The sequence below is a fragment of the Gemmatimonas sp. genome (assembly GCF_046594945.1).
Taxonomy (GTDB): Bacteria; Gemmatimonadota; Gemmatimonadetes; order Gemmatimonadales; family Gemmatimonadaceae; genus Gemmatimonas.
This window is the reverse complement of record NZ_JBKJRB010000142.1, coordinates 1-57,222: the sequence shown is the minus strand read 5'-3', so window position 1 is coordinate 57,222 and position 57,222 is coordinate 1. Positions and strand designations below refer to the sequence as shown.

General features: G+C 64.3%; 52 protein-coding genes and 5 pseudogenes. 29 read left to right on the top strand and 28 right to left on the bottom strand.

What is annotated here, in order from left to right; all coding sequences use genetic code 11:
• Window positions 1-148: 148 nt before the first annotated feature.
• The 3 genes and pseudogenes from ACLL97_RS17160 (at window position 149) to ACLL97_RS17150 (ending at window position 3,646) form a co-directional block, all read left to right on the top strand.
• Window positions 149-1,324 (top strand): alpha/beta hydrolase family protein, encoded by a 1,176-nt coding sequence (locus tag ACLL97_RS17160; protein ID WP_411281698.1) that lies wholly within the window; start codon window positions 149-151, stop codon window positions 1,322-1,324.
• Window positions 1,325-1,474: 150 nt separating this feature from the next.
• A pseudogene (locus ACLL97_RS17155) lies at window positions 1,475-2,237 on the top strand (Fic family protein); the annotation flags it as partial.
• Window positions 2,234-3,646 (top strand): YecA family protein, encoded by a 1,413-nt coding sequence (locus tag ACLL97_RS17150; protein WP_411281697.1) that lies wholly within the window; start codon window positions 2,234-2,236, stop codon window positions 3,644-3,646. The pseudogene ACLL97_RS17155 and the gene ACLL97_RS17150, both read left to right, overlap by 4 nt.
• Before the next feature lie 38 nt (window positions 3,647-3,684).
• Here the strand turns inward: ACLL97_RS17150 and ACLL97_RS17145 are convergent, their stop codons facing one another.
• Entirely contained in the window at window positions 3,685-4,881 is a 1,197-nt protein-coding gene (locus ACLL97_RS17145) for a M20/M25/M40 family metallo-hydrolase (protein ID WP_411281696.1), read from the bottom strand.
• 48 nt (window positions 4,882-4,929) lie between these two features.
• Window positions 4,930-6,456: an Ig domain-containing protein gene (locus ACLL97_RS17140; protein ID WP_411281695.1), complete on the bottom strand. Its 1,527-nt coding sequence runs from the start codon at window positions 6,454-6,456 to the stop codon at window positions 4,930-4,932.
• Window positions 6,457-6,614: 158 nt separating this feature from the next.
• Here ACLL97_RS17140 and ACLL97_RS17135 point away from each other — a divergent pair.
• Window positions 6,615-6,722 (top strand): annotated as a pseudogene (locus tag ACLL97_RS17135) (PEP-CTERM sorting domain-containing protein); the annotation flags it as partial.
• A 30-nt stretch (window positions 6,723-6,752) separates the two neighbouring features.
• Here ACLL97_RS17135 and ACLL97_RS17130 read toward each other — a convergent pair.
• Window positions 6,753-7,103 (bottom strand): DUF3088 family protein, encoded by a 351-nt coding sequence (locus ACLL97_RS17130; protein WP_411281694.1) that lies wholly within the window; start codon window positions 7,101-7,103, stop codon window positions 6,753-6,755.
• Between the two features lie 273 nt (window positions 7,104-7,376).
• On the opposite strand from ACLL97_RS17130, the gene ACLL97_RS17125 reads away from it, so the two are divergent.
• Entirely contained in the window at window positions 7,377-8,351 is a 975-nt protein-coding gene (locus tag ACLL97_RS17125; protein ID WP_411281693.1) for an aldo/keto reductase, read from the top strand.
• A 4-nt stretch (window positions 8,352-8,355) separates the two neighbouring features.
• Window positions 8,356-8,940 (top strand): hypothetical protein, encoded by a 585-nt coding sequence (locus ACLL97_RS17120; protein WP_411281692.1) that lies wholly within the window; start codon window positions 8,356-8,358, stop codon window positions 8,938-8,940.
• A gap of 42 nt (window positions 8,941-8,982) precedes the next feature.
• On the opposite strand, the gene ACLL97_RS17115 is transcribed toward ACLL97_RS17120, so the two are convergent.
• A complete protein-coding gene (locus ACLL97_RS17115) occupies window positions 8,983-9,507 on the bottom strand; it encodes a GNAT family N-acetyltransferase (RefSeq protein ID WP_411281691.1) in 525 nt (174 codons plus the stop codon).
• Window positions 9,508-9,723: 216 nt separating this feature from the next.
• On the opposite strand from ACLL97_RS17115, the gene ACLL97_RS17110 reads away from it, so the two are divergent.
• Both ACLL97_RS17110 and ACLL97_RS17105 read left to right on the top strand, forming a co-directional pair.
• A complete protein-coding gene (locus ACLL97_RS17110; RefSeq protein WP_411281690.1) occupies window positions 9,724-11,004 on the top strand; it encodes an amidohydrolase family protein in 1,281 nt (426 codons plus the stop codon).
• Between the two features lie 12 nt (window positions 11,005-11,016).
• Window positions 11,017-11,238 (top strand): annotated as a pseudogene (locus tag ACLL97_RS17105) (amidohydrolase family protein); the annotation flags it as partial.
• Window positions 11,239-11,317: 79 nt separating this feature from the next.
• Here the strand turns inward: ACLL97_RS17105 and ACLL97_RS17100 are convergent.
• Window positions 11,318-11,770, bottom strand: a complete 453-nt coding sequence (locus ACLL97_RS17100; RefSeq protein ID WP_411281689.1) for a hypothetical protein — start codon at window positions 11,768-11,770, stop codon at window positions 11,318-11,320.
• Window positions 11,771-12,032: 262 nt separating this feature from the next.
• On the opposite strand from ACLL97_RS17100, the gene ACLL97_RS17095 reads away from it, so the two are divergent.
• Window positions 12,033-12,500, top strand: coding sequence for a hypothetical protein (locus ACLL97_RS17095; protein ID WP_411281688.1), 468 nt, complete (start codon window positions 12,033-12,035; stop codon window positions 12,498-12,500).
• On the opposite strand, the gene ACLL97_RS17090 is transcribed toward ACLL97_RS17095, so the two are convergent.
• Window positions 12,451-14,925 carry a BTAD domain-containing putative transcriptional regulator gene (locus ACLL97_RS17090; protein ID WP_411281687.1) on the bottom strand — a complete coding sequence of 825 codons (2,475 nt, stop codon included), beginning with the start codon at window positions 14,923-14,925 and terminating at the stop codon, window positions 12,451-12,453. The genes ACLL97_RS17095 and ACLL97_RS17090 overlap by 50 nt on opposite strands.
• A 176-nt stretch (window positions 14,926-15,101) precedes the next feature.
• Here ACLL97_RS17090 and ACLL97_RS17085 point away from each other — a divergent pair, with 176 nt between their 5' ends.
• Window positions 15,102-15,725, top strand: a complete 624-nt coding sequence (locus ACLL97_RS17085) for a helix-turn-helix transcriptional regulator (RefSeq protein ID WP_411281686.1) — start codon at window positions 15,102-15,104, stop codon at window positions 15,723-15,725.
• 149 nt (window positions 15,726-15,874) lie between these two features.
• Here ACLL97_RS17085 and ACLL97_RS17080 read toward each other — a convergent pair whose 3' ends face one another.
• Window positions 15,875-16,162, bottom strand: a complete 288-nt coding sequence (locus ACLL97_RS17080) for a hypothetical protein (protein ID WP_411281685.1) — start codon at window positions 16,160-16,162, stop codon at window positions 15,875-15,877.
• A gap of 276 nt (window positions 16,163-16,438) precedes the next feature.
• On the opposite strand from ACLL97_RS17080, the gene ACLL97_RS17075 reads away from it, so the two are divergent.
• Together ACLL97_RS17075 and ACLL97_RS17070 are read left to right on the top strand one after the other, a co-directional pair.
• Window positions 16,439-17,602 carry a DUF2911 domain-containing protein gene (locus ACLL97_RS17075; protein ID WP_411281684.1) on the top strand — a complete coding sequence of 388 codons (1,164 nt, stop codon included), beginning with the start codon at window positions 16,439-16,441 and terminating at the stop codon, window positions 17,600-17,602.
• Complete coding sequence (locus ACLL97_RS17070; RefSeq protein WP_411281683.1) at window positions 17,599-18,108, top strand: glutathione peroxidase; 510 nt, start codon at window positions 17,599-17,601, stop codon at window positions 18,106-18,108. Before ACLL97_RS17075 ends, ACLL97_RS17070 begins: the two co-directional genes overlap by 4 nt.
• Here the strand turns inward: ACLL97_RS17070 and ACLL97_RS17065 are convergent.
• The 3 genes from ACLL97_RS17065 to ACLL97_RS17055 form a co-directional block, all read right to left on the bottom strand.
• Window positions 18,059-18,862 carry a hypothetical protein gene (locus tag ACLL97_RS17065; RefSeq protein WP_411281682.1) on the bottom strand — a complete coding sequence of 268 codons (804 nt, stop codon included), beginning with the start codon at window positions 18,860-18,862 and terminating at the stop codon, window positions 18,059-18,061. The genes ACLL97_RS17070 and ACLL97_RS17065 overlap by 50 nt on opposite strands.
• Window positions 18,847-19,257, bottom strand: coding sequence for a type II toxin-antitoxin system VapC family toxin (locus tag ACLL97_RS17060; RefSeq protein ID WP_411281681.1), 411 nt, complete (start codon window positions 19,255-19,257; stop codon window positions 18,847-18,849). The genes ACLL97_RS17065 and ACLL97_RS17060 overlap by 16 nt, the downstream gene beginning before the upstream one ends.
• A gap of 107 nt (window positions 19,258-19,364) precedes the next feature.
• Entirely contained in the window at window positions 19,365-19,646 is a 282-nt protein-coding gene (locus tag ACLL97_RS17055; RefSeq protein ID WP_411281680.1) for a type II toxin-antitoxin system Phd/YefM family antitoxin, read from the bottom strand.
• Between the two features lie 128 nt (window positions 19,647-19,774).
• On the opposite strand from ACLL97_RS17055, the gene ACLL97_RS17050 reads away from it, so the two are divergent.
• The 3 genes from ACLL97_RS17050 (at window position 19,775) to ACLL97_RS17040 (ending at window position 23,653) form a co-directional block, all read left to right on the top strand.
• Window positions 19,775-20,059 carry an Ada metal-binding domain-containing protein gene (locus ACLL97_RS17050; RefSeq protein ID WP_411281679.1) on the top strand — a complete coding sequence of 95 codons (285 nt, stop codon included), beginning with the start codon at window positions 19,775-19,777 and terminating at the stop codon, window positions 20,057-20,059.
• Window positions 20,060-20,165: 106 nt separating this feature from the next.
• Window positions 20,166-22,397: a DUF5916 domain-containing protein gene (locus ACLL97_RS17045; RefSeq protein WP_411281678.1), complete on the top strand. Its 2,232-nt coding sequence runs from the start codon at window positions 20,166-20,168 to the stop codon at window positions 22,395-22,397.
• Window positions 22,398-22,534: 137 nt separating this feature from the next.
• Window positions 22,535-23,653, top strand: a complete 1,119-nt coding sequence (locus ACLL97_RS17040; protein ID WP_411281677.1) for an alpha/beta hydrolase — start codon at window positions 22,535-22,537, stop codon at window positions 23,651-23,653.
• Window positions 23,654-24,103: 450 nt separating this feature from the next.
• Here ACLL97_RS17040 and ACLL97_RS17035 read toward each other — a convergent pair whose 3' ends face one another.
• Both ACLL97_RS17035 and ACLL97_RS17030 read right to left on the bottom strand, forming a co-directional pair.
• On the bottom strand, window positions 24,104-24,244 hold the full coding sequence (locus tag ACLL97_RS17035; protein ID WP_411281700.1) for a hypothetical protein: 141 nt from the start codon (window positions 24,242-24,244) through the stop codon (window positions 24,104-24,106).
• Window positions 24,245-24,493: 249 nt separating this feature from the next.
• Window positions 24,494-25,609 carry a TIGR03790 family protein gene (locus ACLL97_RS17030; protein ID WP_411281676.1) on the bottom strand — a complete coding sequence of 372 codons (1,116 nt, stop codon included), beginning with the start codon at window positions 25,607-25,609 and terminating at the stop codon, window positions 24,494-24,496.
• Between the two features lie 76 nt (window positions 25,610-25,685).
• Between ACLL97_RS17030 and ACLL97_RS17025 the strand changes: the two genes are divergently transcribed.
• Entirely contained in the window at window positions 25,686-27,422 is a 1,737-nt protein-coding gene (locus ACLL97_RS17025) for a DUF885 family protein (protein WP_411281675.1), read from the top strand.
• Window positions 27,423-27,470: 48 nt separating this feature from the next.
• Here ACLL97_RS17025 and ACLL97_RS17020 read toward each other — a convergent pair whose 3' ends face one another.
• Entirely contained in the window at window positions 27,471-27,929 is a 459-nt protein-coding gene (locus ACLL97_RS17020) for an ATP-binding protein (RefSeq protein WP_411281674.1), read from the bottom strand.
• Between the two features lie 9 nt (window positions 27,930-27,938).
• Here ACLL97_RS17020 and ACLL97_RS17015 point away from each other — a divergent pair, with 9 nt between their 5' ends.
• The gene (locus tag ACLL97_RS17015) at window positions 27,939-28,178 is read left to right on the top strand and encodes a hypothetical protein (protein WP_411281673.1); all 240 of its coding nucleotides are present in this window, start codon (window positions 27,939-27,941) and stop codon (window positions 28,176-28,178) included.
• Between the two features lie 576 nt (window positions 28,179-28,754).
• On the opposite strand, the gene ACLL97_RS17010 is transcribed toward ACLL97_RS17015, so the two are convergent.
• The 10 genes from ACLL97_RS17010 to ACLL97_RS16965 all read right to left on the bottom strand — a co-directional run bounded on the left by ACLL97_RS17010 (window position 28,755) and on the right by ACLL97_RS16965 (window position 37,149).
• Entirely contained in the window at window positions 28,755-29,174 is a 420-nt protein-coding gene (locus ACLL97_RS17010; protein ID WP_411281672.1) for a hypothetical protein, read from the bottom strand.
• Window positions 29,175-29,418: 244 nt separating this feature from the next.
• Window positions 29,419-30,717 carry a M20/M25/M40 family metallo-hydrolase gene (locus ACLL97_RS17005; protein ID WP_411281671.1) on the bottom strand — a complete coding sequence of 433 codons (1,299 nt, stop codon included), beginning with the start codon at window positions 30,715-30,717 and terminating at the stop codon, window positions 29,419-29,421.
• 18 nt (window positions 30,718-30,735) lie between these two features.
• On the bottom strand, window positions 30,736-32,478 hold the full coding sequence (locus ACLL97_RS17000) for an amidase family protein (RefSeq protein WP_411281670.1): 1,743 nt from the start codon (window positions 32,476-32,478) through the stop codon (window positions 30,736-30,738).
• A gap of 452 nt (window positions 32,479-32,930) precedes the next feature.
• Window positions 32,931-33,503 carry a pentapeptide repeat-containing protein gene (locus ACLL97_RS16995; RefSeq protein ID WP_411281669.1) on the bottom strand — a complete coding sequence of 191 codons (573 nt, stop codon included), beginning with the start codon at window positions 33,501-33,503 and terminating at the stop codon, window positions 32,931-32,933.
• Window position 33,504: 1 nt separating this feature from the next.
• Window positions 33,505-34,767: a hypothetical protein gene (locus ACLL97_RS16990; protein WP_411281668.1), complete on the bottom strand. Its 1,263-nt coding sequence runs from the start codon at window positions 34,765-34,767 to the stop codon at window positions 33,505-33,507.
• A 22-nt stretch (window positions 34,768-34,789) separates the two neighbouring features.
• Complete coding sequence (locus tag ACLL97_RS16985; protein ID WP_411281667.1) at window positions 34,790-35,248, bottom strand: DUF188 domain-containing protein; 459 nt, start codon at window positions 35,246-35,248, stop codon at window positions 34,790-34,792.
• A 124-nt stretch (window positions 35,249-35,372) separates the two neighbouring features.
• Complete coding sequence (locus ACLL97_RS16980; protein WP_411281666.1) at window positions 35,373-35,822, bottom strand: fasciclin domain-containing protein; 450 nt, start codon at window positions 35,820-35,822, stop codon at window positions 35,373-35,375.
• A gap of 383 nt (window positions 35,823-36,205) precedes the next feature.
• Window positions 36,206-36,388, bottom strand: coding sequence for a hypothetical protein (locus ACLL97_RS16975; protein WP_411281665.1), 183 nt, complete (start codon window positions 36,386-36,388; stop codon window positions 36,206-36,208).
• Window positions 36,389-36,478: 90 nt separating this feature from the next.
• Window positions 36,479-36,796: a PQQ-binding-like beta-propeller repeat protein gene (locus tag ACLL97_RS16970; RefSeq protein ID WP_411281664.1), complete on the bottom strand. Its 318-nt coding sequence runs from the start codon at window positions 36,794-36,796 to the stop codon at window positions 36,479-36,481.
• Between the two features lie 56 nt (window positions 36,797-36,852).
• Window positions 36,853-37,149, bottom strand: a complete 297-nt coding sequence (locus tag ACLL97_RS16965) for a putative quinol monooxygenase (protein WP_411281663.1) — start codon at window positions 37,147-37,149, stop codon at window positions 36,853-36,855.
• A 235-nt stretch (window positions 37,150-37,384) separates the two neighbouring features.
• Here ACLL97_RS16965 and ACLL97_RS16960 point away from each other — a divergent pair, with 235 nt between their 5' ends.
• Window positions 37,385-40,051: a glycoside hydrolase family 9 protein gene (locus ACLL97_RS16960; RefSeq protein WP_411281662.1), complete on the top strand. Its 2,667-nt coding sequence runs from the start codon at window positions 37,385-37,387 to the stop codon at window positions 40,049-40,051.
• A gap of 1 nt (window position 40,052) precedes the next feature.
• Here ACLL97_RS16960 and ACLL97_RS16955 read toward each other — a convergent pair whose 3' ends face one another.
• The 4 genes from ACLL97_RS16955 to ACLL97_RS16940 all read right to left on the bottom strand — a co-directional run bounded on the left by ACLL97_RS16955 (window position 40,053) and on the right by ACLL97_RS16940 (window position 44,197).
• A complete protein-coding gene (locus ACLL97_RS16955) occupies window positions 40,053-40,433 on the bottom strand; it encodes a TfoX/Sxy family protein (protein ID WP_411281661.1) in 381 nt (126 codons plus the stop codon).
• Window positions 40,434-40,522: 89 nt separating this feature from the next.
• On the bottom strand, window positions 40,523-42,502 hold the full coding sequence (locus ACLL97_RS16950; protein ID WP_411281660.1) for an LVIVD repeat-containing protein: 1,980 nt from the start codon (window positions 42,500-42,502) through the stop codon (window positions 40,523-40,525).
• A 38-nt stretch (window positions 42,503-42,540) separates the two neighbouring features.
• The gene (locus ACLL97_RS16945; RefSeq protein ID WP_411281659.1) at window positions 42,541-43,305 is read right to left on the bottom strand and encodes a DUF305 domain-containing protein; all 765 of its coding nucleotides are present in this window, start codon (window positions 43,303-43,305) and stop codon (window positions 42,541-42,543) included.
• Between the two features lie 160 nt (window positions 43,306-43,465).
• On the bottom strand, window positions 43,466-44,197 hold the full coding sequence (locus tag ACLL97_RS16940; RefSeq protein WP_411281658.1) for a hypothetical protein: 732 nt from the start codon (window positions 44,195-44,197) through the stop codon (window positions 43,466-43,468).
• 102 nt (window positions 44,198-44,299) lie between these two features.
• Between ACLL97_RS16940 and ACLL97_RS16935 the strand changes: the two genes are divergently transcribed.
• The 11 genes and pseudogenes from ACLL97_RS16935 to ACLL97_RS16885 all read left to right on the top strand — a co-directional run bounded on the left by ACLL97_RS16935 (window position 44,300) and on the right by ACLL97_RS16885 (window position 56,967).
• Entirely contained in the window at window positions 44,300-45,538 is a 1,239-nt protein-coding gene (locus ACLL97_RS16935; protein WP_411281657.1) for an OFA family MFS transporter, read from the top strand.
• A gap of 55 nt (window positions 45,539-45,593) precedes the next feature.
• A complete protein-coding gene (locus tag ACLL97_RS16930; RefSeq protein ID WP_411281656.1) occupies window positions 45,594-47,375 on the top strand; it encodes a DUF885 domain-containing protein in 1,782 nt (593 codons plus the stop codon).
• Window positions 47,372-48,523 carry a Gfo/Idh/MocA family protein gene (locus tag ACLL97_RS16925; protein WP_411281655.1) on the top strand — a complete coding sequence of 384 codons (1,152 nt, stop codon included), beginning with the start codon at window positions 47,372-47,374 and terminating at the stop codon, window positions 48,521-48,523. The genes ACLL97_RS16930 and ACLL97_RS16925 overlap by 4 nt, the downstream gene beginning before the upstream one ends.
• A 59-nt stretch (window positions 48,524-48,582) precedes the next feature.
• Window positions 48,583-50,202, top strand: a complete 1,620-nt coding sequence (locus ACLL97_RS16920) for a DUF885 family protein (RefSeq protein ID WP_411281654.1) — start codon at window positions 48,583-48,585, stop codon at window positions 50,200-50,202.
• Complete coding sequence (locus ACLL97_RS16915; protein ID WP_411281653.1) at window positions 50,199-51,827, top strand: peptide ABC transporter substrate-binding protein; 1,629 nt, start codon at window positions 50,199-50,201, stop codon at window positions 51,825-51,827. The genes ACLL97_RS16920 and ACLL97_RS16915 overlap by 4 nt, the downstream gene beginning before the upstream one ends.
• Entirely contained in the window at window positions 51,827-52,774 is a 948-nt protein-coding gene (locus ACLL97_RS16910; RefSeq protein WP_411281699.1) for an ABC transporter permease, read from the top strand. Before ACLL97_RS16915 ends, ACLL97_RS16910 begins: the two co-directional genes overlap by 1 nt.
• 44 nt (window positions 52,775-52,818) lie before the next feature.
• Complete coding sequence (locus tag ACLL97_RS16905; protein WP_411281652.1) at window positions 52,819-53,574, top strand: ABC transporter permease; 756 nt, start codon at window positions 52,819-52,821, stop codon at window positions 53,572-53,574.
• Complete coding sequence (locus tag ACLL97_RS16900) at window positions 53,574-54,527, top strand: D-2-hydroxyacid dehydrogenase (RefSeq protein ID WP_411281651.1); 954 nt, start codon at window positions 53,574-53,576, stop codon at window positions 54,525-54,527. Before ACLL97_RS16905 ends, ACLL97_RS16900 begins: the two co-directional genes overlap by 1 nt.
• A gap of 106 nt (window positions 54,528-54,633) precedes the next feature.
• A complete protein-coding gene (locus ACLL97_RS16895) occupies window positions 54,634-54,882 on the top strand; it encodes a hypothetical protein (RefSeq protein ID WP_411281650.1) in 249 nt (82 codons plus the stop codon).
• 21 nt (window positions 54,883-54,903) lie between these two features.
• A pseudogene (locus ACLL97_RS16890) lies at window positions 54,904-55,344 on the top strand (transposase).
• 375 nt (window positions 55,345-55,719) lie between these two features.
• A pseudogene (locus ACLL97_RS16885) lies at window positions 55,720-56,967 on the top strand (IS256 family transposase).
• Between the two features lie 46 nt (window positions 56,968-57,013).
• Here the strand turns inward: ACLL97_RS16885 and ACLL97_RS16880 are convergent.
• A partial coding sequence (locus ACLL97_RS16880) for a hypothetical protein (RefSeq protein WP_411281649.1) occupies window positions 57,014-57,222 on the bottom strand: 209 nt, incomplete at its 5' end.

The window sequence follows — 57,222 nt, the reverse complement described above, 5'->3', positions numbered from 1 at the left end:
CCGCCCACCGCCCACCGCCGAGAGCCGAGAGCCCACAGCCCCAAGCCCCGAGAGCCCACAGCCAAAAGCCCCAAGCACTCCCTACTCCCCATCCCTCCCCCAGCCTACAATTCCACGGGTCACGCCCCCACCCTAAAAGACCCGGCCAATGCCCCGCTCGTTCGTCCGCCCCCTGCTCATCGCGCTGATTGCCGCCCTTCCAGCCGTCTCGCCTGCCGCCGCGCAGGACGCCGCCGCCACCCGGCCCGTTCGCCGCGGCCCGGTGATCACCGATACCGCGCGCGCCCGCGCCCTCTTCGTCAGCAAAGACCCCGCCGACCTTGCCGGCTGCGGGGTCAATTGCGACCGCGACATCAAGTCGCGCATGGCCACCGATAGCGCCTACGAAGCGCGCGCGAAAGGGGTCGTCGAGTTCCGCAAGGTCACGTACAAGAGCCGCGTCGATGGCCTTGAGATTCCGGCGTATCTGTTCGCGCCGCTCACGAAGAATCCCGCCGGCCATCCGGCGCTGGTGTGGGTGCACGGTGGCGTGCACTCGAACTGGGGACTCTCCATGTGGCCGTTCGTGCGCGACGCCGTGCAGCGTGGCTACGTCGTCATCACGCCCAACTACCGCGGGAGCACCGGCTACGGCAACGACTTCCATCGCAAGATCGATTACGGTGGCAAAGAAGTGGACGACGTGTATGCGTCGGTCGACTATCTCAAGACACAGCCGTTCGTAGACATGGATCGCCTCGGCATGATGGGGTGGAGCCACGGTGGCTTCATCACCGCGCTCAACCTCGTGCGCGAGGCGCAGCCGTTCCGCGCCGGTGCGGCGATGGTGCCCGTCACCAATCTCATCTTCCGCTTGTCCGATCACGGCCCCGGCTACCAGCGCGACTACGCGGCCGAAGAAGGGATTCAGGGCTTGCCGTTCGAAAACGTGCCGGAGTACATCCGCCGCTCGCCCACGTTTCACTTCGACAAGCTGAATGTGCCGCTGCTCGCGCACGTCGCGACCAACGACTGCGACGTGTACTTCCGCGAGAACCAGCAGTTCATTTACACCCTGCGCGCGCTCAAGCCGGACTTGACCGAGACCAAGATTTACGTCAACCCGCCTCAAGGCGCGGGCGGTTGCGGACACACGTTCAATCGCCGCGTGAACGCCTCCAGCACCCAGCGTGACGACACGCCCGAGCAGATCGATTCGTGGAACCGGGTGTGGACCTTCTTCGAGTGGAACCTGCGTCCCACGAGCGTCATCCGCGGCGACGGGGAAGAGTGGAAGCGGGACCCACGCGTGGCGAGCCCGCGCGGACCGGTACCGCCGCAGTAAATGTTCGAGCGACTCGGATATGGCCCGCCAGATCTCACACGACCTCGCGGGCCATCTTCTCGAGCGCCCTTTTCTCCTGCTTCGCCACCACCACTTCGAGCGCCCCTAACGCCTCGTCCAACTGCGACCGCTCGCGCGCGCCCAGCACGCCAAGCCACGCTCGAGCGGAATAATGCCGGCTTCCGTAAACTTCCCGGTACGAGTCTCAGGGACGGTGCCGGCCGAGTGGTATACACGCCCCCGCAGTGGCCGGCAGAGATCGTATCGCTGACGACTGAGAATGGAGCGGTTCATCAACGAGGACCCCGTTTTCGATGTCGATCCGCTGATCTAGATGGCAATCGTGCACCATCAGTTCGAAAGCATTCATCCAGTCTACGATGGCAATGGACGAACGGGCCGCATCGTGAACGTGCTCTATCTCATCCACAAAGGCCTGCTGGATATTCCCGTGCTCTACCTGAGCAGCTATCTCGTTGATCGAAAGCCTGACTCCGATCGGCTGCTGCAGGCTGTGCGAATGCAGGCCGATGCACCAGCCGTGTGGGCGGAAGAGTGGGTGTTGCTCATGATGACCGCAGTAGAGACAACGTCCGCGCAAACCATCCACACCATCCGTGACATCAACCACGCGCTACAGGACTACAAGCACCGCATACGCGCGCAGTTCAAGTTGTACAGTCAGGACCTGATCAATAATCTGTTCATGCATCCGTACACGAAGATCGAATTCGTCCAAAATGATCTGAGTGTCTCGCGCCTTGCCGCCACGAAGTACCTCGATGCACTCACCGATGCTCAGCTTGTCGAAAAGCTGAACGTTGGTCGCACGAACTACTATATCAACGTGGCGCTGAATGCGATCCTGACCCGGACCAACGCCGGAACCACCCCTGCTGATCCTCGGCGATGAATCGTAACGATCCCTGCTCGTGTGGCAGCGGCCGGAAGTTCAAGAAGTGTCACGGCGCGCCCGGTGCGCCCGTCGCCGCGGACGACGTCGTCTCGATCGCCCGTCGCTCCGAAATTGCCCGCGCGTCGGCGGCCAAGCAGGTGGACGAGGCGCTGATGGACGAGTTGCGTGCCTACGCGCTGAAGAAGTACGGCCGCAGCTGGTTCACGCAGGCGGCCGCCGACTTTTCGATGGACGACCAGCCAGCACTCGACGAACACGAAGGGATGATCTTCTTCGTCTGGCTGATGTACCATAGGGCAGCGACAGACACTGACGTGATGCCGCTGGCCTGGAACTGGCGCGCATCACGCCGCGCGGGCCGCGAGCCCGCCAAGGAGCGCCTGCTGCAGGCTCATCTCGATGCGCCGATCGGCGTGTGGGAAGTGCAATCCGTCGAGCGCGGCGTGGGCGCGCACCTGAAAGATCTACTGTCGGGAGACGAACGGTTCGTCTACGATCGCTCATCATCCATGTCGCTCACTCCATGGCTTGGCCTGCTCGGCTACATCGTGGATGTGGACGGCGTGAGCTTCTGGGGTGCGCTGCACTCGCACGCGCTGCCGCCGTCGGATCTGGCGGTTGTCGTGAAGGATGTCCGTAAACTGGCACGCGTTCGCACGAGGCCAGTCCCAGCCAGCTTTCGCACCGATCCGCACTGGCAGCTCGAGGTGCTCGATCAGTGGCGCCTGGCCCTCGACGACATGGCGCACACCAATGCAAACCGCACGCTGCACAATCACGACGGTGACGAGATCAGCATCCAGTCGGATCGCTTCGATCTGATCGGCGCGCGCGCGGTGGCGCTGCAACAGCTGACCAGCATGCCCGGCGCGTTGCCATCAGAACGCGAGGGTGGGCGCGACATCGTCGCCGTCCAACGCGCACCCGCTGCGAGCGCGACCAACATGGAGTCGGTGATTGTGGGTACGATCTCGGTCACCGAGAGGGTCCTCACGATCGAGACCAACTCCGTGCGACGCGCCGATGAGCTCAAGGCGGCCGTCGAGCGCGCATGCGGTAAGAGTGTGCGCTATCGCCTGCGCAGCGCCGAGAGCATGGACGCCTTGCGTGAGCGGGCGGCCGCGTCACCCCCAATCGCGAGCGGCATGTTCACCAGCGAATCGGATATGCCGCCAGAGGTACGCGAAGCCATCCGTGCGATGATGGCCAAATTCAACGCCGCGTGGCCCGACGAGAACATTCCCGCCCTTGGTGGCGCCACACCACGTCACGCCGCGCAGGATCCGACGCTGCGACCACGCTTGATCGCGCTGCTGAAGGACATGGAGTCGCGGGGCCCAATGCCGGGAATGGGCGCCGGCATGGGAATGGATATCGCGGCGATCCGGCGCCAACTGGGGCTGTAGAGCATCCCTGCTCCCGACTCTTTACTCCTTACTCCGGTTTAATACCGAGGCTTGGTCTTCCGCGGTACCTTCCCACAATTCGTCGGCCAGTTCGCCGGCCACGTACCCGGCGACCGATCGCGCGCGATGAACTCCGGATCTTCACTCGCCAGATACACCAGCAACGCCGCCAACGTCGCGTTGTGCTTCACATCGTCGAACACGATTTTGTCGTACGTGTCACGGTTGGTGTGCCAGGTGTACGTGCCGTAGTTCCATCCCACCGCACCCATACCGAAACTCGGTGTACCGAAGCAGGCAAACACGGCGCCGTCGGTGCCGCCCGGATTACCCGTGGGCACGTCATTGAAGCTCCACGACACCACGTTCGCGCTCCTGCTGTCGGTGAAGAAGCTCGGCAGTTTCGTGTACCACTGCTTCAAATGACGGCCGATATCAGTGAGACCAGACGATGACAGTGACTGCACACGCCCCGTGCCGTTGTCCTGATTGAAGAGCCCCTGCAACCCCTTCATCACTTCGGGATGATCTTCCGTGAACGCGGTGGACCCGTTCAGGCCCTGCTCTTCACTGGCCCAGTGCCCCACCATGATCGTACGCTTGGGATTCGGATACGCCTTCTTTAAAATGCGCATCGCTTCCATCGCCATCAGCGTGCCCGTGCCGTTATCGGTGGCACCACTGGAGCCGTCCCACGAATCGAAGTGCGCCGACAGCAGCACGTATTCATCGGGCTTCTCGCTGCCCTTGATCATCGCAATCGTGTTGAACGTCGGCTGTTCGCCAAGCAGCGCCGCATCGAGGTCCAGCGTGACCATCGGTTTCTGATTGTTCTCGGCCAAGCGATACACCAGCGAATAGTCCTCGCAGGTGAGACCGACCGCCGGTGCGATCGTGTTGTACGTCTCGAACACTTCGATCACGCCCCACCCGCCAGCGCCGCCCGCACCACCGCCGCCGAATCCACCGCGTCCGAATCCACCGCGTCCGAATCCACCGCGTCCGGCGGCGGCCGCCGCCAGGCTCGAGGCCGGTCCACCACCACGATCACTCGCCCCAACACTCGGGCGCGCGCCACCACCACCGGGTGCACCGGCGCCACCGCGACCACCACCGCCGCCCGCATTCTGCGCCGCGAACGGATTCGCGAAACCCGACAGCTTGTTGCGTGACGTGATCATGCCCACCACGCCCGCCTTCTCGAGTCGCATGCCGAGCGTGCCGGTACCGAGCACGACGTCCGACCCCCGAATGTCGTGCTGCCGGTGTCGCCTTCACCGACCCTATTGCACCCGCTTCGCCGGTCGCGTCTCCACCGTGCTGGCACGCCACACCGGCCACGCCCGCAGCAACGCCGAGCCATCCGCCGCACGGGCGCTCGCGGCTCGTCGCGCCACGGCATCCTCCGACACGCTACCAGCTCGCACCACACCACGCGCCGTTTCATAGGCCGTCATCACCAGCGCTCCTACCGCGACGGGCGTATCGGCACCCTCGGCACCCTCGGCACCCTCGACACCCGCAACACCAGACGTTCTCGCCACGATCGCATTGCTCGGGCACAACGTGTACAACGGCGCCACAAACCCCGTCATGCCGGTCACGCGGAACGGCGCGACCTTCGGGCTCCCGTTGAACTCCCCGAAGGCGAAGCCAAACTGCCGCGACGCAGCGATCTGTGCGACGAAGGCCTTCGCATTGGCGTTCGTCCCTCGATACCAAAGAGAGCGGTAGTCGGGCGACAATTCGTCCCACGTAGCACCGATCGGCGTGGCCCCGTCAAACGAGTACGCGACCGCGCCGTTCTGCGTCACGATGTGCGGCAGGCGAACCCACAGGAAGAAGTATCCCGCACTTCCGCACGATACGATCAGCTCCGGCCGGTCGCTCGTCCCGAAGCGGTTGGTCACGGGTACATCCGCCGAGAGGACCGCGAAGGATGAACCACTCGCCGAGTACGTCTCCCAGTCGTACGCGGTATAGCTCGCCGTCCACAGCGAACCGTCAATGAGCACCTGCATCGTGAACGGGCCCGCCTGAAGCGGGGTCATCACACCACTCGCGTTCACCACGGCACGACCGGCTTCGGCGATCGCCCAGATGAGTGGCCGCGTGACGACGGTGCCATCGGCCAGTCTCGCAGTAACCGTGTATGCGTAGCTGTCGCCCACCTTCACGCGGGTGGCGCCGTTGAACACGACCGTCGCGATGTTGTATCGCACCGTTACCACCGCACTGCCGGTGCGCCCTTCGCTTGTGGCGGAGATCGTCGCGGTGCCCGGGGAAATCGCTAGCACGTTGCCCGCGGCCGATACCTGGGCCACGCTCACCTCGCTGCTGCTCCAGCTCACGGCGCGATTGGTGAGCGTCGCGCCCGCCGCGTCGCGCAACAGCGCCGTGAAGCCCGACGCCGATCCCGGCGTGAGCGTGGTCACTCCTGTCACGCTCACCGACGCCACCGGAATCGGGATCACGGTGATCGTCGCCGCGCCTGTCTTGCCCTCACTCGTAGCCGAGATCGTGGCCGTTCCCACCGCCACACTTGTGATCAGGCCATTCGCATCTACCGAGGCCACCGCCGGCACCGACGAACTCCACGACACCGCGCGTCCAGTCAGCACCGCGCCGGTCAACGTGCGCAACTCGGCCGCAGCACCGGCACTCTGACCCAGCTGAATCGTGCTCGGGGAAATCGTCACCGAGACCGTGGACAATACCGGTGCGGGCGGCGCGACCGGTCCATCCGTTCCCCCGCCGCCGCACGCAGTCATCACTGCCATCATCAGCACTGCATACGCAACACGTTGCATCAGACCCTCCGTTAATTGTCATCACGGCACCGTCATTGGCCGTGGAGATAAGGTCGGAGAGGGGTCTGACAGCCTTCGCGGGCGGCGGGGATAAGGCATTGGCGTGACGATCGGCTGACGCCCGTGGCGTACGCTGTTTCTCACGATGCGCCCTCGACGTGCGCTTCCGCCTGGGTAGCGCCAAGTACTCTCCATCGACCACGGTACCGGAGTCAAGCACTTCACTGCTTGTCGGACTGGGACTCGCGGGCGCAATCGTGGTGCGCTCGAAGCGCCGGGCGCGTGCGTACGCTTCCCTACCGGTGGGCGACGCTGACGCCGAACGCAGCGTGCAAGTACGTCGTGATATCGTCGGCACCCGTGCAGTAGTGCTGGCCGGTGATCGAACTGACCTGCAGCAGGTGAGCGTCGGTCGGGTCGTGCACGACGAGCGTAGGGCAGTTCTGGTGCGGCTCGCCGAGCAGTTCGATGAGCTGCGCGCGCGGCCGCGGGAAGTCGACGTAGACCACGGTGAGCTGCGTGCGAAGCTCGGGGAAGTAGCTCAGCAGCCCTTCGATGCGCGCGCAGTCGGTGCAGTGGTAGGTACCGGGGCCAAATGCGGGGTCGTCGAAGCCGGCGGGAAGGAGGAACAGCTGGTGGTTTGGCATGGTCGCTGAGCGGGTTCGGAGCGAGTTCCTTAAGTCGGTGCGCGGCTGCGACATTGTCGGGTCACGCGACTCTTCGCGCCCTTCGCGAACGTCGCGCGAATTTTTAGCGGTTACGGTTTCTGCCCTGCCAGCGGTAGCCAGCGGAGCCAGGTCAGCACACGTTACTACCCGGAACGCCGGCGGGCACGTTCTCCCCCGTCGACGTGTTCGCTCTCCCGACGTCGCTCCCGCCTGTTCCCGCCTGTCATCCCGCCCCATGCGCACGACACCATCATGATCAATCGTCGCGATTTCATTGGCCTCTCCGCTGGTGCCGGTGCCACGCTCGGCCTCTCGCCCCGCCTCCTCGCCGCGCTCAACAGCGTGTCGCTCCCGCAGGGACCGCTGCTCCAGCGCGCGATCCCGAGCAGCGGGGAGATGATTCCCGTGATCGGACTGGGCAGTTCCGCCACATTCGCGACCGTGGCCCGAGCCGACGATGCGAGCGCGCTCGAGGCCGTCTTTCAGACGATGGCCGATCGCGGGGCACGCGTGTTCGACACGGCGCCGAGTTATGGCGCGTCGGAACAGGTGGCCGGTAACATCGTGAACGCGCTCGGCATGGCCAAGAAGATGTTCTGGGCCACCAAGATGAACGTGGTCGGTCGTGGCGGGGGGTCGGCCGATCCGACGGCCGCGCGTGCGCAGATCGAAAAGTCGTTCGCGATCTTCAAGCAGCCCACGATCGATCTCATGCAGGTGCACAACATGGGAGACCCCGCCACGCAGCTTCCTATCGTGCGCGAATTCAAGAAAGCCGGACGCGTGCGTTACGTGGGCATCACCACCACGTTTCCCAATCAGTATGCGCAGCTCATCGACGTGATGCGCAACGAGCCGCTCGACTTCATCGGCGTGGACTACGCCGCCGACAATCGCGACGTGGAAGACGTGATCCTGCCGCTCGCCATCGAGAAGAGGATCGCCGTGCTCGCGTACGCGCCGTTCGGTCGCACCAGCCTGTTCCGTCGCGTTGCCGGCGAAGAGTTGCCCGCCTTCGCCAAGGAGTTCGACGCCAGCACGTGGGCGCAGTTCTTCCTCAAGTTCACGCTCACGCATCCGGCGATCACCGCCGTCACGCCGGCCACGAGCCAGGCGAAAAACATGCTCGACAACATCGGTGGTGGCATCGGCCGCCTGCCCACGGCCGCGCATCGCCGGCAAATCATCGCGTTCGTGGACGCGCTTCCTCCATTGCCGGGACGCTGAGGTGATGTCAATATCGGACCTCCGATCGGCCGTCCTGGTTGCGGCCACCCTGTTCGTGTCGGTGACTGCCGCCCATCGCCGCGACGTGGTCGACCCGGGAAGCGATTTTCTGGCCGCGCTCCGAACGCATTGCGGCAAAGCCTTCGCCGGTCGGATGATCGATCCGCAACCCGCCGACAGCGCGATGGGAGGACGACTGCTCGTGATGCACGTGCGCGGCTGCGGCGATACGCTACGCGTGCCGTTTCATGTTGGCGGCAATCGATCGCGGACGTGGGTCTTCACCAAGACGGCCACCGGGGCACGTCTCAAGCACGATCATCGCCACGAAGACGGCAGCGAGGATCGCGTCACGCAGTACGGCGGCGACGCACTCGCCGGTGGCACCGCCCAGTCGATGGCCTTTGCCGCCGACAGCTTCACGGCAGCGTTGCTCCCAGCCTCCCGCACCAACGTGTGGACGGTACAGGTGACACCCACGCAGTTCGTGTATCAGCTCACCCGGACGGGGAGCGATCGCCGGTTCCGGGTGGAGTTCGACCTCACCAAACCGGTCTCGGTACCACCTGCACCGTGGGGAAGCAAATAGCAATTTGCGACGCGGTCGTGCACTGGTGACTCGTGACTGGCTTTATACTGTCGCAAAAACACACAGCTCTTCTCCGTCCGTCTGCAGTCGCACGATCCCGTCCGGTGTCATCCCCAGCTTCTGCAGCACCCGAATCGAGCCCGCATTCCCCGGCGACACGATCGCCAGGATCCGGTTCAGCCCCAGCGACTCGCGCGCATAGGCCAAAGTGGCCGACGCCGCCTCGACGGCAAAACCGCGCGCCCGATGCGCCGGCAGGAACGCGAAGCCCAGGTCTACATCGGGCAGCGACTCGCGTCGCAGCAAGCCGCACATGCCGATCGGAACGCCCGCGTCGCGCAGGACCACGCGATAGAGCCCGAATCCATGCGCGGTATACGACGCCATCGGACCGTGCTTCAAGTAGCCCCGCGCGTCGTCAACCGTGCGCACACCGCGATCGCCGATATAGCGCAGCCAGTCGGGATCGGTGAGCAGTTCGATGATGAACGCCGCGTCGTCGAGCGTGAACCGATCGAGGGTGAGTCGCTCGGTGGTTATGACGGGCGTTGCCGGTCCGCTCGTCACAGGCGGCGCACGATGGAGACGACCGAGGACATGTAGCGATTCTGCTCAGTACTGCCATCGGCCGCAAGTCACCCAGACATGGTCGGCAGCGACCTGCCGGTGGGTGCGTGACATCATGACTCGAGAGACTTCTGGCCGCCTCAGATTTCGGCTGGTAGCTTTTCCCGCGCTTTCGGAAACAGCGTCGGTCGACCACTCACTGCCACTACACGTCCCATGCGCGTTACGCTGTCGTTGTTGGCCTCCTTTCTCCTGCTGAACGGATGTCCGACGGCCGTCGTCCGCAGCGGACCGGTCGCCGCCGAGGGCACCGCCTTCGCCATTCGCGGCGTCACCGTGGTGGACGTCGAACGCGGCATACTCCTCCCTCACCGCACCGTGCTCGTGCGCGGCACACGCATCGTGGCGGTGGATTCCGGCGCGCCCCAGCTGCTCGCCGGAGTGACCGTGGTGAACGGCGCCGAGAAATACCTGATCCCCGGGCTGTGGGACATGCACGGACACGTCCTGAACCGCTGGAGCTGGAGGGCGCCGCTCGTTGTCGCCAATGGCGTGACGGGCGTCCGCGATATGGCGACGTGGACGCCGCTCGCCGAGGTGCGACAGCTTCGTGCCAACGTGCAGGCCGGGCGCGAGATCGGCCCGCGTTTCGTGTCCGAAGGGCCGCTCCTCGACGGAGAGCCGGCGCTGTTCAAGGAATACCTCGCTGTTGGCACCGTGGATCGTGCGCGTCAGGTGGTGGATTCGTTGCACGCGGCCGGTGCGCAGTTCATCAAGATCTACACCCACCTGCCGCGCGTTCTGCTGGACGCGATCATCGAACGGGCACAGTACCACGGTCTTCCGTTCGTCGGTCATGTGCCGCTGGCCCTCACCACGGGCGAGGCATCGGATCTAGGCATGCGGGGCGTGGAGCACGCGTATCGTCACCGTATGGCCCGCGCCACCGCTGAGACCGAGATCCGCCGGTTACTGGTGGGCGAGCTCGAGACGCAACAACGGGGCGATCCGGTGGCCCGCGAGCGACTCGCCGACAGCGCATTCCTGATGGGGATCGAGACGTACGACCGCAACATGTGCGTGGCCCTCGGCGCCCGCTTCGCGCGCAATGGCACCTGGTTCGTCCCCACGCTGGTAGAAATGCGCTCGCGCTTCCTCCCGGAACCTCGTACACGGGAAGCGTTCGATTCGCTGTTCACTCAGCCAAAGCTCCTCGACATGCCGAGGAGCCTTGTGGCGAATTGGCGAGACCAAGAGATGTACCAGCGAGGGCTTCAGGACCACGCCGCGTCCACGCGCGAGCAGTATGAAACCGCCGCACGCAACCGCGCTCGCGAAATCGAGACGCGACTGCGCATGACGGCCGACCTGCACCGTGGCGGCGCTGGCATTCTCGCCGGCACTGACGCGGCCATCACCTTTCCGCTCGTGATGCTTGGCAGCAGTGTGCACGAGGAGCTGGTGCTCCTGGTGGAGGCCGGGCTCACGCCATTGTAAGCGCTACAGGCGGCCACACTCAATCCGGCGCGCTTCTTCAACGCCACCGACTCGCTTGGCACGGTTGCCCTTGGCAAGGTTGCCGATCTCGTGCTACTCGATGCAAATCCGCTCGCCGACATTCGGAGCACGACGCGAATACACGGCGTCGCGCTCAATGGCCGCTGGCTCGACCGTGCGGCGCTCGACGCGCAGCTGGAGCGGGCGCGGCGCGCCGCCAACCCGCCACCGTAACGACGATCGCGTCTGCGCGATCGTCGTTACGGTGGCGATTATCCTGACGTTTCAGACGCATCGCATCACCTTCGCCGAATCAGTCCGCGCTTGGACTACTCGGCACGAGCTGAACACACACCACGCCCGTCTCCCTCCCCGGCGCGATCGCCTCGCCCGGCACCGTCTCCGTAATCCCCGCCAGCAGCACGCGTTCGCGCACGCTCTTGGCGGTGGTGCCCACGGAATCGGCCGAGAATCGAAAGTGGAGATCACGAGATCCACGATTACGCCACACGATCTCGTGACTTAGGAACTGCATGTTCCACACAAGGGCGAACTGAAGTTCCGGTTGCGCGCTTACATCGTGCCACGCCGAGGCGCCACGATCGATGGCGCCACGATCGCGCTCCAACAGCACCGATGGGCATCCCACCAGTGCCATCGGGACATCGGCGTCAGCACCGGTGCGATGCGAGGAGAGGCTCGCACGACCAATAACGGCGGCGACCAGCACGATGCCGGCGACGACCGCGAGGTGACTTTGAGACATCTGTCGCTCCACGTACGGATGTACATAGTCTGACGGAGTCGCCGCCCTCGCGAAATAGGTATATCATCCCATAGAGCCGAGGCGTAACGGCCGCACGATTCAACAGGCAGCGCGCCGCGCACGCTGGTCACCCTATGGGGGGGGTACGTGAATGACCGACGAGGCCGGCAAACCAGAAGCGGTTCGATACATCACAGCCAACGATTTGCGCCGCGCCGCCGAGTGGGCGGACGGCGTCCGTGGAGGGGAGTATCGACTCAGTATGAATGCTCCACTGCCTGGAGGAGGCACGGGATTCGGCCTCGAGAAGATCGGTACGAATCCCACTTCGGCCGATGAGATCATTATCAGTACGCCGGTTCGCGTGTCCACCAAACAAACCCCGCCACCGTTCGCACTGGTCGATCCCAGCACCGGCAACGAGATCCTCGTCGATACCACGAAGTTCGATGCGATCTTCTGGGGGGAGGTCTCCGCCGAAAAGTTCTTGATTCCGTATTACGCGCGGTTCATGGACGACGCCGGCATGCAGGCCCTTCGTGAGGCGATCGCCGATCCGAACGTCGTCGCCATCGGTCATGAGTACCCGACGTTCGTCGATGTCGTGGCGCAAATCCCAGAGCTCTCGATTCTCGATCCGAACCAGGTCGAGCGGGCCAGCGGGAGCGCATTTATCCCACTCAGCGAGTGGGCGACGGGGGATCGGCGACCTCCTTCGCCACCGTCCTGAACAGCGGAGCGCTGGCCAATATCCGGCGCGTGGTTGGGCGCACGACGATCAGCGCACGCAACAGCTCAATGGCCTTCGCACGATCGCCCAGCATCAGATGCACGTACGCTTCGTCGAAGAGCAAGTCGACCTGTAACACCGGATCGCTGGCTACCAACGCCCGTGCGCGCGACAATCCTTCGCGTGCACGGTTCGCGTCACCGGCGCGTGCGGAGATCGCCGCAGCCACGGCGTGGCGATACGCCTTCGCGTACGCCATCGACGACGGGCGTGGCGACAAGGCCGCCATCGAGTCCATCGTCGCCACGATCTGCCACGCGACACGGTCGTCGCCGGACGTGCGCGGCAGTTCGCGCATCACCGTGAGTTCACACAGACGAAACTGGTCGTCGTCGGGAAAGCTCTCACGGCCGCGCGCGCACCAGCCCTTCGCATCCTGCGGCTTGCCCGACGTCAGCGCGCTGCCGAACAGCACGAGATACGCTTCCTGTCCATTGTCCAGAAACGCATCGTATTCCACGGCGCGGCGCGCCGACGCGACCGCCGTTGCCGATTGCCCTCGCAGCACCTGCACCTTCGACAGGGAGAGCCACGCGCCGGCCTGCGCGGGCTCGATAGCCAACGATCGTCGCAAGTCCTGATCGGCCCGGGCATACCGCATCGTATCGGCGGCACCACCGACCGCCGCCTGCCCGCCCGACGCGAGGAGCATGCCGCGAATCGTCAATGCCTGCGCATCGTCTGGCGCAATCGCTAGCGCCCGGTCGGCGAAGGTGACACCGCTGTCCGCCAGCTTCGCGCGCCGTGCATCGCTCGCCAGACTCGCTCTCCCCTTCATCACGCGCGCCCGTTCCACCCAGAGCGCCGCCCATCGCGGGTCCTGCGCCATCGCGCGCATCAACAACGAATCGGCCGACAACAGCAACTGCTCCGCCGACTCGCGATCGAGCACGTACCCGCTTCGAATCACGCCCTCGGCGTCGTCACGAGAGCGCGCCGCGGTCACGAGAAGTTTCCGTACGTACGGATCGCGCGTGGCTTCGTTGGCATCGCGCAGCACCACCTCACGACGCAGCCGTCGCTTGAGCGCATCGGCCACGAACCCCACAATGTCCGCCTCGAGACGTAGTGCGTCGACGGTGGGCCGATCGTACACGTTCGAGGCCACTTGATCGCGCGTGGCCGCATCGAGCATGCGGACCGTGACCCGCAACTGCTCGTCGCGCGATTCGAACGCCAGCTCCACCAACGTGCCGACGCGGCGCATCGCGATCAACGAATCGAGCGTGATGCGTCCCGACTCCATCGCACGAATTTCGCCGGTGTTGGCCACCGCGAAAGCGTTCACGCTGAGCTGATTGGTCACGCCATTGGCGATCGCTTCCTGCAGAAATCGGAGGGAGGTGTCTCGTGACGCCAGTGACTGCGAATAGATCGCTACGCGGCCCACGTCGCCCGTGTCCGGTCGTTCGGGAGCCCGCAATCGCCACGCCCCGATCACTGCCGCCACGACCGCAAGTGCCGCCGCAAGACGCCACGAGAACGCGCGACGCGGCTCACGAGACAGACTCGACGCACTCGGCACCACGGGCGCCGGCAACTCGGGACGATCGCTGGGTGGTGCCTCGACCTTCGTGTCGGGCCGAGCCTGCGCAACCCGTGCCTCCGGACGTGAAGCCACCGGCGGCGCGGCCACCGGGAGCGCAGTCCCCGGCAAAGCGACGGGCCGAGCGTCGGCTGTGCGGAGTTCGCGCTCCACATCCAGCACCAGCCGATCGGGCTCGATTCCCAGATCGGCCTCCAAGAACGCCCGGTGCACGGCGATCACCCGCAGCCCCTCAGCCCGATCGCCGACCCGACCGAGCGCGGCGGCCAACCGCGCCACCGACTGCGCGGAGCAGCCGTCGATCTCGACCGCCCGTCGCCATCCGTCGATTGCCTGCGACGCCAGCAGAACCGACTCGGCGCGCCCCGCCGCGTCCATATAGAGGCGCAGCAAGGTCGCCCGCACCCGCTCGCGCTGCGTGTCGGCCCACATCGAGAAGCCCGGGGCATTCTCCAGATACCAGCCGTCCAAAAACGCGCCGACCGGAATGCGCAGAAGTGCCGCGTCGTCCCGTCGGGCGTCGGCATCAAGGATGTGGTCGAGATCGCTCGGAACAAGAGCGGGGTCGAGCTCCACTTCGTCCCCAACTGAGCGGATCGCGTTATCGCCCAGTTCGCTGCGGAGCTGGTAGAGCGACTCGGAGAGCAACCGTCGGCCGGCTTCCGGAACAGCCTCTTCCCAAAGGAAATCGATAAGCCGCTCGCGCGTGAGGCGGCGTTTCGGCGTGCTCGACAGGAGCACGAGCAGCGCCAGCCGACGCCGGTGCGCCGCCTTTCCGGCTACCGGCTGCCCGTTCTGGACCAGACGCAGGCCGCCCAAGAGCTGCAACTCGTGAATCGATGCTCCCACGTTCGCCAGAAAAGAGCCCCAGAAGTCGTTTTCGACTCCCAGACGAGAGCAGTCCGAGAGAAGGTTGAGACGTTGGAATATGGTGGTCGTGTCACGCGAGCGCTTGTCCGGCTCGCCATCACTTTCGGACCCGTGATCGCCACCCAATGCGTGCCTCCGCCATCGCCCGCTTCCAAGCCCACACCAACGATTCTGCTCTCCTCGGGCTGACCGGCCGTTCAGTGTCGGCCGCTCCTCACGTGCAGAAGGTGTCGGCGTCCGACGACCAGGTCAGCCCGATGGTTGCCACGCTGTCTTCCGCCGGGGTCCCGTACGGCGTGTTCGACGCCGCCACCGGCGAGCTCTGGTGGGGCGACCACGCGCACGGTCTCCTGTCTCGCGGCGAGCAGCGGGCACTCGAGATGTATCTACCGACCGTGGCCCAACGGAGCGGGGCCGATCACGCGTGCGTGCTCGGCGGGCGTCTCGAGCCGGCGGGCGTGCCGCGCTTGCGGCTGGCGATCAGCGCGCACCCGGAGCTGCCAACGCGTACGGTCGTGGTGCTTTCTCCGCGTCCAGCCGCGTCGCACTTGCCCGCGCTGGATCGACTCAGCGGCCGGGAACGCGCGGTAGCCGACCTGATTGCCCACGGGAAAAGCAATAAGTGCATCGCGGTGCAGCTAAGCATCAGCGAGCACACCGTGCGGCGCCACACCGAGCACCTGTTCACCAAGCTCGGCGTGCGGACGCGCGCCGCCGTGGCCGCACTGGTGGTGGCCAACACCGTCTGACCGACCCCACGCGGTCGGCATTGATGTGAATCCTTCAAGTAAATCCTTCAAGTAAATCCTTCAAGTGAAGCCTTCGGCTGAAGACTGCTGGTAGTTCTGCGACTGATTATAGTGATTTCAATGAGTTCCTCTACCGCTTCGCGACCGCACTAGCCCTCGGTTTTCATGTCCACGAGCGGCGCCAGTAGATCGTCGTCATCGCGAGTCGGTGCGCCCCAGCTGTCGTGCACCACCATATACTCCAGCCACCAATATCCCGTGGCCGACAGTATCGTGAAGCGCCCACCGGGCGCGCTGCGCACCATGACCGACGGCTCGCCGGTACACTGCCCGCCATGCTCACGGGTATTGCGTGCAATGATCCGTTCAGCCTCGGCCTGGTGATCACCTTCGCGCGCCCATGCGAAGCGCGGCGAAGAGCTCCGGTTGATTCGCATTGGTGTCGACAGAGGTGGGGACTGAGCAACGTCAGCGAGCATAAGCGCAAGTATTGAGCGCCACGGCCGGTTCCCGGCGCGGCAACTCCCCAAACAGCCGGAACACAGAGATGGCGGAAAGGCATCGAACGGCACCGACAAGCCAAAGCGATGTTTGCTTATCGGTGCCGTTCGGTGCGGTTCCGTTCTCATCCGTGTTCCAGCCCTTGCTGTTGCTGTTGCTGTAACAACTCGCGTATTCTCCGCGACGACACCTCTTACCGACTATTCCCGCCCATGCGCCTTCACACTGTCACGCTTACCATCGGCACGTCACTCGCTGCCGCCACGGCGGTGGCTGCCCAACCTGCCTCGCTCGTGTACCGGCTTGGCAAGGACACGGTGGCGATCGAACAGTACACGCGTACGTCCACCGGCGTGTCCGGGGAGATGGTGCAGCGTTCGGGCACCGCCGTCGCGCGCTATCAGTACACGCTCACGCTGGCGAAGAACGGGCGGCCCCGGACCGCATCGATCAAGCGGATGAACGTCGATGGCTCGTTGCCGCCAAACGCGCCCAGCGATACACGCTTCACGGTGACGGCAGACTCGATCGTGCGCGAAGTAGTCTTCGCCGATAGCACGCAGCGGCGCGCCTTCGCGGCCAAGCAGGCGCTGATCAATTTCCCCACGTTTATCTACGGACCGACCGAACTGTTGGCAGGCATCGCCAAGAGTAGCGGTACAGCCGATTCCATTCCCGCCCTCGGCCTCGCCGGAAACCTCGGCCTCACCGGCATCGTACCGGCCGGCGGTGACAGCACCGCTGCTCGTGTGCGTTTACGTGGTGGTGCCTACGCCATGATCCTGCGCTTCGACGCTAACAACAAATTGCAGCTGGTGGATGGATCCTTTACCACCAACAAGTCCATCGCGTCACGCGGCGCCGGCCTCGATTTCGCGGCCATCGCAACGAGCATGAAGCCCACCGGCACGCTATCGCTGCGCGAGACCGCGCGCGGTGCGTTCGGACCGGGTGGCATCGTACTCATCGACTACGGCCGGCCGTCGGTGCGCGATCGCACGGTGTGGGGCGGAGCGCTGGTGCCATTCGATACGGTCTGGCGTACCGGCGCCAACGATGCCACGCACCTCTTCACCTCGCGCACGCTGACGATGGGCGACGTGGTGGTCCCGCCGGGCGCCTACACTCTGTTCGTGCAGCATACGCGCAACGGAACGTTTCTCGTTGTCAACAAGCAGGTCGGACAGTGGGGCACGATCTATTCGGCAGCCAATGATCTCGCGCGCGTGCCGATGCAGATGACGACCACACCGAGTCACGTGGAGGAGTTCACGATTGCCGTGCGCGCGATCAATGCAACGCGCGGCGCCATCGAGATGTCGTGGGGACCGAGCATGGTGAGCGTGCCGTTCACGGCCACGGCGGTGCGCTTGTGAGCACGCTTTCCGATTTTACCGTAACTACGGCAACGGGCGAGCCACTAGCGCTCGCATCACTCGCCGGCGGCGTTACGCTGGTGGTGAACGTGGCCAGTCAGTGCGGACTCACCCCGCAGTACGCCGGGCTCGAATCACTGTGGCGCACGTACGGCACGCAGGGCCTCTCCATACTCGGCTGCCCGTGTAACCAGTTCGGCGGTCAGGAGCCGGGCACCGAAGCCACGATCCTGCAGTTTTGCAGCACGCACTTCGATGTCACCTTTTCACTCACCTCAAAACTCAATGTAAATGGCGACGACGCCGATCCGCTCTGGCAGTGGCTGAGAAACGAGAAACCCGGATTGCTGGGGACCACATCGATCAAGTGGAACTTCACCAAGTTTCTGGTCGGTCGTGATGGACAGGTGATTGAGCGCTTCGACCCCACGACAGTGCCGAGCGATATGATTCCCGCTATCGAGCGCGCGCTGGCAGCATCAGCAGGAGTGCGCACAACGCGTTGATGGCGAGTGCCAGCAGCATCGCGATCGATAGCGATTCGCTGGTGCGTATGAACCACTGCACGATGACGCGGAACGGCGGGACCACGTCGGCATCCCACACCCTGGGTGCCGTCTGTTGGAGCACCCACCACACGAGCGTCGTAACGAGCAGAGCGGCGACGCTGAAGACGGCCAGCGTGACAACACCGCGCCAGGTCCCGCGTACATCGGAGGCGCTCAGGTGCATCGAACCTCCCACCGAGATACTCACGTAGGCGAACAGCGCCCATTTCCAGAAAGGTGCCTCGAACGCGTTCGACATCGCGCGCGACAACGCGGCCGACGCCGAGACGTTCGACAGGTCGACATCGGCCAGGGAGATCCCGAGCAGGCGCTGCGCCGACCAGAGGATCACCGCCGCTCCAACCACCAGCGGCGCGATGCCGATCGCGATGGTGCCCACGCGCTGATACGCGCTGGCCGGATCGTACGAATGTTCAACCGATCCCAGCGCGCCAGCAGTGGCCTGTGGATCGAACCATTTTATGCGGTGCACGCGATGACGGAATAGCACGCACGCCACCACGTGACTGCCTTCATGCACGATGGTGCCGAGCAGTCCGAAGAAGTACAGGTGGATGCGCCGACCGAAGAGACGACTGGATTGGATGGCCAAGAACTGCGCCGACCAGTGCATCGCGACGAGGAGCAGCAAGGGCATTACCAGCGGCGCGGCCGATTCGAGATTCGGCCCCTCGATCAGCGCGCGTCGCACACCGGAACTCCTGGCGTCCTCGCAGCGTAGGCCACAATACCCTTGTCGCATGTCAACAGCGACGCGCCGATCAGCTGCGCCTGCGCGATCAACATACGATCGGCCGGGTCACCGTGCGGTATCCCCGCCAATCGCGTACTCTCGATCAACACATCGCGCGTAAGCGGCACCAGCCGAATGCCGGGCGCCAGCGCCGCGCGCTGCAGCCACAGCGTGGCATCCGACGCCAATTCGAGCCGACCCTGTGCGACCAGCATCGCGACTTCCCAGAAGGAGATGTCGCTCACGAAGAGGCACCCAGCCGCGGCCGCGCGATCGATCACTCGGCAGGCCGGCTTCGTAAGGGCACCCGCCGTCCCATCCAGCGTCCACAACCACGCATGAGTATCGAGCAAGAGCGGCGTATCGCCCGTGGGCCACTCGGCGACGCGCCACAGCGCAGGGCGTCCAACGTAAACCGGCGCGGGTTCCCTCACACGCAGCGGCGTTCGCCTCGCCGCACTCATCGCGAGCGAGCCAACAGCGGGTCCATGGTGGACGCCGCCCAGCTATCGCCGTCCGGTGACAGCAGATCCCCGTGCCGCACGATGGTGCCGCGCATAAACCCCATGGGCGATGTCGGCACCGCGTTGACTGGACCGACACGAACCACCCGCCGCCCGTGCTTGGTCACGATGATCTCGCTGCCAGTGGCCGCGACGTCATCCATGAGTTCGAGGCACGTGGCTTTGAACACGCCGGCCGGGATCGTACGCGATTCCGCCACCGTCGACGGAGCCCTCATTCGAGGCTTGCTCAACAGCATCTCCGATGAAGTCCTAAGAACTGGTCATATAATTCTAACCATAGACAGATATATGCTCAATGGTGACACGACTGCAGCCTGCCTCCGAACCCGCTAGCTTTCCCCGCATGGAAACGGAAAAGCTCTACATGCTGGTTGGGCCCGATGGCGCCCGCACGACCAGCACCACGAAAGGTACGCTCGGCGGCTACCGCAAAGAACGCCGCTATGGCCGCCTCGACTGCAAGGCCGCCCGTCGCGCCCTCGCCAACGGCGCCCTCTATGCGCAGCAGCGCGTCTTCTTTGCCGATGAAGCCACGGCCGTTGCCGCCGGGTATCACCCGTGCTCGGTGTGCATGCCCCAGGAGTACAAGGCGTGGCGCGCCGCCGGAGGCCACTCCGCCCGCCCGTAGTGCCAGTGTAGCTCGCCGATAATTCAGCACCCGCTCCACCCGCCGCGTACTGTCGTGTATGCCCCACCACCCGACGCCGCGGCGTTTTTCATGTGTCTCACCGGCGGTGTCCATCGCGGCCGCGCTGCTGCTTGCTGCATCAGTTGCCGGCGCCCAAGCCGCCACGGCCGACCGCGCGCCCGCGGCCGGCAATCCCGCGGCGGGCAATAACGTGGCCGTGAATCCGGAAACGGTCGCCCGTCCGTCATTCCGCGCGACGCGCGCCACAACCCCCATTGTGGTCGACGGCAAGCTCGATGACGCCGCCTGGGCCACCGCGCCAGTGCTCACCGACTTCGTGCAGCAACTGCCCAGCACCGGACTCCCCGCACGCTTTCGCACCGACGTGCGCGTGCTGTACGACGCCAACAATCTCTATATTGGTGCCATCAACTTCGATCCGGAGCCGCAGAAGGCCATCACGGTCGGACTCGAGCGCGATTTCGTGTCCTCGAACAGCGACATTTTCGGCGTTGGGTTCGACACCTTCCACGACAAGCGCAACTCGTTCCTGTTTCTCGTGAACCCGAAGGGTGCCGTACGTGACGAGCAGACGTTCAACGACTCGCGCAATATTGTCGAGGCATGGGACGGCATCTCGACCGTGCGCACGCTGCAGCAGGATTCGAGCTGGACGCTGGAGATGACGATCCCCCTGAAGACGCTACGCTTCGACGCCACGCGCGATCCGCAGACGTGGGGCATCAACTTTATCCGTCGCGTACGCCGTGTGAACGAAACGTCGTACTGGGCGCCGCTCGAGCGGCAGTATCGCGTGCATCGCATGTCGAAGGCCGGCACGATGGAAGGCATCACAGGTCTCAAGCAGGGTCGCAACCTGCAGATCAAACCCTACGCGTTGGCGGGCAACTCCGTGGGCGCGCAAGTGCCGAGCGGATCGCTGGGCAGCAAGGCCGACATCGGCGGCGATCTCAAGTACGGCGTCACCCCGTCGCTCACGCTCGACCTCACGGTCAACACGGACTTTTCGCAAGTCGAAGTCGATCAGCAGGTCGTGAATCTCACGCGCTTCGGCATTCTCTTCCCCGAACGCCGCGATTTCTTCATCGAGAACTCCGGCTCGTTCACGTTGGGCGATGTGGCGGAGCGCAATTATCGAATGGGCGCCTCCCTCAGCGACTTCACGCTCTTCAACTCGCGACAGATTGGTCTTACCAAGGACGGCCTCCCGATTCCCATCGCTGGCGGCGGTCGTCTCACCGGTCGCGTGGGCGGATGGGAAGTCGGACTGCTCGACATGCAGACGCAGCGCGCCGGTACAAGCCCCACCGAAAACTTTGCGGTCGCGCGCGTGCGTCGGAACATCTTCGGCAACTCCGACATCGGACTGCTGGCGGCCAATCGTCAGGCCACCGACAGCAGTGGCACCTTCAATCGCTCGTATGGCGTCGACGCGAACATCCGTCTGTTAGGCAATCTGGTCATCAACTCCTACGTCGCCGTGAGCGACGCCGACACCGCCAGCTCCGACGGCACCGCCGCGCGCGTTTCGGCAGCCTATCGCGGCAAGCTGTGGAATACCTCCGCGATGTACAAACGCGTGTCGGACACCTTCGATCCCGGGATCGGCTTCGTGAACCGGCGTGGCTTTCAGCAGACGTATGCCACCACCGGCATTCACGCGCGCCCGAAACTCACGGGCATCCAGGAGCTCAATCCGTATCTCGAAGCCGACGTCTACACCGATCTCGACGGCGCCGCGCAATCGCATCAGTATACGGCCGCGCTGGACATCTTCTTTCGGCCCGACGGCGAACTCAAACTCCAAGTGAATGACTGGTTCGATCGACTCGATCGCGCCTTCACGCCGTTTCCGGGACGCTCGATTCCGGTAGGGAGCTATCGCTTCCGGAATGCGAAGGCCACCTACTCCTCCACCCAGCGATACCCGGTATATGGCAACGCCAGTCTGCAGGTGGGCGACTTCTACAATGGCACCAATCAAACCCTGAGCGGCGGTCTGACTTGGCGTCCCCGCTACGATGTCAGCTTTGAAGGCACGTATCAACACAACAACGTGGCGCTCCCGAGCGGTGCGTTTGCCGCCGACCTCACCGGCGTGCGCGTGAAGTATGCGCACTCGACCACGCTGTTCGGCAGTACGTTCGTACAGTACAACACGCAGTCACGCAGTTTTGTGACCAATGCCCGGCTCGCCTGGCGTTACGCCCCACTCAGCGACGTGTTCCTCGTGTATACCGAACGACAGAATACGTTCACACACGTGCGCAACGAGCGGTCGGTAGCGATCAAAGTGACACGCATGACCGCGTTCTAGCGCACAGGGCCAGTCAGACGGCCTTTTGCGGTGGATGGCTTACGCTCGTCGTGACATTCCCTGATTCTTCACGGGTGCCGACCCCTCCCCCCGTAAACTCATCCGCGCCGTTCAGGCACACCCGCCTGAGCATGATCGTGGCGATTCTGATCGCGATGACGGCGTGCGCGCGGGCTGCTCCAACCACGGCACCTGCTCCACCGAGTCTGTCAGATCGTCTCGCTGACACGGTGTGGTACATCTCGGCCCGTGCCCGAGACGCTGGGCACGACACGCGCCGCTTCGCCGACTCGCTGGAATTCGGATACGCGATTCACTCCTATCGGCGGCGCGCCGACGCGCTCGCCGGCGCACTCAGCATGACGCTCGACGACTCCGTGCAGCTCACGCGCGAGGCGTTCGTTCAGGCGTTGCACGGCGTGGCCGGCACCGACGGCGCGCCGGAAACTTTCGCGCTTCTTTACGTGCACGGCTACGGAACGGCGCTGCACGAGTGCTGGCAGCACGCGTCGGAGTCGCGCATCCGCTCGCGGAGTGGCGTCCCCTGGGTCGCCTTCTGCTGGCCGTCAGGCGGATCAGGCGTCGCTCCACCGCGCCGCGGTGCGATTCTCGACGCCGGCTATCGGAGCGACTCCGCGGTTGCGTGGGCAAGTCGCCCGGCATTTGTCCGATCCGCCGAAGTCATGCTCGACGCCCTGCCGGCGTCCCGGCTGCTGCTGGTCGCGCACTCCATGGGCGCGCAAATCCTGGGCTCCGCACTGAGTGACTCGAGTGCACTGCGTACTCGCCTGCTCGAGCAGCCGGTTCGTGCCATCTCGTTCGTCTCGGCCGACGTGGAGGCCAATCGCTTCCTCGACTCCATCGCGCCGGCGGTCCGGCCGCTGGCGTCCCGTCTCGTCGCCTACGTGTCGGGCCGCGATCGGATGCTCGCCTTGTCGCGGCGGCGCAGCGGCGGGGCACGCGCCGGACAGCGTTCACGCACGCCCCGCGCGTTCGAGACGGTGGAGACCGTCGATGCGACGAACGGGATCGCCGCCGAGAATCGCCTTCAGCACCTGGTTGGCACGCACCACGCCCTTCGCCGCGCATCGTCCATTCTCTTCGACCTGCTTCACGTCGTGGGTGCACGCCGAGCACCGGCGTGCCGCCTCGGTGTCGAAACCGCAACCCAGGATGCGTTCGGGATCTGGAAACTGACGTCGATTCGGCCGGACACTATCCGTCTCGCCGAGCGTTGTCCGTCGCCCCCACGGTGATGCGCCATTCCGCTCACGCGGACTCGCCCGCGAGGTAGCAGTGCGGGCGTCTCATTGACACCACTTCGTGCGACACCCACGTTTGCCTGCCGCCAGGTACGGCGCAACGTGAAGTTCAGCGATCCCGTGGGGTGCCCTTTTGCGCGCGATCGCAGCAAAGGCCGCGTTGTTGCTTGTATTCGCGTGCAGCCTCATTCAGGCGCAGGCGCGCCTTCCAACCATCGGCGAACCGCCGCCTTGCTCGGCCAGCCAAGGCCCTGGTCATGGTCGATGGCACGAGTTCTTGAGCCGCGCGCGCCGGTAGCGTCTGGTCAGAAACGCCGCATTGAGCGGAGTCAGCGAGTGTCCGCCACTGCGCCGCGCTCACGCGAAGCGCTCAGCAAGGAAGTACTCGATGTTATCGGCCAGTGCGAAGTAGCCGGAACAGACCAGATCGTCGTCACCGGCGTTTCAGAAGCGGCGCGCATCGCCGGGCATGAAGACGAGCGTTTCACCGGCCCGCGCGAACGCCGCCGGCTGACCCACTCGCTGGTAGCCAATGCGTCCGCGTTGCACCGTAAGAACTTCGGCCTGGTGGTAATGCACATGCATCGGCGACCCGGCGCCTGGCGCCACCGCGTTCTCCACCTCGCGACGATCGCCGCCTGCTGTCGGCACGCGACGAAGAAAGATGAGGCGCTCGCCGACACGGTTGTCGATCGTGTGCGGGTAGACAAAGCGTGACATGACCGGTCGCGCACACGGGTGAAGGATGGCGTTCATGTACTGGAAACGACGGGAGATCGCCGGACATTTCATGATCCTGCAAAAACGCGATCCGCCGAGTGCGATATTGACACCTCAGGGGTTGAACGACGGCTCCTGAAACATCGCGTACGGGGCGCAGAGCGGATCTCCGATCACGAGATCCTTCCACAACACCATGTACGACGCGGCGTAGAACGCCTCCGCCAAATTGGCGCCGCGCAGGTAGCGATCGAACAGGATGTCAGGATTGGCCAACGCCAAGGTGAACGGCTCGCTCACATAGCCTTTCACACCGGTCACGCCCTGCGCGATCAGATCCACGATGCGACTTTGGCCACCGTGCACCGGTCCGAACGTGCGCGCGCTGGTGGACACGAATGTTTCCGCCAGCGCACCGGGCAAGAAGCGCACGGCATGATAGGCCACGCTGTCGAATCGCGAATCGTTGCTCCCCCAACTCACGTAGCCCATGACCGGCACGCTCGGCGCCACGAACGCGGCCGTGGTGTCGATCTGCACGCCTACGCCACGCTGCGGTAGCCGGAACGCCGCCCGATACAGCAACAAATTCATGGTGGCATAGCCATCCGTGCCCCGACGTGGCGGCATCGCATCGAAAAAGAACGGACCCGGCATCGGGCGCGCTGCGATGGAGCGATCAACTAGCGCGAGACAGTCGGCGACACGCGCGCAATCCAGCCGCGTGACGAGATAGATGCCGTAGCGGTCGCTCGCGAACGGACCATCAGCGTTGAAGTACGGATTGCGGTAGCGCGACAGCCAGACGCTATCCAGTCCCACCATGGGAGGAATGGCCAGATGCATGCCGGCCAGCATGGCATCCACACTGTAGCCGTTCTTGCGCGCGACACGAATGGGGACATCGGTCGTGAGGACGATGAAGTCGATCCGCACCGGCAGGGCCGCGATCGCCGCCCGCACGGGGAGCACGATGTCGGTCTGAAACGCGATGTCACCGATCTCGTCGTCCAGCGGGAGCGCGAGCCGCACGATATGCGTGGGGTCGATACCGCGACGCTTGACGTAGTAGCGCCCCACGGAATCACTGGCGCTGCTACGCGTATTGATGACCACCAACACCCGCTCGGCGCCCGTGGCCGGCGCACGCTTCGCCACCCGCGGGGCCGGGGCGGCACACGCACCGACGCACAGGGCGCCGACAAGGAGTGGGAGAATGCGGAAGGTCATCACAGGGACGATGCTGCGCCGCGCGGCGTTCCAGTAGGGCCGCGTGCGAGAAATCCGTCGCGGCGTAGATTCGCACATGCCCTTCCTCCCCATTCGCCAAGTCGCAGCGGCCCTCGTTGCCTTCATCGCCATTCCCGACGGACCGAGCGCCGTGCTGCACGCGCAGCCTGCGTCTGCGTCGGCGCCCGCCTCGCCCAGCCGCAGCTACCCGCAGCTGCTCTCGCTGTTCGCCGAGTGGCGCACGTTCGAGGAGCCGCCGCGCCGCGATGGGATTCCGGATTACAGGCCGCCCACCAACGCGCGTCGGCTGGTCGCGCTGCGCGCGCTGCAGACGAAGCTGCGCGCCATCGATACCGCCGGTTGGCGCGTGCCGGAGCAGGTGGACTGGCATCTCGTGCGGGCCGAGATGAACGGCATGCAGTACCACCTCACGGTACTGCAGCCCTTTGCGCGGGATCCGGCGTACTACGCCTCGGTGCGCACCGAAGAGAGCGACACGCCAGCGGAGGAAGGTCCCACGATTCACGGCGTCGTGCGCTTGTGGCAGTATCCGGTGTGGCCACGCACGGTCCTCGATCAGTCGCGCACGCTCAACGTAAACGAATCGCATCGCCTCACGGCACAGCTGAACACGATCGCGCCGCTGCTGCGTGTGGCACGGGTGAATCTGGCCAAAGGCAACGCCAAGGACTTATGGGTTGGCGCCGTCCGCACCTTCGAGGAGCAGCACGAGGCACTCGGCACACTCGCCACACTCGTATCCACGAGCAACCCTAACGACGGCGCGCTCAAGAGCGCGATCGCGGGCGCAGCGGATGCCACGGAATCGTTCACGGCGTGGCTACGCACCGAAGCACCGAAGAAAACCGGACCGTCGGGCATCGGCACGAAGCAGTACAGCTGGTTCCTCAAGAACGTGCTGCTCGTGCCACTCACGTGGGAGGATGAAGTCACTATCACCCGTCGTGAACTTGCCCGTGCACACGCATCGCTCCGGTTGGAGGAAACCCGCAACGCGAAGCTGCCGCAAATGCCCGTGGCCGGCTCGGCCGCCGAGTTCGCGACCATGCAGGCCGAGGCACTGCCACGGTATATGCAGTTCGTCCGCGATCAGGGCATTGTGACCGTCGAACCGTGGATGGAGCGCGCCCTGCGCGAGCGATTCCAGTCGTACTCCCCAGAGGCCACACGCAACTTCTTCTCGCAGGCCACCCATCGTGATCCACGCACGCTGTGGACGCACCTGTGGCATTGGTGGGACAATGGTCGATTCCGCGAGCATCCGCACGCAAGTCCAATTCGCCGCACGCCGCTGCTTTACAACGTGTGGATGAGCCGCGCCGAAGGGATGGCGACATCGATGGAAGAGTGGATGATGCACGCGGGCCTGTATGACCAGTCGCCGCGATCGCGAGAGATCGTGTGGACCATGCTGGCCGCCCGCGCCGCGCGTGGCCTCGGCAATCTCTACGCCCACTCGAATGCGCTCACGATGGCTGAAGCGGCGAATATGCACGTGAGCTGGACGCCGCGCGGTTGGATGCGTCGCGATCCGCTGCTGGGGTTCGAGCAGCATCTGTATCTCCGTCAACCGGGATACGGCGCCAGCTACATCACCGGCGGCCGACTGATGGAGGAGACCATGGCAGAGCGCGCCCGACAGCTTGGTAATGCCTTCACCATGAAGCGCTTCTTCGACGAAGTGAACACCGTGGGCATGATTCCCGTGTCGCTCGTGTACTGGGAGCTCACCGGTGACGACCGCATGGTGCGCGAACTGCGAAACGGCACCGGACCGCTGCCGTTTCGCTGAGCGGAGGGGACGTGTGTTCGGGGGCGGGGAAATCCCGCCGTGGACACCTCAAATGGGGCCATCGATCGACACCGCAAAACCGGCCATCACGCCGGTGCGCTGAACCTGGTGAGCGGGGAGTGGGATGGTCAGAATCGTCGACGCGCGTTCGTAGCGCCGCATGCTCAACTCAAGGAGAGCTTCGACCTCGGTATGCGGCAGCGTGCGCATGCCGAGATCATCGATGATCAAGAGGCGCACCGTGGTGAGATTGGCGATGGTGGCCTTGCGCGTGCCGTCCAGCGTGGCCTCGATCAGCGCTTCGATCAGCGCTTCGATCAGCGCTTCGATCAGCGTAGGCGCTTCGCCGTCGAGCACGCGATGCCCCTGCTGGATGACCGCCTGCCCGAACGCTGGCGCCACGTAGCGCTTGCCCGGACCCGGCGGACCTGAGGCACAATGCCCATCCGCGTAAAGTGTCCACTTCGCGACCGTCGATTCTGTCCAAGATGAAACCGGTGGCGACATTACGGCGCCTTGTCTGATGCGTCGAGTCTGATCGTGCAGCAGGAGCGCGTGAAGGCGGCGATTGCGACGGGGGAAGCGCAGAACTGCGAGCTGGCGTACGCGCAGGCGTTGCCGCGTAAAAACAACGCTGGCGTCGTGACGGGATTGTTCCGGACCATCGCCTACGTCATTAACAAGTCCGCAACGTTCAACAAGCGATCGGCCGTGACCGACAGCGGCACGAGTCCGAAGCGCGAGAAGGACTGCTGAACCTGCGCGACATCATGGCCGCCGGTGACGACGAGACAGCGGTGGTCGACTCCGACATCCGGACAATTGTCGACCGTGACGCGGGATCACGAACGTGGTGGATACGGCAGTCAACCCTGTCGAGTTGGTATGCAGGGGCGCTTCACGTCGCTCGTTCTGCGAGGTGGCGCAACTGCCCGCGGAGCGCGACGGCATACCTCGCGCCACAGCGACAGCAGATGCGACCGGACATTTGATGGATCTAACCGACTTATTGGCACAGTTTCGCAGCCCGACGACGCCGCCGCATTTCGATTGGGAGAACCACGAATGGGGGCGGTGTCATCGCCGGTTTCCTCTTGGGCCGTTGCGCTCACCGACATGATAGTGCCGGTAATCGACGGCCCCTCGACCATCCGCGTGCTTCGGAAGATGAATCCCGCAGTGCGCATCATCGCCGCCAGCGGATTGGACGCCAACGCACACGGCGCAAAACTCGGCCTTTCACACTTCTCGCCGACATCGCCTGCTTACCGCTTGACGACAAACTCTCGCTAATGCCGCGTAGCGCGACCGCTACGCGGCGCGGCCAAACTTTCAGGCCGTCTTGTGCTTGGCCAGGCGCGGAAACCAGTTCAACAGCTTCACGGCCGCGACGATCTCTGGACGCAGCGTCCAACGCGTCTGCGGCGCTTCGGCACCACCTTCGGCGAACGTGGCGAAGACTGACGCCTGCGGCTCCTTCGGCGGCACGGTGTACAGCAGACGCCCGGCCAACTTCGCGCCGAACCGGCCGTAGTTGAGATTCACGGCACCTGGCTTCTCGAAGCCGGCCGCTTCCGCAAGTTCAACCGTCGTGAGCGTGTAGTCGGGGGCCAGACAATGCGCGCGCAGCATGCTCCACTGCGCATCGGAAATCGTGTTGGCGACATACAGCAGTCGCAGCGCCTTGTGGTACTCGGTCGACGTCGGGATCGCGGCGGGCGTCGGCGCAGGTGTCGGAGCAGCAGTCGTCACAAGCATATGTCCTGAAAGAGAGCACAGCCGCGCGCAGGAGATCGCCGCCGTTACATCGCACACGTCACGTCAGCATACCGACGGACGGGGGTGTTCATACAAGTCCTTACTATTGGAACATCCCCTAGCGGGCGCTGGGGCGCAACGGGCCAGCATCGAATCGTGCACGGTTTCTGTCCGGTGGCATCACCGAGCCTCGATTCCCGTCACAATTGTGCTGCTTTCGTCGAGGCGCCGCCTTGAATCATGGGATGATTTTGACGGGCGGCACGATCTTGATGCCATCCGCAAAGGTTGCCGTAAGCAGGTACAGCAGCTTGGTGGACGGCAGCGCACTCGACGCCAGCGCGAATTCGGTCAGCTGGTGTGCACCACTGGCCTTCGAACCGCCGATCGCGATGCTCGGAATCTTGCGTACCACGCCGGGGTTTGCATCGGTGGCACCGGTGGCCACGGCTTCCGACGCGCCGGGCATGCCCGGGCTCATCCCCAGTGCACGATTGATGTCGATCGCCGTTTGCACGATGGGATGCGCCCGTGCGCCTTCGAGCTGCTTCTCGGTGCCGCCGGCACCGCTCGTTTGTTCGACTTCCACGCGCAGGCCGACCTTCTGCTCATCGGCCACTTCCTTGGTGATGCGCGCTATCGTGCGATCCAGCGAATCGAGCAGCACGGGGTCAGAGCTGCGCAGGTCGACCGTGAAGTACAGCTCCTGCGGCACGGCATTGAAGATGGTGCCGCCGTGGATCTGTCCGATGTTCATCACGGCGCCATTCGGTAGCGCCTCGAACTGCAACTGATAGAGCCGATCGATCGCCTTCGCGACCGCCTTCACCGGCGTAGGTATGCCGCGCGACGACAACGTGTGCGCACCCGGATGGGTAAACACGAACTTAGTCCAATAGATGCCGAGCGCACCGTATGCCACGCTGCCGTACGCGCCGTCGGGCACGATCAGCAGGTCGGGCTTCGGGTTGTGCTGCAGCCAGTACTCCATGCCCTTCAGGCCAAGCTCTTCCTGCACCGTGCCGATGAAAATGATGTCGCCTTTGCTGGTGAACTTGGTGGCGTTCATCACGCGCAGCGTGGACAGCATGTTCGCCACCGACGCCGTGTTGTCACCCACACCCGGCGCGAAGAGCGTATCGCCTGAGCGACGCACTTTGGTGTTCGTTTCCGGCGGGAACACAATGTCGGTGTGCGCCGCGATCACGATCGTTGGGCCGCCACCGGTGCCCTTACGCACGCCGGTCACGTTGCCGATCGAATCGACTGAGACCTTGAGGCCTTCCTGCTCGAACACCGACTTCACATACGCGCCGCGCTGCTGCTCGAGTCGCGACTTGCCGGGCATCTCGGCAATACGAATCCACTCTTCGACCTGACTCGGGAATCGCTGCTCCAGCATTGCGATCGCCGACTTCACGTCGGCACGCTTGAGCAGCTCGGGATTCCAACTGGTCGGATACGTCTGCGCGGCGAGTGGCTGCGACAACGACAACGCGGCACAGGCAACTGCGAGCAGGGCAAGAGAGCGACGCATGAGAAAATGAGGTAGGAGTTACGGAAACAGTGGCGGACGCACGCGCTTTTTCGTGGCCTGCTCGAACGCATACGCCAACCCCACCAAGGTGGGCTCGCCGCAGGCCGACGCGGTGAAGCTCACGCCGAACGGTGCCGGCCGCGGCAAGAAGCCGTCGGGGAACGCCTGCGCACCCTGCCCTTGCGGCACCGGCAGCAGGGCATAGGGAACGGTAATGGTAGGATAACCGGGACGCGCGCCGATGTTCGCGCTGCTCGTGCCGGGGAAGAGTAGCGCATCGAGCCGATGGGCCTTCATAGCAGCGTCGATGCCGGTGGTGGCCGAGAGCAGGATGTCCTTGCGGCGGTCGGCTTCGTAGCGCGCCCGATCGGCCTGCACGTCCATCTCGTCGGAGATATCAAGCAGCGCCTGTCCGTACTTGATTGCGCCGGCCCGTTGGTGCGCGATGTTCCACTGACGCAGCCCCAGCAGCGATTTCACCGGCGCCCGGTCGCCAAGCAGGGTGAGCCACGCGTTGAAATCACGCTTCATTCCATACTTGAAGACGATCGAGCAGTCGGCGTCGCGTCCCTTGGCCTGATCGAGGCCGCTGCACGGATTCCAGTTCAGGAAATTGTTGGCCGGCACCGGCTCCACGACACTCGGAATGTCGGCGGGATCGACGATCACCGCGCCCTGCGCCTTGAGTACCGCGATCACCTCGTCCATGGCCGACTTCTGGTCGGCGTTGAGTCCGCCGCGCGGGGTGGTGCTGCCACCGGCGGGCGGGACGGTTGGCTCATAGAAAAAGGCGCGGGGAATGCCGATACGGGCGCCCTTGAGCTTGTCGGCGCCCAGAAACGCCGTGTAGTCGTTGCGCGGCGGCGGGGTGCACAGCTTGGTGGCGGCGTCGTTGGCGTCGGGCGACGTGCTTTCCAGCGCGCCCAGCATGATCGCGGCATCGCGCACCGTGCGCGTCATCGGTCCGGGCGTGTCCTGATCGGCGGTGATGGGAATCACGCCATAGCGGCTCACACGCCCCACCGTGGGCTTGATGCCCACCAGAAAATTCTGCTGCGCCGGACTGAGAATGGAGCCCGAAGTTTCCGTGCCAACATTGCCAGCCCAAAAGCTCACGTTGGTGCCCACTCCCGAACTCGAGCCGCCGGTGTTCATCACCGGACGTCCATCGAACGTTGCATCACGTGGATCGCGCCGCGGGTCCCACGGATTCATGCCGTAGCCGGTGAGCCCCGTGTAGTTCCCGGGCATGCCGGTGGCGGTCCAGTTGGCGAGCTCGGTGAGCTGGGTCTTGGCGATGATGATGGCCCCGGCCGCCTTGAGGTTGCGCGTGACCGTGGCGTCATAGTTGGGCATCAAGTCGGCCAACGCGAGCGCCCCACCAGAGGTGGCCATCTCCACCGTCTGGATGTTGTCCTTGAGCGCGATTGGAATGCCGTGCAACGGTCCACGAATCCGCCCGGCGGCGCGCTCACGATCGAGCGAATCGGCGATCGCCAGCGCCCGCGGGTTTACCGTGATCACCGCGTTGAGCTTGTCCTCATACGTCGCGATGCGGGCGAGATACTGCTGCACGATCTCGCGCGAGGTGATGCGCTTCTGCTCGAGCGCGGTGCGCAGGTCGGCGAGGCTCGTTTCCACGACGGACACCGGTGCGGCCGGAGTCTTTCGTGATTGTGCCGACAGGGCGATGGGAGCGGCGACAAGGGCACTGACCAGCAGCGACAGGCGACGGGTTACACGACGACGGGGCATACGCATACGGTGACCTTCCCGGTGCAAGGGGTGCGGCATTCAAGGCCGACGAGAGCTACGGATACGAACTGATTCACACTGAGAGCAATGGATCTGCTCCGCGTATTCGACAAACGCTGGCACGATTCGAGAGCCCGATGCTTTGTGTTTCTCACAAGTGCCACGATGAGATGAACGCAACACCGCAAGTGAGACAGCCGGAGCGAATCTGCGGCTATCGATTGCTATCGGATCGTATCCGTTCCGGTAACAGTAGCCTGTTTTCGCCTGTTGCAATTCTTCGCGGGCCTTCGCGGGCTTCGCGCGAACCGCGGTGCTTGCGGCTGCCTCGCAGCTATCGGAGAGCCAGCTGGTGCGCGCGAAGCTCACGGAGCACGCGAAGAGACGCGAAGAACAACGAAGAACAAAATGATTGAGAAAGGAATCGCACCGGTGGCCGGGGCGCGGCAAACCACACCCTACTCGGCCCGTACGTCGAGACCCATGGCCTGCACGATCGACAATGCTTGTTGCAGGTCGATGATCGCGCCCTTGAGCCGTACCCGAGCTGGATCGAGCGAGCTCACGTCGCTGCCACGCAAGTCGCAGTCGGTGAAGTCGGCCCCGTCGAAGTCGGCACCCGACAAATCTGCATCACGGACGGAACCGTCCTGACAGCGCACGCGCGAGAGATCGGCTTCGCGCAAGCGCGTTCCACGCACGATCGTTCGTGAGAGGTCGGCACCGGAGAGCCCCACGTGCGACCAGTTGCCACCCGCGATCTGCATCAGGTCGAAGGTGCAGCGTACGAAATTGCTGCCCACGAACTTGCACTCGGTGAATCGCGTATCGAAGAACGAGCAGCCGTTGAAGGTGCAGTTCACGAACGCCGCATCGGTGTGCACCGAGCAGTTGAACGTGGCCCGTTGAAATGTGCAGTCGGTGAACACCGCGCCGCGATTCACCGCTTCGGTGCAATCGAGGTCGGTGAACTTCACACCGGTGTGAGTCTGCCCGGAAATATCTTGTCCTTCCCAGTCGGTCTTGGCCATATCAGGGCGATCGGCTGAACACGGCGCCATGCGGAATGCCGGCGCCCTTCCCACCGTGCGGCCACACGAGATTCTCCATACGCATACCGGCCTCGGCGCTGCCGGCCACGCGAAACCGCTCGTCGAGCGCGAGCGCGCCGGTCTTTGCGTTGAAGCTCGCCAACAGCACGCGTGTCTTCATCGCCTGATAGCCAGTGATGACCACGCGCCCGTGGTTCGGCTCGATACCGATCCAGTGCGGCACATCGTCGGGCCCGAGCGTCACACGGGACACTTCACGTGGATGCGACGGGTCGGACACATCGAGGCTCACGACGGCGCTCCACGCCGGCACCGTGATGAGATAGTAGTTCCCCGCCACTACCGGTACCGCGCAATTCGTACCGGGCTTGCGCGGGAACGACGCCACCATACGCGCACCAGGTGTGGCCGTGGCGAGACCGTCCAGCAGGAAAAGTCCGCAATTGAACGTCGACACCAGCACCGTCTTCCCATCGCTCAGCACACGCGGCTCGGCGCTGCGGTAGCCCTCGAAGTGCGGGCCGTCTGGCAGCACGATGGTGTGCTGCAACGATAAGTCCGATAACCGCCACAGCTGCACGTTGCGCGTGGAATCGGCCTTGTCCATATCCGTCGTGGTCACGATCACACGATCAATCCCGTCCAGAATCGCCGCCGAATACGGACGATCGCGGCGACTGCTCGGCGCGCGGTTGGCCGACGACGACCGGACCAGCGTGGCACGGGGCGTCAGTTCCACAAGGCCACCGGGAGCAGCACCCACCGAATCGTGCTGCATCTGGAACGTCGACAGCAAATTGCCATTTGGCAGGCGCCAAAAACTATGCGGATGCATCATCCCGGCAATGTCACCGAACTGTGCCGCGACCCGGGGCGCGCGCGGGTTCGACAGGTCGAACACGAACGTCTGCCCCGACCGGAAGCCATTGGCGAACAAGCGCCCATCAACCGGCATATCGTGCTCGGTGTGATGCGGCCCGTTCGCGCGCCCAGGGACCGGGACCGTGGTCACCAGCGCGCCGTAGCGCGTGGCCTTGCTGTTGTCACGGATATCGTACACCGCGAGAAAGTCCGGGCCACTGCTGTCGGCCGATGCAGTCCACAGATACAGATACTCACTTGGCGCGAGCGGGCGGGCGGCGACGGAACGTTGGGCGGCCAGCGGCGCGGCCACCACGACTCCCGCCACGATGGCGGCAACGGCAACGGCGAGAAAACGGCAAATCAGCATGTGATTGAGCATCTGCTGATTCTACGGCCGGAAGTCAGCCGCGCAACGCCTTCGCGAGCACGCGGTCGAGGGCATTGGCGAACAGCTGCTTCTCTCGCGGGCCGTACGTGCCATGGCCGCCGGTCTCGACCCCCGAGCCGCGCAATCCGTCCATGAAGTTGCGCACGGACAATCGCTCCCCGATGCTCTCCGCGGTGTACAGCTCGCCGCGCGGATCGATCACGTAAATGCCCTGCGGCACCAGTTGCGCGGCCAGTGGAATGTCAGCGGTGATCACGACATCTCCGGCCACAGCGTGCAACACGATGTACGCGTCGGCCACATCGGCGCCACCGTCTACGCGCACCGCCGAGAGTTTGGCATAGCCCACTGGCATCACGAGCCGCTGATTCGCCACGAGGATCGTCTCGAGCGAGAGACGGTCGCAGGCGCGATAGCAGACTTCTTTCACATCGCGCGGGGCGGCATCGGCGTCGAGCCAGAGTGTCGGCATACGTCAAGCTACACGCTTAACGACAGCGCAGGGGACGCGGCGTGCCTTTCAGAGCACCCTGCGTCCCCCGCGTTCTCTGCGTACTCGGCGTGGTCAATTCAACCCCGCACAGCACGCGACCCGTTTACGCGGCCGGCGGCGGCATGATGACCGCGTCGATCACGTGAATCACGCCGTTTGTGGCTTCGATGTCCGCCGTCACCACCGTCGCGCCGCCAACCGTCACGCCATTCGTCGCGTCGATCGCGACCTCGGCACCCTGCACCGTCTTCACCTGCAGCGCCTTCCCGGCGATGTCCGACGAGAGGACCTTGCCCGGCACAACATGATACGTGAGGATCGAGACCAGCGTGTCCTTATTCTCCGGCTTCAGGAGATTCTCCACCGTGCCGGCAGGAAGCTTCGCAAATGCCTCATCGGTCGGCGCGAACACGGTGAACGGACCCGCGCCCTTGAGCGTCTCACCGAGACCAGCGGCCGTGACGGCGGCCACGAGCGTGGTGAAGCTGCCGGCGGCAACCGCGGTGTCAACGATATCATGCGCAACAGTGTTGCTTTCCGTATGGGTCGACATGTCAAGCTCCATCAAACAGCACCATCACAAGTCTGGACTGCATGAATGTCATGCACACGTTCCCGTGATGAACAATCCGACGCATGGCTGTGTGCGCCGATCATGTCGATAACATCGCATCGCCATGTGTTCATGGGCTCAAGCTTTTCGTGATGTCATTAGTGCCCACAATCGCGCATTCAATACAAATGCCGTAACAACCCTGAACACAAAAACTGCGGATCACACCGTAAAACACAAAAAAGCTGAATGGTGTGAAGCCCGCCCATCGTCGCACAGGCGGAGCAAATCCGTGCTTTTTCCGTGCAATCCGCAGCATCCGTGTTCCCGCTGTTCGCGAGCCGTCTGTCTACGCATTTGTTAGCTGTGCGGCACGAACGCTGTTACTCAGCCGTTCGCCCGGCCACGATTTCGGCCTTCTCGCGAAAGGCGAACGTCTTTCCACACTGCGTGCAGATGTAGCTGCCCGTGCGCGCACCAAGATCGTATTCCTTGGCGAACGCGGGGTGATCACAGGGCTTTCCGCCCCACTCCTGTTGGAGGGCAACTGCTCGCTTCTTCTGCATCGGGACTGGCTGAGGACGAAACTCGGTGAACGGTCGTAGTATGGAAAGATATCACCAGCCCACGATCGACGCATGACGACGCGCGCGCGGCTACGCGGTCGTGGCCGCTGCCTGTGCCGCCATCGCCGCGGCCTGCGACACCGTTTGATTCGTTCCTGCAAACGCGACGACGCCGAGGCCGAGGCCCTTGAGCTTGTTGTGCCAAAGGATCTGTCCCGACGACGGTTCGAGGCAGAACAGCTCACCTCCAGCGCCGGCATACAGCGTGTCGCCCTCCATCGCAATCGTCACGAACGTCGCGCTCTTGAGCTTCGTGCGCCATAACTCCTCACCGGACGACGCCTGAATCGCCACCGCGTGTGAGCCGAGACCGATGAACACCACGTCTGATTTTCGCGAACGCGTCATGATTCGAACTGACCTCGTAATTGGTATGAGAAGTTCCGGACCGCGCCGGACCCGCACTACGCAGGCAGGCCGTGCCCACCGATCGGCGTCGTGATCACACTGTCGCCGAAGGCCGCGATCATCGGCCGCCCCTTCGCAATCGCCTCACGCACCGACGGCAACGTGAGCGCTGCCGCATGGCTCTCCTGACGATCCCAGACCTCGGTAATCCAGATCGCGCTGGCATCCTTCGGGTCGTGGGCAACTACATAGCTGAGGCAGCCCGGCATCCCGCTCACGCCTTCGAGCAGGATCGCGACGAGCGCATCGCGCTGTCCGAGGGTCGCAGTCATCTTTCCGATCAATCCGTACATACGTCAGGCGTTGAGGTTCGTGGGAAGGACACAGCCATCCGCCGTAGTTTACGCGATGTGCGTGCGAGTGGCGCCCCCCACACGCGAACCGAAGCGTCGCTCAGCGATTCACCTTGCACCCTGCACCGCGGCGATCAGCTTACCTGAACGATCGCCTTCCCCCCAGCGCCGAGACCGATCCCGCTCGCTCCCTCCCTCCCTCCCTCGCTCCGCCCCCGCCGCCCTATTTCCTGCCATGCGTTTCGCCCTCCCCACTGCTACCGCCCTGCTGCTCACCTCGCTGTCGGCGCGCGCGCAGCGGCCGCTCTTGCCCATCGACCACGTGAACTCGGCCGAGTTTGGCTGGCTGCAGAAACCCGTGCTGGCCAGTCGTGTGCTGGATAACTTTACGCAACCGTCGGTGTGGAAGTTCAGCGGTACCGGGATGCTGTCGTTCCCGCCGCCGCCCGCCCTCGGCGACATGCAAACGCTCCGCGTGGAGCTGCAGATGTTTCGGAACGCGCCGGCACCCAATCGCGCGCGACTCTCCAGTGTGAATTTGCAACGCGCGTTCGCCAATGAAGACTGGACCGGCTACAACCGGATCTCGCTCTGGGTGCGGCCCGACTTTGCCGGCATTCCCGTGCTGCCGTTGCAGCTCGTGTTGCGCAATGACGGCGTGGAGAAGGTGCCCGACCGCTACGACCGCGAGGGCACCCACTTCATCACCTTCGCGCGCAATGGCTGGCAGCAGGTCGTCTGGGAGATCGAACCGCTGCCGCGTGATCGCGTCACTCGTTTGGAGATCGGTTACTTCATGAACCGCATGCTGGCCGGCCCCGACGATCATGTTGCCTTCGAGATCGGCGGGCTCGAACTGCAGAGGGTCGACCCCGACGTGCACACCGGCTGGCGCGTCGGCGCCGGCAAGATTGCCTTCAGTCACAGCGGCTATCAGACGGGTAGCACAAAGACTGCGATTGCCAGCGCGCTGACGGCGACAGCGTTTGAGCTCGTGAGCGTGCAAGACATTGCGTTCGGTAAGACCGTGCTACGCAGGCCGGTGGAGACGGTAACAGCGCGCAACGGCACCTTTCAGCAGATGGACTTCTCGGAGGTCCAGACGCCTGGCAGCTACGTGCTACGCGCGGGCGGCGTGACCAGCAAGCCATTTCGCATCGGGAACGACGTGTGGAAATCGTCGATCTGGAAGACGCTCAATTTCTTTTACGGCAACCGGTGCGGCGACGACATTCCCGGAGTGCACGGGATCGACCACCTCGACTGGTTCGCGACGCACGACAGCTCGCGTATCACGATGAGCGGCGGCTGGCACGATGCCGGCGATCTGTCGCAGGGATTGATCAACACCGGTGAAGCGACGTACGCCATGTTCGCGCTGGCCGACAAGCTCGCCGCGCGCGGTGACGATCCCGAGCTCACGACCCGCCTGTTGGAAGAAGCGAAGTGGGGCCTCGACTGGGTGTTGCGCGTGCGCTTTCCCGGCGGCTTTCGCATCGGCTTCGGTGCGCATAACTATTGGTCGAACAACATCGTGGGCGACGCCGACGACAGGCTGGTGGCGGCGAAGAACAATCCCAACGTGAACTACATCGCGTCGTCCGCGGCGGCGATCGGATATCGGCTGCTCAAGGATCGCGAGCCGGCGCTCGCCGCGCGGGCGCTGCGCGTGGCGCGCGAGGACTGGGAGTTTGCGATCGTTGGCGTCGAGGGACCGAGCACGTGGCATACACCCGCGTTCGCCGCCACGCGCATGGAGTTGGCCGGTGTCGGGATCACGGCGTCTCTCGAACTCTTCGCCGCTACTCGCGAAGTGCGCTACCGCGACAAGGCCGTGGAATTGGCTCGTGTGGTGATGGCGTCGCAGCAGGTGTCCCGGGTGGGCTCGGTGTTTCCGCTCTCCGGCTTCTTTTACACCGGCCCCGATCGCGATACGATTTTTCACCAGTTTCACAAAGCGTCCGATCAAGCGCCCATCGTCGCTCTGTCGCAGCTTGTCAGCGCGCTGCCAGATCACCCGGAATGGATGCAGTGGTACGCTACGATTGCGCGCTACGCCGAGTACCAGAAGCGGAGCGCGACCACTACCGCGCCGTACCATGTGCTGCCCGCGTACGTCTATCGCCTGGCGGACAGCGTGCAGGTGCCCGACTCGGGCGGACGCTATCTCGAGAAGCAGGATCAGTACGCCGCGCAGGTACGCGCAGGGATGCCGATGGGCGACGGATGGTTCCTGCGTGCCTTCCCGGTCTGGTTTCAGCGGCGCGGCAATTACGGCGTGCTGCTCTCTCAGGCCAAGGCGCTGTCCACCGCGTCCCGCCTGCGTGGCGACAGCGCGGGGCTTGACCTGGCGCAGCAGCAGGCGCAGTGGGTCGTGGGTCGCAATCCATTTGTGCAAAGCACCATGTACGGCGAAGGTTACGATTGGGCGCAGCAGTACAGCGTGTCGTCGGCCGACTTCGTGGGATCACTTCCGGTAGGCATGCAGAGTCGCGGCACGACCGATCTTCCCTACTGGCCGTCGCAGAACACGTACGTGTACAAGGAAGTGTGGGTGCACTCCAGCAGCCGCTGGCTGTGGCTTATGGAGGACCTGTTGCCAGCGGCTTCGGCGGTCGCGCACGAAGCGGCAGTGCTGCCCACGCTCGCGTTAACGAGCACCACGGCCGTGGACGGCACGATCACCATGCGGCTCACGATGAGCGGCTCGGGAGTACACCGCTATGCGTTGCGCACCGATAATCTTCGCGGGACCATCGTCGCGCAGACCGTCACCCTGCGCGACGGCGTGCCGGCGTCGATTCTGTGGACCGCAAAGCGCGTGCGCGCCGATACTCCATGGACGGCCGTCGTAATAGAAGACGGGAACATGGCACGCACGCGCGAATGGTTCGCGCAGTAAGTCAGCGCGGTTTCTTCGCGACCTGCGTCGCGGGGTTCTTCGCGACTCTTTTCGCGGGTTTCGGCTTGGATTTCGGCTTGGGTGTCGGCAATTCGGCCGCGGTGGCTCGTATCAACTCGGCAATCAACGCCTGATCCTCCAGCTGCTCAGTGATCAGCCACTGGGGCTTTGCTCCTGCATAGGGGGACGCTTCGGTCACGGCACCGAGAACTGCGCGACCGGACCCGGTGGGTTTCACGAACAGCTGGTTGTCGCACACCAGTGCCACCACCTTCTCATCAACGTACAGCGCGTACTCGCCGAACATCTTCTTGAACGTCACGGTGCCCGCGCCATGCATCTGGTCGCGCACGTACTCCACGAAACTGAGATCCGACGCCATCGGTGCTCCGGTTGAAGGCCTGGAAAACGACACAGCCCCCGATCCTCGGCAGGATTGGGGGCTGCGAACGTCGTGACACAGCTACCTGATTACATCGCCAGCGTCTGCAGATCCTGCAGCGCCTTCTTCAGTAGGTCTGTCTTCTTCGGGTCGCAGCTGCGGTTGGCTTCGACATCCGTCACGAGCTTGGATAGCGTGGCATTACGCGCCGCGCCCGAGGTCTTCTCCGCGCTCGAGATCGACGTGCGGATCTCGGAGATCTTGGCCGGCGCCACACAGCCTTTGCGCTCCAGCTGATCCGTGTACGCCTTCGCCAGCGCGAAGCTGGGCGGCCACGAGATCTTCGGCTGACCCTGCGCGTTCAGGTAATCCCACTTCACCGTGTTCGCCGCATCGATCTCGTTCTGCGAGATGAACTCGCTCGGCACGAGTTCAGCCACGTCCAGTCCGCGTGCGATTTCCGAGCTCACGATCGCACCGTTGTACCAGTATGCCGACCACGACCCGCCCATCGCCATACGCGTGGAATCCACCGGACCGCGATCGAATGAGGCGATTTCTTTCGGCTTCGAAGGGTCCGTCCAATCGAACACCGAGATGCCGCCCTGATACCACGACTGCACCATCACGTCGCGACCCGGAATCGGAATCAGCGAACCGTTGTGCGCCACACAGTTTTCGTTCGACGACTGTACGGTCGGAATCTTGTAGTAGCTCTTGAACACCAGCTTCTTGTTCACGATCGAGAAGATCGCGTTGGCGCCCCATTCCGGCTTGTCACCAGCGCGGCACTTGGGCGACGAACCACCGCCCCACTCGTCCGAGAACAGCATCTGCGTGCCGTCGTTGTTGAACGTCGCCGAATGCCAGTAGGCGAAGTTCGAGTCGGCCGCCGCGTCGAGACGCACCGGCGCAATCGGGTTGCTGATGTCGATCAGCAGACCGTGCCCTTCGCAGGCGCCGCCAGCCAGTCCGAGCGCCGGGTACACCGTGATGTCGTGGCACTGCGACCGCTCGCCGCCACGGCCACCGCCGCCCGCCGCCCCGGCGAACATGCGCGTCACCGCTCCCTGCACCATACCACGCACCGCCGAGCTGTCGGCCGCGTTGGCCATCGAACCGCCACGCGCCTTCGTTACACTATCCAGCATCGGACGAACCACCTGCGGAGGCACGACCATATCCATGCCCGACTGTGGATTCTTCGCGATGAACGCACCCGCGGCCTTCGCCGTGGAGAGCGTCTTCGCCGCCGCTTCCTTGTCAGCGTCGGAAAGACCGTGGGCCGGTGCGGCACTCAGACCGGCGAAGATGTTGGCGCGACCGACGACCGCGGCGCTGGCCGGGTTGGCCAGCGGCACCTTGATGATCTCGATGCGCAAGCGCGACGAGTTCGGATCTTCGGAGGCCAGGTCACCGGCGCAGCCGGCGAGCTCGGTGTTCGGACGGATCGCCGACGAACCGGAAACGTAGATGTACACGTTCTCCTTGTCCTTCGGATCCTCGAGCACCGTGTGTGTGTGCGAGCCGCGGCACGTCTGCACGTTCGCGATCAGCTTCGGATTGCGAATGTCGCTGATGTCGAACACGCGCACACCACGCATGCGCTCCTTGCTCACGGGATCAGGCACGCCACCCGGCTTGCAGTCCACGCGGCCGTTGTTCGCTTCGGCCGACATGAACATCAGGTTCTTGTACACCGAGATGTCGTTCTGCGACGCGGGGCACGTATACGCCACCACGAGCGTCGGCTTGGCCGGGTTCGAAATGTCCCAGATCACCGGGCCATTGTAGTTCCCCTGAATCGCGTACTTGCCAGTGAAGGCGAGGTCGGAGTTCGTAATCCCCAGGAAGCCCGGCGGCGAGACCGCCTTGGCCACGACCTTCATGTTCGAGATCGCTTCGCCGGCGTCGAACAGACCGGCCTTGAGGCCGACGCGCGGATCGTTCATCGGCGTCGGTGCGGTCTTGGGCTTCGACGGCGCGCACGCCGCGAGGCCCAGCAGCGCCACGGCCGCGTAGCCTGTGACAACACTCGCCCCGCGACGACGCGGAAGTGCTTCTGACATGTCTGTTCCTGTCTGCAAAAGGTGGTGGTAGTCCAACGTCACGCCGGCGGCGCGAATCCCATCTCCAACATCATCGTGAACATGCGCTTGATCTCGGTGCTCTGATCGACTTCCACATCGTTCGCGAACTTGAACACCGTTTCGTCCTGCCCCGCGCCCTGTGCCGCGAACAACGTCTTCACCATCGAGACGGCACCGCGGTGGTGCTGAATCATGTAGGTCAGGAACAACCGGTCGAACTCCGTGCCGCGCGCCGCGTTGAGCGCCTTGAGCTGCGCCTCGGTGAGCATACCGGGCATCGACATCTGGCCCATCGCCAGGCCTCCCATCGCCGACCTGTCGTGGCCTCCCATAGCCGACATGTCATGACCCGCGCCACCCATGGCCATGCCACCCATGGCCATGCCACCCATCGTCACCTTGCCAAGCGTGTCCACCATGGGCATCGGCTGACGACGGTCTTTGAGCCACGTCTGCATGATCGTGATCTCATCGGTCTGCGCATTGATGATGCGAGCCGTGAGCCGCTGCACCGAGGCGCTCGCACCATGCGACGGCGCCCAGCGCGAGATCGTGATGGCCTGAGCGTGGTGGTGGATCATGCCGCTCATGAAGTCCACGTCGGCCTTCACCCAGGGATAGCGCAGACTGTCGGCGCGGGCGCGCACGAGCGCACCCGCGTCACCCATCTGGAACGCGGGTCCGGCCGAGGAGGCTGACTTCGAGGTGGCGCAGGCCGTTGTGGCGAAGAGCCCGGCGCTCAGGACAGCCAGGCGGATCGGTCGGCGAAGGGTCGTGGGCATCGGTTTGGTCACGTGATTGGACACCGGCCGCATGGAAATAGGTTGAACCTGTAACGGTATAGGCAGAAGAGCCGTGCAGCAATCGATCGGGCAGATCGACCGATTCTGTGTACATGGTCCGTTCTTCTCATACGCGCCTGCTTCCCCGGCGGTTGGCGATCTACGACTCCCGCAACGTGATCGCCCGTGCTCCACGCTCCGTGACCAGCGCCACGCGGCGCAGGTGTACCGAGTCGGCCGCCGCCACGTAGGCCGACGTCTGCGCGGACGACACGAGCGCCCGCGTGAGTTGGGCGAGGCCGCCGCAGACGTAGCGGTTGCACAGGTTCGAGCGCAGTGCCCGCGGGAGATTGCAGCCGGTGGTCGTGTGAAACACGCACGAGCCGCGATAGTGGCGCATCGGCACGTGCGAGGCGTACCGCGCCTCCAACGACTCGGCCGTAACCGTCTCCCCGTCGTCGGTGAGCTGAGCGCGCACTCGCAGGATGCTGTCCGCATGCAGAAAGCCATGCGTGCCGCCCGCGGTGCAGCACTCACCTCGACAGGTCCCGCAACTCGCCCCGATGATGTCGGACATCGCCGGGATCGACGTTGGAAGCGCCCATCCGGCGTCCTGACGTGCCGACTCGGCCTCGGCACTCATCGGCGCGCGGTTGTCGCGCACCGTCTCGCGAAACGCCTCGGCGATCGTGGCCCGTAGCTGGTCGAGGAAGGCGTCGCGCGATTCCTCGGGGAGTTCAGTCGTGTTCCGCGAATTCGCCGGCAACAGAATCACCGGCAGCTCCGGCAGGCCGTGTTCCGCCCGGTCGTCGAGGGCGATCTGCTCCGCCTGCGCCGTGAGATGGGCATTCCGAGCCCGTTGGGCCGCGATCGGACTTTCACGCGAAGACATGCTGCAACCTACCAACCTGGGCGGCCCTTCTGGAGCACGCGCGGGCAGGGAAGGGGCAGGGATGGGGCACGGATCGCGCCCGGATATGGTTGATTCCGCCGTATGTCGACATCCCGCTGGACCATCCCCCTCGGCGCCATCCTCGTCCACCTGGGCATCGGCTCAGTGTACGCCTGGAGCACCCTCAATCGCCCGATCATCGCCGCGCTCCCGCCGCAGCCGTGGTGGGGGAGTCCGCCGTACACCACCTTCACGTCGGCGCTGGTGCTGCTGGGACTGAGCGCGGCCACTATGGGTCCGTGGGTGGAGCGGCGTGGTGCACGCGTCGCGGCAAGAACGTCGGCCATCTTCTTCGCCAGCGGACTGGCACTTGGCGGGCTTGGCCTGCTCTGGCAGCAGCCACTGCTGGTCTTTCTTGGACTCGGCATACTCTGCGGCATCGGCTGCGGCATCGGCTATATCGCCCCGGTCAGCACGCTGGTGAAGTGGTTCCCCGAGCGACGCGGCATGGCTACCGGTTTCGCCATCATGGGCTTCGGCGGCGGGGCTTTTCTGGGCGGCTATGCGAATGCGTTCCTGATCGAGCAGATCGGCGTCGCCCGCGCGCTGTTCGTGTTGGGCGGCGTCTACTTCGCACTCATGTGGGCGGGGGCGCAGTTGCTGCGTCCGGCGCCTGATATGCACCGCGGCCGACCGATGCCCGTGGCGGATGGCCTCACGCGACGAGAGGCGCTGCGCACGCCGCAGTTCGTGCTACTCTGGGGCATGCTGTGCGTCAACGTGACCGCCGGCATCGGCATACTCGCCCAAGCGTCGCCGATGATGCAGGACCTGTTCGGCCGAACGCCCAAACAGGCAGCGGCCGTGGTCGCGGTCATCAGCCTGTTCAATGCGGGGGGGCGTCTGCTCTGGTCGAGCGCGTCGGATCTCCTCGGGCGTCGCGTGACCTATCTCATATTCTTCGTCGTGCAGCTGGCGTTGTTTCTACTGATTCCGCGCTTCGCCCAGGCGGGCGCGTGGTGGCCCTTTCTCGTGTGCCTGCTCATCGTGTTCACGATGTACGGCGGCGGTTTCGCCACGATGCCGGCGTTCCTGGCGGACCTGTTCGGTTCGCGCAACGTGGGCGCGATTCACGGCGCCGTACTGACGGCGTGGAGCGTAGCCGCCGTGACGGGGCCGGTGATCATCACCGAACTCTCCGAGCGCGCTCGTGGGGCCTTGGCTCCGGGCGCACCGCGCGTGCATATCTACGACCAGCCGCTGATGCTGCTGGCCGGTCTGCTGGCCGTCGGGCTCGCGCTCACGCTGGCGGTGAAGCCGCTGAGAACGGTCGCGGAGTAAGGGAAGTCGTCCATTCGTTTGCGAAGGGGAGGGCGCGGCCGCAGGTTAAGGCCCGATGCGAACCCCCAAACGACTCACCGCGCTCGCGCTGCTCGCGCTCAGCTCCGCCGCCGGCGTTGCCTGCACCCCCGCCGCCGACACATCCCACACGTCGGCGACCGCCACGGCGAACGCTGGAGGGCTCGCCCCCTTCGTCGATCGCTATCTCGATGGCTTCGCGCGCCGTCATCCATCCATTGCGGCTGGCAACGGCCTGCACGATCACGATGCCCTCCTCGACGATTTCTCGGCGTCGGCGATCGCTGCCGAAATCGCCACGCTGAAGACGGCGGCGGCGGAGCTCGACGCGTTCCGCGACTCCTCGCTCACCCTCGACGAGCGCGTAGACAAGCGCATTCTCGCGGGCGTGATCGACGGCTGGCTGCTCGAACAGGAAACGCTCGCCAACTGGAAGCGGAATCCGATGACGTACGCCAGCGCGTTGTCCGATGGCGTGCACAATCTCATGACGATGGAGAACGACGACGCGCCGGTGCGGATGCGTCGCATCATCGGCAAACTCGCTGGCGTGCCAGCGCTGTTGCAGGCGGCACGCACGAACATCACGAATCCGCCGAAAATCTTCGCCGAACGCGGACTCGGCATGATGCGCAGTGCGTCAAGCATGTTGACCACCGACCTGGCCCAAGCCTTCGCGGCGCAGCAGGGCACGCCACTCATGGATTCTTTGCTGAGCGCGGCCGCGATTGCCACACGGGAAATCGATGCGTATACCGCCGATTTCGAGAAGTCCGTGCTCCCCACGGCGAGTGGCGAGTGGAAGATTGGTGGTGACGCCGTCGCGCGACGCTACCGCTCCGAAGAGCTCATCGATGTTCCGCTGGCCGATCTCGTGGCGCTCGGTGAACGCGAACTCGCGAGCGCGCAGGAACGCTTCCGTGCCGCCGCCAAACGGCTGGCGCCGAACGCCGACCCACAGGCCGCATGGCTGACTGTTCGCCGCAATCATCCCAAACGCGGCGAAGTGGTCGCGGCGGCACAAGCCATCGTCGATTCGCTCACGCGCTTTGTTGCCGCGAAGAATCTGGCCGTCGTGCCGAAGGGTGAGCGGGTGGTCGTTGCCCCCGCGCAGCCATTCTCACTCGGCTTCGCATCGATGCACGCCTCGCCGCCGCTCGAGAAAACGCCGGTGAAAAGCTACTACTACATCACCGACGCCGACTCGCTCGACCCCCCTGCGCAGCAAGACGCCTGGTTGGAGCGATTCAACTTTGCGTCGCTGGCCATCACCTCGGCCCACGAGGCGATGCCCGGCCATTGGCTGCACTCGGTGCACATGCGCGAAACACCGGGCAAGATCCGTCGCATCTGGATCGGCTTGAATCCGTTTCCGCAGCCGTCGTCGGGCCAGGATGGCTGGGCGCACTATTCGGAGGAACTCGTCGTCGAACAGGGCTTTATGGGAGGCGATCCGCGCTATGAATTGGCCCAGCTCAGCGACGCGCTCACGCGCATCTGCCGGCTACTCTCGGGCATCCGTCTGCACACCGGTGAATGGACGCTCGCCCAAGCGCAGGCCTGCTTCGAGCGCCAAGCGTATGTGGCCGCACCGGCCGCCAAGCGTGAAGCGGAACGCGGCACCTACGATCCCACCTACGGCGGCTACTTCCTGGGCAAACGCGGCATGCTCACCCTGCGGCGCGATATGCAGGCGGCACAGGGCGCCGCGTTTAGCTTACGCGAGTTCCACGAACGCGTCATGAAGAACGGCATCGCGCCGATCTGGGCGCACCGGCAACTGCTGTTGCCGGGTGACACCTCACGGGTGATTCAGTGACCGCTAGGAACGATATCGTTCGTGTTGGTGTCCTCGGTGCCGGTGCCTGGGCACAATTCGCGCACCTTCCGGGCTGGAAGCGTGATCCGCGCTGCACGGTCGTGGCGATCGCCGATCCGCTCGTCGAACGCGCCCGCGAGTTCGCGGCGGAGTTCGACATCCCCAACGTGTATGCCACGCACGAAGAACTGATCGCACGCACCGATATCGATGTCGTCGACGTGTGTACACCCAGCGCGACCCACTTCGCGTTAAGCTGCGCGGCGTTGGAGGCGGGCAAGCACGTGTTGTGCGAAAAGCCCGTGGCCTACGATTTTACCGAGACGCGTCGGGCCGCGGCCCTGGCGGCCAGCAAAGGTCTCAAAACGAAACTGGGATTCACGTTTCGATACTCGCCGGCGATGCGTTACATGAAGGCGCTGATCGATGAGGGGTACGTCGGCACGCCGTTCATTTTCAACGGCTACGAACAAAACTCACAGTGGCTCGACCCGCAGTCGCCGCTGCGTCAGGTCGATCATGAGGCCGACCAGACAGAGATTCAGGTGTCGTCGCTGGAAGGGTACGGGGCCCCGATCATGGATATTGGTCACCTCTTCATGGGTAGTCGGTTCAAGTCGGTGGTGGGCACGATGAAAAACTTCATCCCCGAACGGATGGTGCGCGCTACCGGCACCATGATGCGCATGAATATCGACGACGGCGACATATTTATCGGCGAGTTCGACAATGGCGGTATCGGCTCGATTCAAACCAGCTTCGTGACCGTCGGCAATTATCCCGGCATCGAAGCGCGGGTGTACGGCAGCAAGGGCGCGCTGATCTGCCGTCTCGTGGAAGAGAACGGCATCTGCGAAACGCTCAAGGGCGCCACCGCCGACTCCGTGGAATTCAAGGAACTCGCGATCCCACAGCGTTTCTACCCGGCGGGCGGCAGTGCGCGAGAGTCCTGGCGCTCGCTCTTCTATGCCAATCTCATCGGCTCGTTCATCTCCGAGATCCGTGGTGAAGTACGTGGCAACGAGGGCAACTTCGAAGATGGGGCGCACGTGCAGGAGCTCATCAACGCTGTCGAGCGCTCGTTCCGCGAACGACGCTGGGTGAATATCCCGCTCGAACAGCCGCCAATCGCGGGATCGGCATCCTGAGCAATCACACCACCGCCGCACTCGACCGTTTCTTCGCACACTACTTCGCACGTCATCCCGTGAATGCGACGTTCACGGGGCTGCACACGCACGACCATCGGCTACCCGACTGGTCGCGCGATGCGCGCGATGCCGAAGTCAGCGAGCTGGCTGAGCTGCACGACGCGCTCTTCAACGCCGCGCCCCGCGGCAACGACGCGTTGCTCGCCGCCGATATCGAGGCTGTCGACGCCGAGCTCGCGCGCGCCAACATCGATCTGCGCATCCTCGAAACGCAAAGCCGCTTCTTCCACGATCGGAATCCTGCACTGTGGACGGGCGAGGCGATTTTCAGTGTCGTCGCGCTGCTGCTGCGACCTACGCCGCCGATTGAGCGCTGCACCGACGCCCTCATCGCACGACTCGGGCACATTCGGTCGTTTCTGGGCGCTATGCCCGACGCACTGACCGAGCCGGTACCCGCGATCTGGATCGATCGCGCCACCCGCGAGGCACGCGTGTTCGCGGCGTTCCTGCGTGGACCATTGCAAATCTGGTGCGACGAGCACGAGCTCACGGCTGCCGTTCGTGACCCGCTCATCGAGGCCGCAACCGATGCGGCCCGCGCATTCGACGCGGCGACCGACTGGCTCTCCCAGTTGCCGCGTGATGTCCACGCGGGCTATGCGATAGGCGTCGAAGCGTATGAGATCCTGCTGCAGCGCGGACACTTCTGCACGCAGTCGGCGCAGCAGTTGCTGCAACGCGCGCTCGACGAGTTGCCGGCAGCCAAAGCGCGTTTTCACAGCCTCGCCACCGATGTGGCCGGTTCGCCTGAGAGCCTCGGTGCGGCGCTCGCAAACGATCGCCCCGACGAAACGGGCTATCTCGCCGCGTTCACCTTGCAGTTCGAAGCATGTCGCTCGTTCGCTCTCTCGCACGATCTGGTGGAGTGGCCCGACTGGCCGTTGCGCTACTCACCCATTCCTGCCTGGGCCCGCGAGATCGCTCCGCAGCTCTACTTCCTGTTCTATCGCTCGCCGGCGCCCTACGACCCGCGCCCTGAGCATATGTATCTGGTGACGCCAGTAGACGACACCATCGCGCCCGATGAGCGCGACCGTCGCCTGAAGGCCTGGAATCGCAGCACGATCACGCTCAATCACGTAGTGCACCACGGCGCCCTCGGCCACCACGTACAGAATGGACACGCCACGCATCGGTCGCAGTCACGAATCGGAAGCGTTGCCGCCGTGGACTGCGCCAGCCGCATCGGCATGTTCCTGGGTGGCTCGATGGCCGAAGGGTGGGCGTGTTACGCCACCGAGCTCGCCGACGAGCTTGGATTTCTCACGCCGCTCGAACGCGCCGCCGAACAGCAGAGTCGTGTCCGCATGCTCGCGCGCGCGATCGTGGATATTCGATTGCACACTGGTGACTTCCGTTACGCCGATGCCGTCGCCTACTATATGCACGAAGTCGGCATGCCGGAGGCGGCGGCCGTTGGCGAAGCCACCAAGAACTCGATGTTCCCCTGCACCGCGGTGATGTATTGGCTTGGCACGCAGGGCATTCTCGACCTGCGGGAAACCATGCGCCAGCGGTCAGACTACTCACCGCGGCAATTCCACGATGCGCTGTTGAGTCGAGGATCCATTCCCGTGGCACTCGCAGCGCGACTCCTCACGGCAACCTCATGATGCATTGGTCGACACGATTCTCCCGTTGTTCGACCCTCGGCGTCGCCGCCTCGCTCTGCGGCGCACTCGCGGCCTGCGGCGGCGACGCCGCCCGCAGCGGTCCCACGAATGAGCTGCTAATCGTGGGCTACGACCGCGAGCCAGACACGATGAACCGCTATGCCACGCATATTCTCGAGGATATCGAGTCGTGCGTGGTGGAAGGTCTCGTGACCAATGACGAGACAATGAAGATCATTCCAGTACTCGCCGCCGAGATCCCGACTACGGAGAATGGTGGCGTGGTCGTGCGCGCCGATGGCGGCATGGATGTGACTTGGAAGTTGCGACCCGGGGTGAAATGGCACGACGGCGTGTCGCACACCTCCGCCGATGTGAAGTTCACGGTCGACGCGATCAACAAGGGTGACTGGAAACCGGAAAGCGTCGATGGATTCGACCGCATCTCGTCGGTCGACACGCCCGACTCGCTCACGGCGATCGTGCATTACAAGGAAGTGTACGCCCCGTATCAGCTTCAGTTCGTGCGTGGCACGTTGCCCAAGCATGTGCTCGCGAACCGCGATCTCAATACCGCCAACGACTACAATCGCGCGCCGCTTGGCACGGGCCCGTACAAGGTGAAGGAGTGGAAAACCGGCGAGTACATCCTGCTCGAACGCGCCGAAGGCTACTGGCGCGGCGCGGAGTATCCCAAAATCAAGCAGCTGCTCTTCCGCTTCCTCACGAATACGACCACGCGCATCAATCTGCTCAAGTCGGGCGAGGTGCACATGGTGGCGCTCGTGGCCTGGGATAAAGTGCGCGAGCTGACCGCCATCAGCGGGTTGCGCATGAATCGCGTGGTCGGCAACGGCTACGAGCATGTCACACTCAATCAGAAGCACTTCGCGCCCTTCGCCGATGTCAAGGTGCGCCAAGCGCTGGCCCACGCGGTCAACCGAGATCTGCTCGTGCGCACGATTCTCGACGGACAGGTGGAAGTGGTGAACGGTCCGATTCAGCCGCTGTCCGCGGCCTACGAGCCCAAGGTGCCCGCCTACGACTTCGATCCGGAGCGCTCCCGCACGCTACTGACCGACGCCGGATGGGTACCGGGCGCCGATGGCATCCGCACGAAGGACGGTAAGCGTCTCGCCTTCACGCTCATCACGCAGTCGGGCTTTGCGATTCGGGAGAATGTGTCGCAGGCGCTGAGCCAAGCGTTTCGCGATGTGGGAGCCGAGACGACGGTGAAGCTGCTCGATGGCACGTCGATCAGCAGCGTGTGGTTCAGTGGCGAGTTCGACGCCATGCTGCATTGGTGGCAGATGGGCGCCGATCCCGAGCTCACACTGTTCTTTGCCGGCGATCGTATGCCGCCGGCTGGCCGCAACATCAACTATATCAACGACGCGGAACTGTCGTCGCTGCTGTATCGTTCCGATCGCACCGCCGATGTGGCGCAGCGCAACGAACTGCTGCGTGAGGCGCAGCGCCGCATCGCCGCGCTGGCGCCCGAGATCGTGCTGTACAATACGGCCAAGATCGATGCCGTCCCGAAGACACTGAAGGGCTTCACCGGCAATCCGACCAACGCCGGTCCCTTCTGGAACGTGCACCTGTGGGAGATCGGCACGCCGTGATGCGTGGCCTGATCGTGCGCCGGGCACTCCAGAGCCTTCCGCTGCTGCTCCTCATCTCGGTGCTGGTCTTCGCGCTGCTGCAGGCGGTACCGGGCGGTCCGCTGGCGGCCTATCTCGAAAATCCGAACGTGCGCCCGCAGGATATCGAGCGACTTCGAGCCGCCATGGGACTCGATCGTTCGTTGGTGGTGCAGTATCTGTCGTGGCTCTCGGCGTTCGTCCGCGGCGATTGGGGGTACAGCTTCGCCGACGGGCGCCCCGTGCTCGAGCGCGTGCTGGAGCGCGTACCCGCCACCCTCGAACTCGTAGGCGCGAGCACGCTGCTGGCGCTCTGTATTGCCCTGCCGGTCGGTGTATGGGCGTCGGTGCATCGACGGTTCGATCGCATCTCGTCGTTCGGCGCCGTGGCAGGGATATCCCTACCGGTGTTCTGGTTCGGCCTGCTGCTGCAGTTGGTCTTCGCGATCACGCTCGGTTGGCTACCATCGTCCGGACGCGCGTCGTTCGGCGTGAGTTCATTCGGCGACCGCATAGCGCATCTCGTGCTCCCCGTGATGGTGCTGGCCGCCGTGCAGGCCGCAGCCTGGTCACGCTACCTGCGCCGAGCTATGCGCGAAACCATAGGCCGCCCGTTCATGAATGCGGCGCGCGTGCGCGGCGTGTCCGAGCGCGGCGTGCTGCTTCGGCACGCGCTGCCGAACGCACTCGGTCCGTTCATCACCGTCGTCCTGCTCGACGCCGCCATGATGGCCTCGGGGGCCGTCGTGACTGAAAGTGTGTTCGCGTGGCCCGGCGTGGGTAGCCTGTTCACGGAATCACTCGTGAAGCGTGACTATCCCGTGCTCATGGCCTTCCTGATGTGCGGCGCCGTTGCCGTCATGGTACTCAATCTCGTCGCCGATATCGCGGTGCGTACCATCGATCCGCGCACGCGGGGCGTCGGATGAAAGGCGGACCACGCAGCGGTCTGTTCTTTCTTGCAACACTCGTCGTGGCGTCGATACTGGCGCCGTATTTCGCACCGTTCGCCGCCGATGCGCTCGACCTGGCCAACCGTCGCGCGGCACCGTCGCTTGTCCATTGGTTCGGAACTGATGAACTCGGGCGTGACGTGCTCACTCGCGTGCTCGTAGGGGCCCGCGTGTCGCTCGCGATCGGCGTACTGTCGGCGCTCATGAGCGCGGCCATCGGAGTCGCGGTCGGTGCCGTAGCGGGCTACACGGGTCGCTGGATCGACGACGTACTCATGCGGGCCACCGATGCCATGCTCGCCATCCCGCGTCTGCCGCTCCTCATGCTTGGCGCTGCGGTTTTGCAGCCCGGCGTACCGATGCTGATTCTGTTGGTGGCCGCGGCCGGATGGATGGAAACCGCGCGCGTGGTACGCGCCGAGGTCCAGTCGCTCTCGTCGCTCGATTTCGTGCAGGCGGCGCGGGCAATCGGCGCCAACCCAGTGGGTGTGATCGTCCGCCACATCGTGCCCGGCATCATTCCCGCGGCGACGGTCGCCACGACACTCGCGATCGGGCGCGGCATTCTGCTGGAGAGCACCATGAGTTTCTTCGGCGTCGGCGTGCAACCGCCAACCGCCAGCTGGGGCAACATGCTCTATCAGGCACAGACCGCGATGACCAGCGAGCCGTGGCTCGCGATCTTCCCCGGCCTTTTCATTTTCGCCACGGTGCTCGCCTGCAACGCCGTCGGGGATGCCATAGGTTCGTCACCTACTCAACGCCAGTCCGACTAATGACTTTTCCGCTTCCGTTCGCTCCACGTCGCATCGCCATCGGCGCCAACGCGCATGCCGGAATCGCCGAGTCCATTCGCGCGCGGCGCGCTGACCTCGAACTGCGCGGCAAGCTGTTCACCGATATCAGCGCCGATGATCTCGATTGGGCGGAGGCCTACATCGGTTTCAAGCGGCCGCCCTCGGTCTCCGATATGGGGAACGTGCGCTGGATCCAGTGCACCGGTGCCGGTGTCGACTCGTGGATGGCGTCGCATCTCGATCCGCAGATTCTGCTCACGCGCAGCCCCGAGTCGTTCGGTCCGATGATCGCCGAGTGGGCCGTGTCGCGCATCTTCGCGATACAGCTGCAGCTGCTGGAGTTGGCCGAAGCGCAACGCGAACGGCGCTGGGAACCGCGTGATATCGCGCGGGTGGCGGGCACGCGCGCGCTCGTTGTCGGTACGGGTGATATCGGCCGAGCGATTGCGACCTCGCTGCGCGCCTTGGGTGTACACGTTACGGGTGTCTCGCGCAGTGGTACCGCCGACAGGACGGTGTTCTCGGCCGTGCATCCGTCCAGCGAACTCGGCGACCTCGTGGGCAACGCGGACTGGATTGTCGTGGCCGTGCCCGACACGCCAGCCTCCCGTGGCCTCATCTCGCGCCGCGTACTCGCTCGCTGCAACGGGGCCGTACTACTGAACGCCGGACGCGGCTCGGTGGTCGATGAATCCGCGCTGCCACATGCGCTGGATCAAGGTTGGCTACGCGCGGCAGCGCTCGACGTATTCGCCACCGAACCACTGCCGGCCGACTCGCCGCTTTGGAGCGATCCGCGTGTTATGGTATCGCCGCATATCTCCGGCCTCACCACCATCGAAGGTGCCGCCGATGGCTTTCTCGAATGTCTGGAGTCGCTGGAGCGTGGTGAGCTGCCCAAGTGGGCCGTGAATCGTGAGCGCGGCTACTGACAGGGTAGAGACAGGGTAGAGACAGCCGTACCGCTACACCCTCTCCACTGGTAGCTGCCGTCCGACGATCTGCGCTGCCTTTCTAAAGGCGATCGGCTATGCCAAGGTGAAGACCGATGCGGTGGATGCGGCCACGAGGGCGCAGCGGCTGTGCGCGGAGCTGATTCCCGAGGCGCGCATGATCCAGAACAGTCCGCGGGAGATTCGCGACGTGCTCCGCTCGCGATTGGTGATGGTCAGCCGTTGCTTGCCGTGTCAGCGCGCCATCGGCGCGCTGCTCGAGAAGTACAACGTGGCCACAGCGGCCTCGCTCCCCGAGCTGCTGCAATTGCAAGCGGAGTTGCATACGACGTAACGCGCGCTCCTCCAGACCCCCGTGCGTCGTCTCGACCACGAACTCCGCGATCGCGTGCTGGCGACGCCCGACGCACAGCGTCTCGTGTGGGTCCCCGGTATTGGCAAGATGGTCGCGTACATGCTACTGCTCGAGATCGATGATATCCACCGGTTTCCAAGCATAGGCCATTTCCATTCCTAGTGCCGATTGGTGCGCGGTTCGCACGACTCCGGAGGGAAGACACGGCACAAACGCTCGCGCGATGGTAACCGCTATCTCAAGATCGCCCTCCATCACGCGGCGATTCGCGCGGTCCAATACTTCCCAGAAGTGAAGGCCGAGTTCCAGCGATGGCAGCGGCGAAAAGGCAAACCAATTGCGCGCGCTGATCGCGAAGGAACTCGCTACGATCGTGTACGCCATGCGCGTGAAAGGCGAAGCCTTCAACAACCAATTCCATGGACATCCCGTAACCACTGAGAAGCGCTGCACGTGGCCCCGCTTGGCAAACCCGCCCGCCTAACTGAGCCTTCGAGGCTCACAGCAATGATTGGGGAGCCAAGCGGCATATCGCCGGTGAACATCTGAGCCGCAGGGCTCGCACGACTGTGTGATCGCCACGTGTACGTGGACGATCGAGCCGATGCACACGCGATACGCCATGGCAGGAACAACAGCAATCGCGCCGGTGCGCGATCAGCGCACCGAGGGAGACGTACGTCTCCTTGACAGGAAACTCGTTAGGACGGTTAGGCCGCTTTCGCGCCAGAGTAGAGACGTGCGCGCTAGTCGCCAAGTAGTGGGCCTGTCGGAAATTCTGTGGATGAGTCATAACCTTGGTGGACGGAGGTGGTTATGGCTCGACCAAAGCGGGCGGCGGCGGAGCCACTGCCCGCAGGGCTGACGCCCGAGGTACTCGATCAGCTGGTGGCGGGCGTGCAGACGCCGGCGGACTTCCAGGTCGTTTGGCGGCAGCTGCAAAAAGCGATGGCGGAGCGGATGCTCAAGGCCGAGCTCACGCACCATCTGGGATATCGCGATGGTGGGGGGCGCGGGCCGGATGGTAATGCGCGCAATGGGTCGTCGCCCAAGTGGTTGCTGACGGAGAGTGGCCCGATCGCCCTCGACATCCTCCGCGATCGCGCCGGGAGTTTTACCCCGCAGTTCGTGCCGAAAGAGGCCCGACGCTAACCGGGCTTCGATGAGACGGTGCTGATGCTGTACGCGCGCGGCCTGAGCACGCGGGAGCTGCAGGCGTTTCTCGAGGAGCGCTATCAGGTGCCGGTCTCGCCCGACCTGATCTGCACGATCACGAGCGAGGTGTTGGCGGAGGTCGAGACGTGGCAGCAGCGGCCGCTCGAGTCGACGTATGTCGCGGTCGCCTTCGATGCGCTGCGCGTCAAGATTCGCGACGATGGCCTTGTGCAGAATACGGCCGTGTATCTCGCGCTCGGCGTCCAGCTCGATGGCACGAAAGAGGTGCTCGGCTTTTGGATCGCGCAGACGGAGGGCGCGGCGTTTTGGCATCGCGCCTTCCGCGACCTGCAGGGGCGTGGCGTGGCCGATATCCTGATCGCCCTGATCGATGGGCTGACGGGGCTCCCCGACGCGCTGCCGGCCGTCTTTCCGCACACCGTCATCCATCAGTGCGTCGTGCATCTGGTCCGCCAAAGCCTGCGCTATGTGTTCTGGACCGATCGAACGCTCGTCGCCTCGGCGCTCCGGGAGATCCATCAGGCGCCGACGGAAGCCGCAGCGCGTCTCGCGCTCGAACGCTTTGTCGCGAGCCCGCTCGGACAGCGGCATGCGCCGCTCGTCGCGACCTGGGAGCGGCACTGGGAGCGCATCGCGCCGGCGCTGGCCTATCCGCTGGAAATCCGTCGCGTGCTCTACACCACGAATGCGATCGAAAGCCTGAACATGCAAATCCGCAAAGTGATCAACACGCGCGGCCACTTTCCAAGCGACGAGGCGGCCGGCAAGCTGCTCTCTCTCGCCTTAAAAAACGTCGGCAAGAAGTGGAAGGCCAAGCCCGACAAGTACTGGCGCGCGGCCTTCCCACATCTCAAGCTCCTCTTCGGCGATCGATTGATCGCGGCATGACCCGATGCTCACGACTCATACACAGGATTCCTGACAGGTTCGCGCCTCAACAATCGCGTTCTGTTGCAACGGCTTCCAATAGGTTGCGGCCAGCGAGCGCAGCGAGCCAGGCCGCAATCCTTGCAGCCGTTGTCAACAGCAACGCGAGACTGTGTGAAAAGTCTGTAGCTCTTCGGTCAAGATAATGGTATCGTGTGCGCATCTCGAACACGACGGGTGAGGCGACGATGCCGTACATCGAAGGGAGTGGGCGCG

Coding starts and splice junctions, on each gene's coding strand:
- ACLL97_RS17120 (WP_411281692.1), top strand. CDS start 8,356: ATGTCAATATCGGACCTCCGATCGGCCGTCCTGGTTGCGGCCACCCTG.
- ACLL97_RS16985 (WP_411281667.1), bottom strand. CDS start 35,248: ATGCCGACACTCTGGCTCGACGCCGATGCCGCCCCGCGCGATGTGAAA.
- ACLL97_RS16970 (WP_411281664.1), bottom strand. CDS start 36,796: ATGACGCGTTCGCGAAAATCAGACGTGGTGTTCATCGGTCTCGGCTCA.
- ACLL97_RS16990 (WP_411281668.1), bottom strand. CDS start 34,767: ATGCTCAATCACATGCTGATTTGCCGTTTTCTCGCCGTTGCCGTTGCC.
- ACLL97_RS17150 (WP_411281697.1), top strand. CDS start 2,234: ATGAATCGTAACGATCCCTGCTCGTGTGGCAGCGGCCGGAAGTTCAAG.
- ACLL97_RS17140 (WP_411281695.1), bottom strand. CDS start 6,456: ATGCAACGTGTTGCGTATGCAGTGCTGATGATGGCAGTGATGACTGCG.
- ACLL97_RS16955 (WP_411281661.1), bottom strand. CDS start 40,433: ATGGCGTCGGATCTCAGTTTCGTGGAGTACGTGCGCGACCAGATGCAT.
- ACLL97_RS17050 (WP_411281679.1), top strand. CDS start 19,775: ATGGAAACGGAAAAGCTCTACATGCTGGTTGGGCCCGATGGCGCCCGC.
- ACLL97_RS17110 (WP_411281690.1), top strand. CDS start 9,724: ATGCGCGTTACGCTGTCGTTGTTGGCCTCCTTTCTCCTGCTGAACGGA.
- ACLL97_RS16935 (WP_411281657.1), top strand. CDS start 44,300: ATGTCGACATCCCGCTGGACCATCCCCCTCGGCGCCATCCTCGTCCAC.
- ACLL97_RS17160 (WP_411281698.1), top strand. CDS start 149: ATGCCCCGCTCGTTCGTCCGCCCCCTGCTCATCGCGCTGATTGCCGCC.
- ACLL97_RS16900 (WP_411281651.1), top strand. CDS start 53,574: ATGACTTTTCCGCTTCCGTTCGCTCCACGTCGCATCGCCATCGGCGCC.
- ACLL97_RS17085 (WP_411281686.1), top strand. CDS start 15,102: ATGCGTGCCTCCGCCATCGCCCGCTTCCAAGCCCACACCAACGATTCT.
- ACLL97_RS17080 (WP_411281685.1), bottom strand. CDS start 16,162: ATGCGAATCAACCGGAGCTCTTCGCCGCGCTTCGCATGGGCGCGCGAA.
- ACLL97_RS16915 (WP_411281653.1), top strand. CDS start 50,199: ATGATGCATTGGTCGACACGATTCTCCCGTTGTTCGACCCTCGGCGTC.
- ACLL97_RS16965 (WP_411281663.1), bottom strand. CDS start 37,149: ATGTACGGATTGATCGGAAAGATGACTGCGACCCTCGGACAGCGCGAT.
- ACLL97_RS16945 (WP_411281659.1), bottom strand. CDS start 43,305: ATGCCCACGACCCTTCGCCGACCGATCCGCCTGGCTGTCCTGAGCGCC.
- ACLL97_RS17005 (WP_411281671.1), bottom strand. CDS start 30,717: ATGCGTCGCTCTCTTGCCCTGCTCGCAGTTGCCTGTGCCGCGTTGTCG.
- ACLL97_RS17035 (WP_411281700.1), bottom strand. CDS start 24,244: ATGCATGTGCATTACCACCAGGCCGAAGTTCTTACGGTGCAACGCGGA.
- ACLL97_RS17075 (WP_411281684.1), top strand. CDS start 16,439: ATGCGCCTTCACACTGTCACGCTTACCATCGGCACGTCACTCGCTGCC.
- ACLL97_RS16940 (WP_411281658.1), bottom strand. CDS start 44,197: ATGTCTTCGCGTGAAAGTCCGATCGCGGCCCAACGGGCTCGGAATGCC.
- ACLL97_RS17020 (WP_411281674.1), bottom strand. CDS start 27,929: ATGTCGCCACCGGTTTCATCTTGGACAGAATCGACGGTCGCGAAGTGG.
- ACLL97_RS17125 (WP_411281693.1), top strand. CDS start 7,377: ATGATCAATCGTCGCGATTTCATTGGCCTCTCCGCTGGTGCCGGTGCC.
- ACLL97_RS16980 (WP_411281666.1), bottom strand. CDS start 35,822: ATGTCGACCCATACGGAAAGCAACACTGTTGCGCATGATATCGTTGAC.
- ACLL97_RS16950 (WP_411281660.1), bottom strand. CDS start 42,502: ATGTCAGAAGCACTTCCGCGTCGTCGCGGGGCGAGTGTTGTCACAGGC.
- ACLL97_RS17025 (WP_411281675.1), top strand. CDS start 25,686: ATGCCCTTCCTCCCCATTCGCCAAGTCGCAGCGGCCCTCGTTGCCTTC.
- ACLL97_RS17095 (WP_411281688.1), top strand. CDS start 12,033: ATGAATGCTCCACTGCCTGGAGGAGGCACGGGATTCGGCCTCGAGAAG.
- ACLL97_RS16960 (WP_411281662.1), top strand. CDS start 37,385: ATGCGTTTCGCCCTCCCCACTGCTACCGCCCTGCTGCTCACCTCGCTG.
- ACLL97_RS17130 (WP_411281694.1), bottom strand. CDS start 7,103: ATGCCAAACCACCAGCTGTTCCTCCTTCCCGCCGGCTTCGACGACCCC.
- ACLL97_RS17055 (WP_411281680.1), bottom strand. CDS start 19,646: ATGAGGGCTCCGTCGACGGTGGCGGAATCGCGTACGATCCCGGCCGGC.
- ACLL97_RS17030 (WP_411281676.1), bottom strand. CDS start 25,609: ATGACCTTCCGCATTCTCCCACTCCTTGTCGGCGCCCTGTGCGTCGGT.
- ACLL97_RS16930 (WP_411281656.1), top strand. CDS start 45,594: ATGCGAACCCCCAAACGACTCACCGCGCTCGCGCTGCTCGCGCTCAGC.
- ACLL97_RS17100 (WP_411281689.1), bottom strand. CDS start 11,770: ATGTCTCAAAGTCACCTCGCGGTCGTCGCCGGCATCGTGCTGGTCGCC.
- ACLL97_RS16995 (WP_411281669.1), bottom strand. CDS start 33,503: ATGGCCAAGACCGACTGGGAAGGACAAGATATTTCCGGGCAGACTCAC.
- ACLL97_RS17000 (WP_411281670.1), bottom strand. CDS start 32,478: ATGCGTATGCCCCGTCGTCGTGTAACCCGTCGCCTGTCGCTGCTGGTC.
- ACLL97_RS16910 (WP_411281699.1), top strand. CDS start 51,827: ATGCGTGGCCTGATCGTGCGCCGGGCACTCCAGAGCCTTCCGCTGCTG.
- ACLL97_RS16975 (WP_411281665.1), bottom strand. CDS start 36,388: ATGCAGAAGAAGCGAGCAGTTGCCCTCCAACAGGAGTGGGGCGGAAAG.